Source organism: Duganella sp. GW822-FHT06D06 (assembly GCF_058799615.1).
Window position 1 is genome coordinate 221,002 of sequence record NZ_JBXALQ010000009.1, and the last position, 57,671, is coordinate 278,672.

At 64.7% G+C, this 57,671-nt stretch carries 44 protein-coding genes (2 of these 44 only partly in view); 20 read left to right on the forward strand and 24 right to left on the reverse strand.

The features are described from left to right. The 4 genes in view from AC1RMD_RS18505 to AC1RMD_RS18520 are tightly spaced (at most 47 nt apart) and all read left to right on the forward strand, a layout consistent with a single transcriptional unit that may run on beyond the window. Positions 1–104 carry the final stretch of a 2-keto-4-pentenoate hydratase gene (locus tag AC1RMD_RS18505; protein WP_492928147.1) on the forward strand. The gene continues 694 nt to the left of window position 1, outside the view, so only the last 104 of its 798 coding nucleotides appear in the window; its start codon lies off the left edge, out of view; the stop codon is at positions 102–104. A 7-nt stretch (positions 105–111) separates the two neighbouring features. Further along, positions 112–1,092 carry an acetaldehyde dehydrogenase (acetylating) gene (locus AC1RMD_RS18510; protein WP_492928148.1) on the forward strand — a complete coding sequence of 327 codons (981 nt, stop codon included), beginning with the start codon at positions 112–114 and terminating at the stop codon, positions 1,090–1,092. Continuing rightward, complete coding sequence (gene dmpG, locus AC1RMD_RS18515; RefSeq protein ID WP_492928149.1) at positions 1,089–2,129, forward strand: 4-hydroxy-2-oxovalerate aldolase; 1,041 nt, start codon at positions 1,089–1,091, stop codon at positions 2,127–2,129. Before AC1RMD_RS18510 ends, dmpG begins: the two co-directional genes overlap by 4 nt. Before the next feature lie 47 nt (positions 2,130–2,176). Continuing rightward, positions 2,177–2,578, forward strand: coding sequence for a DoxX family protein (locus AC1RMD_RS18520; protein WP_492928150.1), 402 nt, complete (start codon positions 2,177–2,179; stop codon positions 2,576–2,578). 7 nt (positions 2,579–2,585) lie between these two features. Here AC1RMD_RS18520 and AC1RMD_RS18525 read toward each other — a convergent pair whose 3' ends face one another. After that, positions 2,586–3,542, reverse strand: coding sequence for a LysR family transcriptional regulator (locus AC1RMD_RS18525; RefSeq protein ID WP_492928151.1), 957 nt, complete (start codon positions 3,540–3,542; stop codon positions 2,586–2,588). Positions 3,543–3,641: 99 nt separating this feature from the next. Between AC1RMD_RS18525 and AC1RMD_RS18530 the strand changes: the two genes are divergently transcribed. The 5 genes from AC1RMD_RS18530 (at position 3,642) to AC1RMD_RS18550 (ending at position 8,765) form a co-directional block, all read left to right on the forward strand. After that, the gene (locus AC1RMD_RS18530; RefSeq protein ID WP_492928152.1) at positions 3,642–4,343 is read left to right on the forward strand and encodes an HAD family hydrolase; all 702 of its coding nucleotides are present in this window, start codon (positions 3,642–3,644) and stop codon (positions 4,341–4,343) included. A gap of 56 nt (positions 4,344–4,399) precedes the next feature. Then, on the forward strand, positions 4,400–5,674 hold the full coding sequence (locus AC1RMD_RS18535) for an NAD(P)/FAD-dependent oxidoreductase (RefSeq protein ID WP_492928153.1): 1,275 nt from the start codon (positions 4,400–4,402) through the stop codon (positions 5,672–5,674). A 96-nt stretch (positions 5,675–5,770) separates the two neighbouring features. Beyond that, positions 5,771–7,234 (forward strand): hypothetical protein, encoded by a 1,464-nt coding sequence (locus AC1RMD_RS18540; RefSeq protein WP_492928154.1) that lies wholly within the window; start codon positions 5,771–5,773, stop codon positions 7,232–7,234. Continuing rightward, on the forward strand, positions 7,231–7,770 hold the full coding sequence (locus AC1RMD_RS18545) for a DinB family protein (protein WP_492928155.1): 540 nt from the start codon (positions 7,231–7,233) through the stop codon (positions 7,768–7,770). The genes AC1RMD_RS18540 and AC1RMD_RS18545 overlap by 4 nt, the downstream gene beginning before the upstream one ends. Further along, a complete protein-coding gene (locus tag AC1RMD_RS18550; protein WP_492928156.1) occupies positions 7,767–8,765 on the forward strand; it encodes a 2-hydroxyacid dehydrogenase in 999 nt (332 codons plus the stop codon). The genes AC1RMD_RS18545 and AC1RMD_RS18550 overlap by 4 nt, the downstream gene beginning before the upstream one ends. 3 nt (positions 8,766–8,768) lie before the next feature. Here the strand turns inward: AC1RMD_RS18550 and AC1RMD_RS18555 are convergent, their stop codons facing one another. Further along, entirely contained in the window at positions 8,769–10,733 is a 1,965-nt protein-coding gene (locus tag AC1RMD_RS18555; protein ID WP_492928157.1) for an ATP-binding protein, read from the reverse strand. Next, positions 10,730–11,299, reverse strand: coding sequence for a TOL_0243 family YfiR-like periplasmic protein (locus tag AC1RMD_RS18560; protein ID WP_492928198.1), 570 nt, complete (start codon positions 11,297–11,299; stop codon positions 10,730–10,732). The genes AC1RMD_RS18555 and AC1RMD_RS18560 overlap by 4 nt, the downstream gene beginning before the upstream one ends. A 186-nt stretch (positions 11,300–11,485) precedes the next feature. On the opposite strand from AC1RMD_RS18560, the gene AC1RMD_RS18565 reads away from it, so the two are divergent. From AC1RMD_RS18565 to AC1RMD_RS18575, 3 genes are all read left to right on the forward strand, one after another. Continuing rightward, positions 11,486–13,603, forward strand: a complete 2,118-nt coding sequence (locus tag AC1RMD_RS18565; RefSeq protein ID WP_492928158.1) for a TonB-dependent receptor plug domain-containing protein — start codon at positions 11,486–11,488, stop codon at positions 13,601–13,603. Beyond that, entirely contained in the window at positions 13,587–14,879 is a 1,293-nt protein-coding gene (locus AC1RMD_RS18570; RefSeq protein WP_492928159.1) for an ABC transporter substrate-binding protein, read from the forward strand. The genes AC1RMD_RS18565 and AC1RMD_RS18570 overlap by 17 nt, the downstream gene beginning before the upstream one ends. 191 nt (positions 14,880–15,070) lie before the next feature. Then, entirely contained in the window at positions 15,071–16,450 is a 1,380-nt protein-coding gene (locus AC1RMD_RS18575; RefSeq protein WP_492928160.1) for a DUF3422 family protein, read from the forward strand. Here AC1RMD_RS18575 and AC1RMD_RS18580 read toward each other — a convergent pair. After that, positions 16,431–17,273, reverse strand: a complete 843-nt coding sequence (locus AC1RMD_RS18580; protein ID WP_492928161.1) for an alpha/beta hydrolase — start codon at positions 17,271–17,273, stop codon at positions 16,431–16,433. The two genes, AC1RMD_RS18575 and AC1RMD_RS18580, sit on opposite strands and share 20 nt — an antisense overlap. A gap of 139 nt (positions 17,274–17,412) precedes the next feature. Here AC1RMD_RS18580 and AC1RMD_RS18585 point away from each other — a divergent pair, with 139 nt between their 5' ends. Next, positions 17,413–18,192, forward strand: a complete 780-nt coding sequence (locus tag AC1RMD_RS18585; RefSeq protein ID WP_492928162.1) for an alpha/beta fold hydrolase — start codon at positions 17,413–17,415, stop codon at positions 18,190–18,192. Between the two features lie 16 nt (positions 18,193–18,208). Here AC1RMD_RS18585 and AC1RMD_RS18590 read toward each other — a convergent pair whose 3' ends face one another. Further along, positions 18,209–18,610, reverse strand: a complete 402-nt coding sequence (locus AC1RMD_RS18590; protein ID WP_492928163.1) for a MerR family transcriptional regulator — start codon at positions 18,608–18,610, stop codon at positions 18,209–18,211. 70 nt (positions 18,611–18,680) lie between these two features. On the opposite strand from AC1RMD_RS18590, the gene AC1RMD_RS18595 reads away from it, so the two are divergent. Beyond that, the gene (locus tag AC1RMD_RS18595; RefSeq protein ID WP_492928164.1) at positions 18,681–19,922 is read left to right on the forward strand and encodes an NADH:flavin oxidoreductase/NADH oxidase family protein; all 1,242 of its coding nucleotides are present in this window, start codon (positions 18,681–18,683) and stop codon (positions 19,920–19,922) included. Here AC1RMD_RS18595 and AC1RMD_RS18600 read toward each other — a convergent pair. The 12 genes from AC1RMD_RS18600 to AC1RMD_RS18655 form a co-directional block, all read right to left on the reverse strand. After that, positions 19,911–22,250 (reverse strand): glycoside hydrolase family 95 protein, encoded by a 2,340-nt coding sequence (locus AC1RMD_RS18600; RefSeq protein WP_492928165.1) that lies wholly within the window; start codon positions 22,248–22,250, stop codon positions 19,911–19,913. The two genes, AC1RMD_RS18595 and AC1RMD_RS18600, sit on opposite strands and share 12 nt — an antisense overlap. Before the next feature lies 1 nt (position 22,251). Beyond that, positions 22,252–25,128, reverse strand: a complete 2,877-nt coding sequence (locus tag AC1RMD_RS18605) for a TIM-barrel domain-containing protein (protein WP_492928166.1) — start codon at positions 25,126–25,128, stop codon at positions 22,252–22,254. Positions 25,129–25,144: 16 nt separating this feature from the next. Beyond that, positions 25,145–26,791 (reverse strand): GH35 family beta-galactosidase, encoded by a 1,647-nt coding sequence (locus AC1RMD_RS18610; RefSeq protein WP_492928167.1) that lies wholly within the window; start codon positions 26,789–26,791, stop codon positions 25,145–25,147. 20 nt (positions 26,792–26,811) lie between these two features. Further along, the gene (locus AC1RMD_RS18615; RefSeq protein WP_492928168.1) at positions 26,812–29,799 is read right to left on the reverse strand and encodes a TonB-dependent receptor; all 2,988 of its coding nucleotides are present in this window, start codon (positions 29,797–29,799) and stop codon (positions 26,812–26,814) included. Positions 29,800–30,165: 366 nt separating this feature from the next. Beyond that, positions 30,166–31,308: a sugar ABC transporter permease gene (locus AC1RMD_RS18620; RefSeq protein WP_492928169.1), complete on the reverse strand. Its 1,143-nt coding sequence runs from the start codon at positions 31,306–31,308 to the stop codon at positions 30,166–30,168. A gap of 5 nt (positions 31,309–31,313) precedes the next feature. Beyond that, positions 31,314–32,837 (reverse strand): D-xylose ABC transporter ATP-binding protein, encoded by a 1,524-nt coding sequence (gene xylG, locus AC1RMD_RS18625; RefSeq protein ID WP_492928170.1) that lies wholly within the window; start codon positions 32,835–32,837, stop codon positions 31,314–31,316. A 58-nt stretch (positions 32,838–32,895) separates the two neighbouring features. Then, positions 32,896–33,900, reverse strand: coding sequence for a D-xylose ABC transporter substrate-binding protein (gene xylF, locus AC1RMD_RS18630; protein ID WP_492928171.1), 1,005 nt, complete (start codon positions 33,898–33,900; stop codon positions 32,896–32,898). Between the two features lie 39 nt (positions 33,901–33,939). Next, on the reverse strand, positions 33,940–35,712 hold the full coding sequence (locus tag AC1RMD_RS18635) for an IlvD/Edd family dehydratase (RefSeq protein WP_492928172.1): 1,773 nt from the start codon (positions 35,710–35,712) through the stop codon (positions 33,940–33,942). Beyond that, on the reverse strand, positions 35,709–37,676 hold the full coding sequence (gene xylB / locus AC1RMD_RS18640) for a D-xylose 1-dehydrogenase (protein ID WP_492928173.1): 1,968 nt from the start codon (positions 37,674–37,676) through the stop codon (positions 35,709–35,711). Before xylB ends, AC1RMD_RS18635 begins: the two co-directional genes overlap by 4 nt. A 112-nt stretch (positions 37,677–37,788) precedes the next feature. Next, positions 37,789–39,015, reverse strand: coding sequence for a XylR family transcriptional regulator (locus tag AC1RMD_RS18645; RefSeq protein ID WP_492928174.1), 1,227 nt, complete (start codon positions 39,013–39,015; stop codon positions 37,789–37,791). A gap of 84 nt (positions 39,016–39,099) precedes the next feature. Beyond that, positions 39,100–42,444 (reverse strand): GDSL-type esterase/lipase family protein, encoded by a 3,345-nt coding sequence (locus AC1RMD_RS18650; protein ID WP_492928175.1) that lies wholly within the window; start codon positions 42,442–42,444, stop codon positions 39,100–39,102. A 103-nt stretch (positions 42,445–42,547) separates the two neighbouring features. Beyond that, positions 42,548–43,717, reverse strand: coding sequence for an MFS transporter (locus tag AC1RMD_RS18655; RefSeq protein WP_492928176.1), 1,170 nt, complete (start codon positions 43,715–43,717; stop codon positions 42,548–42,550). 123 nt (positions 43,718–43,840) lie between these two features. On the opposite strand from AC1RMD_RS18655, the gene AC1RMD_RS18660 reads away from it, so the two are divergent. Further along, positions 43,841–44,086: a hypothetical protein gene (locus AC1RMD_RS18660; RefSeq protein WP_492928199.1), complete on the forward strand. Its 246-nt coding sequence runs from the start codon at positions 43,841–43,843 to the stop codon at positions 44,084–44,086. A gap of 114 nt (positions 44,087–44,200) precedes the next feature. Here AC1RMD_RS18660 and AC1RMD_RS18665 read toward each other — a convergent pair whose 3' ends face one another. Further along, complete coding sequence (locus tag AC1RMD_RS18665) at positions 44,201–45,049, reverse strand: helix-turn-helix domain-containing protein (RefSeq protein WP_492928177.1); 849 nt, start codon at positions 45,047–45,049, stop codon at positions 44,201–44,203. A 303-nt stretch (positions 45,050–45,352) separates the two neighbouring features. On the opposite strand from AC1RMD_RS18665, the gene AC1RMD_RS18670 reads away from it, so the two are divergent. Both AC1RMD_RS18670 and AC1RMD_RS18675 read left to right on the forward strand, forming a co-directional pair. After that, entirely contained in the window at positions 45,353–46,879 is a 1,527-nt protein-coding gene (locus AC1RMD_RS18670) for a jacalin-like lectin (RefSeq protein WP_492928178.1), read from the forward strand. A gap of 50 nt (positions 46,880–46,929) precedes the next feature. Next, entirely contained in the window at positions 46,930–47,526 is a 597-nt protein-coding gene (locus AC1RMD_RS18675; protein ID WP_492928179.1) for a hypothetical protein, read from the forward strand. A gap of 206 nt (positions 47,527–47,732) precedes the next feature. Here AC1RMD_RS18675 and AC1RMD_RS18680 read toward each other — a convergent pair whose 3' ends face one another. Both AC1RMD_RS18680 and AC1RMD_RS18685 read right to left on the reverse strand, forming a co-directional pair. Continuing rightward, positions 47,733–49,625: a methyl-accepting chemotaxis protein gene (locus tag AC1RMD_RS18680; protein WP_492928200.1), complete on the reverse strand. Its 1,893-nt coding sequence runs from the start codon at positions 49,623–49,625 to the stop codon at positions 47,733–47,735. Between the two features lie 236 nt (positions 49,626–49,861). Then, positions 49,862–52,561: a phosphocholine-specific phospholipase C gene (locus AC1RMD_RS18685; RefSeq protein WP_492928180.1), complete on the reverse strand. Its 2,700-nt coding sequence runs from the start codon at positions 52,559–52,561 to the stop codon at positions 49,862–49,864. Positions 52,562–52,962: 401 nt separating this feature from the next. Between AC1RMD_RS18685 and AC1RMD_RS18690 the strand changes: the two genes are divergently transcribed. The 3 genes from AC1RMD_RS18690 (at position 52,963) to AC1RMD_RS18700 (ending at position 55,286) form a co-directional block, all read left to right on the forward strand. Beyond that, positions 52,963–54,543 (forward strand): isocitrate lyase, encoded by a 1,581-nt coding sequence (locus AC1RMD_RS18690; protein WP_492928181.1) that lies wholly within the window; start codon positions 52,963–52,965, stop codon positions 54,541–54,543. A gap of 117 nt (positions 54,544–54,660) precedes the next feature. Beyond that, positions 54,661–54,864 carry a hypothetical protein gene (locus tag AC1RMD_RS18695; protein ID WP_492928182.1) on the forward strand — a complete coding sequence of 68 codons (204 nt, stop codon included), beginning with the start codon at positions 54,661–54,663 and terminating at the stop codon, positions 54,862–54,864. Further along, complete coding sequence (locus AC1RMD_RS18700) at positions 54,855–55,286, forward strand: PIN domain-containing protein (protein WP_492928183.1); 432 nt, start codon at positions 54,855–54,857, stop codon at positions 55,284–55,286. Before AC1RMD_RS18695 ends, AC1RMD_RS18700 begins: the two co-directional genes overlap by 10 nt. Before the next feature lie 32 nt (positions 55,287–55,318). On the opposite strand, the gene AC1RMD_RS18705 is transcribed toward AC1RMD_RS18700, so the two are convergent. The 4 genes from AC1RMD_RS18705 to AC1RMD_RS18720 form a co-directional block, all read right to left on the reverse strand. Then, on the reverse strand, positions 55,319–55,777 hold the full coding sequence (locus tag AC1RMD_RS18705; protein WP_492928184.1) for a nuclear transport factor 2 family protein: 459 nt from the start codon (positions 55,775–55,777) through the stop codon (positions 55,319–55,321). Between the two features lie 76 nt (positions 55,778–55,853). Further along, on the reverse strand, positions 55,854–56,705 hold the full coding sequence (locus AC1RMD_RS18710; RefSeq protein ID WP_492928185.1) for a GNAT family N-acetyltransferase: 852 nt from the start codon (positions 56,703–56,705) through the stop codon (positions 55,854–55,856). A 39-nt stretch (positions 56,706–56,744) separates the two neighbouring features. Further along, positions 56,745–57,575: a CPBP family intramembrane glutamic endopeptidase gene (locus AC1RMD_RS18715; RefSeq protein ID WP_492928186.1), complete on the reverse strand. Its 831-nt coding sequence runs from the start codon at positions 57,573–57,575 to the stop codon at positions 56,745–56,747. A gap of 29 nt (positions 57,576–57,604) precedes the next feature. After that, positions 57,605–57,671 carry the end of a MarR family winged helix-turn-helix transcriptional regulator gene (locus tag AC1RMD_RS18720; RefSeq protein ID WP_492928187.1) on the reverse strand. 407 nt of this gene lie beyond the right edge of the window, so 67 of the gene's 474 nt are visible here — the last part of the coding sequence; the start codon falls outside the window, past its right edge; its stop codon occupies positions 57,605–57,607.

Below are 57,671 nucleotides of genomic sequence, written 5' to 3' on the forward strand. Positions count from 1 at the left end.
TGGTGCTGTCCGGCGCCTTGGGGCCGATGGTCCCGATCGCCGCCGGCGACCAGCTGCACGCCATCGTCGGCGGTCTTGGCAACGTCAGTTGCCGCCTAATTTGAGGAACACATGACTACTAGAAAAATCCAGGCTGCCATCATCGGCAGCGGCAACATCGGCACCGACCTCATGTTCAAAATCCTGCGGCATGCGGTCCACATCGAGCTCAGCGTCATGGTCGGTATCGACGCCGACTCCGATGGCCTGGCCCGCGCGCGGCGTCTCGGCGTCGCCACCTGCCACGAGGGTGTCGAGGGACTGCTGCGCATGCCGCAATTCCCTGGCATCGGCATAGTGTTCGACGCCACCTCGGCCGGCGCGCATCGCCATAACGAGGCGCTGCTGCGGGCCGCCCGGCCGGACATCATCTGCGTCGACCTGACGCCGGCCGCCATCGGCCCCTATTGCGTGCCGGTGGTCAACGGCGACGCCTGTATCGATGCACTCAACGTCAACATGGTCACCTGCGGTGGCCAAGCCACCATCCCCATGGTCGCCGCGGTGGCGCGCGTGGCGAAGGTGCACTACGCCGAGATCATCGCCTCGATCGCCAGCCGCTCGGCCGGTCCGGGCACCCGCGCCAATATCGACGAGTTCACGGAAACGACGTCGCGCGCCATCGAAGTGGTGGGCGGCGCCCACAAGGGCAAGGCCATTATCATCCTCAACCCGGCCGAACCGCCCATGATCATGCGCGACACCGTCTACACCTTGAGCGAGCCGGCCGACGAAGCGGCCATCGCCGACTCGGTGGCCACCATGGCGGCCGCCGTGCAGGCATATGTGCCCGGCTACCGGCTCAAGCAACAGGTCCAGTTCGACCGGATCGGCGCCGACCAGGCGCTCAATATTCCCGGCGTGGGGCCGCGCATGGGCGGACTGAAAACCTCGATCTTCCTCGAGGTGGAGGGCGCCGCCCATTACCTGCCCGCCTACGCCGGCAACCTCGACATCATGACCAGCGCCGCCCTGCGCATTGCTGAACAGATGGCGCAGCGCCTGCGCCATGCCACCGCCCCCAACGTACTCACCGGCTGGAACCTGCCATGAACAAGAAACTCTATATTTCCGACGTCACCCTGCGCGATGGCAGCCACGCCATACGGCATCAATACAGCCTGGCGCAGATGCGGCAGATCGCCCGCGCGCTCGACGCCGCCGGCGTCGATTCGATCGAGGTTGCCCATGGCGACGGCCTCCAGGGTGGCAGCTTCAACTACGGCTTCGGCGCCCACACGGACGTGGAATGGATCGCGGCCGTGGCCGAAGTCGTACAGCATGCGCAGATCGCCACCCTGATGCTGCCCGGCATCGCCACCCTGCACGACCTGCGCGCCGCCTACGATGCGGGCGCCCGCGTGGTGCGCGTCGCCACCCACTGCACCGAGGCCGATATCGCCCAGCAGCACATCGAGTATGCGCGCAACCTGGGCATGGATGCCGTCGGCTTCCTGATGATGAGCCACATGCAAAGCCCGCAGGGCTTGGCAGACCAGGCCAAGCTGATGGAAAGCTATGGCGCCACTTGCTGCTACGTGGTCGATTCCGGCGGCGCGCTGGGCATGGCCGACGTGCGGGCGCGCCTGCGCGCCTTCAAGGACACGCTGCGGCCGGAAACGCAGACCGGCATCCACGCCCACCACAACCTCAGCCTCGGCGTGGCCAACAGCATCGTCGCGGTCGAGGAAGGCTGCGACCGCATCGATGCCAGCCTGGCCGGCATGGGAGCCGGGGCCGGCAACGCGCCGCTGGAAGTGTTCATCGCCGCCGCCACCCGCCTGGGTTGGCATCACGGTTGCGACCTGTTCGGGCTGATGAACGCGAGCGACGATATCGTCCGCCCGCTGCAGGACCGGCCGGTGCGGGTCGACCGCGAAACGTTGGCTCTGGGCTACGCTGGCGTGTATAGCAGCTTCCTGCGCCACTCGGAGGCGGCCGCCAGCAAATACGGCCTGGCGACGATGGACATACTGGTCGAACTGGGACGTCGCCGCATGGTTGGCGGCCAGGAAGACATGATCGTGGATGTGGCGCTTGATCTACTCAAGGCCCGCGACGCAGGCTTGCCAGAGCAGGCCGCCCGATGAACAAGGCGAACCGGCCAATGCGCCACCTACCGACGGAGTCTCACCCCATGGACAAGCACCGCAGCATGTTTCTGCTCATTTCGCGCATCCTGATGACGCTGATCTTCATTGCCGCCGGCGTCGACAAGCTGGGGCGCTACACAGCCACGGCTACGATGATGCAGTCGGCAGGGGTACCCGATGCGCTGTTGCCGGCAGTGATCGCCCTTGAGCTGGGCGGCGGACTGGCCATCCTGCTGGGCGTGTGGACACGTCCGGCGGCGTTCGGTCTGGGCCTGTTCTGCATCGTCTCCGCTGCCCTGTTCCATAATGATTTTGCCGACGCAACGCAGGCGGCCATGTTCCTGAAAAATCTGGGCATTGCCGGCGGCTTCCTGTCTCTGGCCGTGGCCGGCGCTGGCAACATCAGTGTCGACGGGCGCAGGAGCAGTCGCATGCGCGACAGGTAATCGTCCGCTAAAGCTTGCGCTTGCTTTGCCGCCCCAGCAGCTTGTAGAAGCTTTCCAGCTCGGCCCGCACCAGGTCCTGGCCGTTTTCGATGACGAAATCCTGGAACGCGGCCGCCACCTTGGGGATCGGCTGGCCGGTCAGGTGCATGATGTGCCAGTCCGCCTCCACCGGATTTTCCTGCATCGGCAGGATCGCCAGCAGGCCGGCCTCGAACTCCAGCCCGCAGGCGTGCACCGACAGGAAGCCCAGCCCCAGCCCGGCCGACACCATGCGCTTGATCGCCTCGTTGCTCGACACTTCGGAGCCGAATTCCAGCGGATGCCCGGCGTCGCGCAGCAAGCGCTCGACCGCCGTGCGCGTGCCCGAGCCGCGTTCGCGCACCATCAGGTTGGCCGCCATCACGTCGTTGAGCGTGATCTTTTTCTTCTTCATCAAAGGATGGGTGGGACTGGCGACAAACGCCATCGGATGGCGCGCAAACTTGGCGGCGTTGGTGCGCAGCTCGCGCGGCGGCGTGCCCATGATGGCCAGCTCGATCTCGTGCCGCGCCAGCATCTGCACGATCTCCGCCCGGTTACCCACCTGCAGCTTGAGCCGCACGTCGGGCCGCTCGATCGTGAACGGCACCAGCAACGGCGGCAGCAAGTGCTCCGCCGTGGTCACCGCGCCGATGCGCAGGGTACCGCTGGTGACGCCCTGCAGCGCCGCCAGCTCGTCGCCGGCCTGCTCCCACAGCCGCAGGATGCGTTCCGAGAACTCCACCATCACCTCGCCGGCCGCCGTCAGCTGGATGTTGCGGCCTACCTTGCGCGTCAGCGGAATGCCGGCGATCTCCTCCAGTGTGCGGATTTGCAACGAAACCGCGGGCTGCGTCACGTGCAGCGCGTCCGCCGCGCGCGACACGCTCTCGTGGCGCGCGACCAATACCAGCGACTGTAGTTGGCGAAAGCTGGCGTGATACATAAGTCATTCCTTATCGATTATCCAAAATGTTTAATTTTTCTTTTGTTCATTGTACCCGTATATTCATAATCATCTGACATCGTTTTAAGCGAGACCGACATGAGCATCGACGTAATCTTCCTGGGCCTGGACGGCGTACTGTTCGACACCGAAGCGCTGCACCTTGCGGCATGCAACGCCGCGTTTGCCAACGCCGGCCTGTCGGTGCGCTGGACCTTGCCGGCGCTGCGCGCAGCCGCCGCCACCCACGGTTACGCCCGCGCCATCGGTTCCGCCATCGCCTGCGAGCTGCTCTCGCGCGACAAGGCACGCGTGGCCGAACTGTTTGCCGACAAGCACCGCCAGTTCCATCAGGCCATCAGCGCCCAGCCGCCCAAGGCGCTGCCGGCCGCGCTGGCCCTGATCGACGACGCCCTCAACGCCGGCTGCAAGATCTGCGTGCTGACCGACCTGCCGGCACCCGCCACCTCGGCGCTGCTGAGCGGCTGCTTCGGCGCCGACGTCAACAGCCTGTTTGCGGTGGTCACCGGCGGCGCCAATTTTGACGGCCCGTCCGGCACCGGCCCGTACGCCCGCGCGCTGAACGCCATGGGCGTGGCGCCGCAGGATGCGATCGCCATCGACACCGCGGTGCCCGGCCTGCGCGCCGCCGAGGAAGCCGGCCTGTGGACCGTCTCCGTCGCCCCATACGGCAACGAGGTGGTACGCCCACGCCAATTCATCACCTACGACGCGCTGCGCGAGCTGCGTTCAAGTCCCTACACACCAGACCAGCGCGCAAAGCACGAACTGGCGGCATAGCAGCACGCGGCGCCTTCGCCGCAGCACAGATTTATTCACTTATCTGGAGACGCAACATGGAAACCATCGTCATCGTAGGAGGCGGTGCGGGCGGACTCGAGCTCGCAACCCGGTTGGGCGACACCCTCGGCGCCAGCAAGCGCGCCCGCGTGCTGCTGGTGGACCGCTACCCAGGCCACTTCTGGAAGCCCTTGCTGCACACGGTCGCTTCCGGCAAATGCGATCCCCGCGTGGAAGAACTGTCCTTCCCCGCCCAGGCCGTCGAGCACGATTTCGAATTCGTGCAAGGCGAAGTGCTGTGCGTGGACCGCGCCCATCAAACCGTCACGCTGGCCCCACGCAAAGGCAGCGGCACCGACGGCGTCTGCCGCACCGTCACCTACGACAAACTGGTGCTGGCACTGGGCGCCGTCACCAACTTCTACAACGTGCCCGGCGCCTCCAAACACGCGCTCACGCTCGACAGCGTGGACGAAGCCGAAGCCTTCCGCCGCCGTTTCATCGACGCCTGCATCAAGGCCGGCGAACAGAAGACCGGGGTCGACGTGGTCATCGTCGGCGGCGGCGCCACCGGCGTCGAGCTGGCGGCGGAGTTGAGCAACAGCGCCCGTGCCCTGGCCGCCTATCGCGTGCACACGCTGAACCCGGAGACCGACATCCGCATCAGCATCCTCGAACGCGGCCAGCACCTGCTGCCGCAGCTGCATCCGCAGCAGGCCAACCGCGCGGCGCGCGAACTGCGCGCGCTCGGCATCGACGTCCTGACCGGCACCGTCGTCGCCGAAGTGACCAAGGACGCCGTGATCGACGCCGCCGGCAACGTCCACCGAGCCGACCTGACCTTGTGGGCGGCGGGCGTCGAAGCGCCGCAGCTGTGCGCGACGTTTGGATTGGCCGTCAACCATCTGCGCCAGATCGTGGTGGACTCCAGCCTGTGCTCGGCCAACGACAGCCAGATCTACGCGCTGGGCGATTGCGCCAGCTACAACTGCCCGATCAAGGGGGTGGCGCCGCCGCGCGCGCAGGTGGCGCACCAGCAGGCGATGTTCCTGGCCGACCTGCTGGCCCGCCGCACCGGCACACCGCGGCCGGACTTCCGCTATCACGACTACGGCTCGCTGGTTTCGCTGGGGCCGCAGGCGGCGGTGGGCGTGCTGACCGGCGCCATCACCGGCAAGAGCATCCGCGTGGGCGGCGCCACGGCCAGCCTGCTGTATCAGCTGCTGTACCAGAAGCATCTGCTCAGCTTGCACGGCACGGCGCGCGTCGTCACCCAGGCGCTGGTCGACTGGCTGCGCGCAAAGATACTGCCGCCGGTGAAGCTGCACTAAGGGGTATCGCCGTATAATAAGGTTATGACAGCCTTAACCCCGTTAAGCAAAAACAGTACGCTCGCGTCTCCGCCCGCAACGGCGGAGACGTCCGGCATGTCGTCCGCCGCCGCCAATATCGCGCAGGTCGCCACGCCGGCATCGGTGGTAACGCTACGCGCTGCCGGTGTGCTTCCGGTGGATGGCGCTGCGCGCGCGCCGCTGGTCTGGGAGCGCAACAACAAAGGCGCCATCTCCGCACTGGTCGCGCGCAACTACGACTACCTGCCGTCCGCCAACCGCTTCAAGAACCTGGGCGCCGCGCTGCTGGAGCGCTTCAAGACCGACAGCTCGGACTTCTCGCAATCGGTGCAGCAATCGTCCCTGGATGCAAGCACCGGCACCTACGACGCGCTGCTGTACACGCAACTGCCGCCGTTGCATCGCGTCGGCGACGACCAGGCTGGCCTCGCCATCACCACCAGAAGCGGCGTCAAAGTCTCCCTGGCGCTGGACAGTTCGGACAACGGCGTCGCGGTGCAGGTGCAAAGCAGCGGCAAACTCAGTGACGACGAGCGCGCGGCGCTGGCCGGACTGGCGGGCGCCTTCCAACAAGCGATCGACGGCCTGGCCGCCGTGCCGCCGAAAATCGACCTGTCCGGCCTGGCCGGATTCGACGCCTCCGTGCTGTCGTCGGTGGACCTGCACTCGGAACTCAAACTGAATGCAACCGACACGCAGCGGCTGGACTTCCACGCCGACGCCAAACAACGATCGGTGCACTTCAGCGGCCCGACCGGCGTAGCGAAGATCAGCGTGGACCTGAGCCAACCCGCAGCCTGGGGCAGCAAGCAGCAGCAAGCCAAGGCGCTGGACAACTACCTGCGCCAGTTCGACCAGGCCACCTCGCGCGGCCGCGGCGACGCCGAGCTGGCAGGCCTGTTCAAGGACGCCTTCACCGATATGCACAGCGACTACGGCCGGCAGGCCGCCGCGCCGCAGCAGCGTGTCACCTTGGCGGACCAGGACCACGCCATCCTCACCGGCCTGGCCGATTTCAGCGCGTCCATCACGCAGACCGAGACAGCGCCCAATCCGCTGCGTCTCGGCGAGCATGACAGCTTCGACTACCAGGCCTCGCAAAGCACCAGCGTGCAGGGCCGCAGCCAATTGGATCGTTCGGTCGCACAGCAGCAGCAATCGCAGCTCAAGGCCAGCTACCATGCGCCCAGCAAGGCGGACCACCAGTTGGCCCTGACGATCGATCGCGCGTCGCAGAACTACAACTACGTGCTGGTCGACGACAACGCCAGTAGCAACGCCGCGTTGGCCTACGAGGACGGCGCGCTGGCCAGCGCCACGCTGGAGCAGACCGCCAAGCATTCGACCCGCACCCTCAAATACTTGCTGGACAAGCTGGTCGAAGACATCACCGTCCCGTCCAGCGCAGCCCACGCGCGCGACCTGCTCGACATGCTGGCGCCGAAAAAGAAACCCGACGAAGATGAGCGCCGCAGTACACTGGACGCGGTCAACCGGATGATCTTCCTGCAACCCGAACCAGGCGCTCTGCCAAAATGACACCAGAATCCACCGTGCTGATGGCGGCCTACAACGCCTCGATGAACCAGAAGCTGTACGCGGCGGCGGCGCGGCTGCCGCACGGCGAGCTGGCCGCCGACCGCAAGGCCTACTTCGGCTCCCTGCTCGGCACCATGAACCACCTGCTGGCCGGCGACACCATCTGGCTGCGCCGCTTCGCCACCCACCCGGCCAGATTCAGCGCGCTGGCGTGCATGCTGGACCTGCCCGCCCCGTCCGGCCTGACGCACAGCTTCGGCGAAGACCTGGCGCCGCTGCTGGCCTACCGCCAGCGGCTGGACGCCATCATCACGCAATGGGCGGCCCAGGTCAGCGCCGCCGACCTGGCGCGGACGCTCGAGTACCGCAGCACCAGGGGCGACCTGTATCGCAAGCACTTCGGCAGCCTGGTGCAGCACTTCTTCAACCACCAGACCCACCATCGCGGCCAGGCCAGCACCTTGCTGTCGCAGGCCGGCGTCGACATCGGCGTCACCGATTTGCTGGTCATGGTTCCCGACATCGAAGCGCCATGAAGATCGCCGTCTACAGCGCCCAGCCCTACGACCGCCGCTTCCTCGACGAAGCGCGCCAACAACACGCGGCAGGTGTTGTCGAAGCGGTCTACTTCTCCGATCCGCTGACGCTGGACACCGTGCCGCTGGCGCAAGGCTGCGCCGCCGTCTGCGTGTTCGTCAACGACCAGCTGGACGCCGCCGTGCTGCAAGCCCTGCACGCGCTGGGCGTGCGCGCGGTGCTGCTGCGCTGCGCCGGCTTCAACAACGTCGACCTGAACGCCGCCGCGCGCCTCGGCCTGTTCATGGCGCGGGTGCCGGCCTACGCGCCGGAAGCGGTGGCCGAACACGCGCTGGCCTTGGTGATGACGCTCAACCGCCACACCCACCGCGCCTACGCGCGCGTCCGCGAGGGCAATTTCGCGCTGGACGGCCTGCTGGGCATGACGCTGCACGGCAAAACCGTCGGCATCGTCGGCGCCGGCCAGATCGGCACGGCGGCGGCGCGCATCTTCAAGGGTATGGGTTGCACGGTGCTGGTCAGCGATCCGGCGCCGGCGCCGCAGCTGGACGGCGTGGTGACCCGCGTGAGCCTGGACCAGCTGCTGGCCGCAGCGGACATCGTCTCCCTGCATTGCCCGCTGCTTGAGGCCACGCGCCACATGATCGACGCCGCCAGCCTGGCGCGCATGAAGCCGGGGGCGATGCTGGTCAACACCTCGCGCGGCGCGCTGATCGACACCGCCGCCGTGATCGACGCGCTCAAGTCGCGCCAGCTGGGCGCGCTGGCGATCGACGTCTACGAGCAGGAGGCCAGCCTGTTCTTCCACGACCACTCCAGCGACATCATCGCCGACGACGTGTTCCAGCGTCTGATGACCTTCCCCAACGTGCTGGTCACCGGCCACCAGGGTTTCTTCACGGTGGAGGCGATGCGCGAGATCGCCGCCGTCACCTTCGCCAACCTGGCCTGTCACATGAACGGCGCGCCGTGCGCCAACCTGCTGCCGATGTAAGCCTTACAGCTCACTCGTGACGGGCAGCGTCAGCACGAAGCGGGTGCCGGCGCCCAGCTCGCTCTCCACTTCGATCTTGCCGCGCAAGACGCCGTAGACGATGTTGTAGACGATGTTCAGGCCCAGGCCCGAGCCGCCCCGTCCCAGCTTGGTGGTAAAGAACGGATCGTAGATGCGGCCCATGTTCTCGGGCGCGATGCCGGCGCCGTTGTCGCGGATGACCACCTGCACCCACTCCGCATCGAGCATGCGGGCGGAGATCAGTATCTCGCCTTCGGTGCTGCCTTCGAAGGCGTGCGTCAGGCCGTTGTTGATCAGGTTGATGAGCACCTGCCCGAACGGCCCCGGATAGCTCTTCATCCGTATCGTCACCGGTATCTCCTGGCGCACCGTGATGCCGCTCTTCTTGAACGACGGCAGCAGCAACAGCAGGATCTCGTTGGCCAGGTCGCACAGCAGGAACTCGCGGCACTGCGAGGTGGTGCGGTCCACCGCCACCTGCTTGAAGCTCGACACCAGGTCCACCGCCCGGTGCAGATTGCGCAGCACGATCTCGCCGCCGCTGGCGACATCGTCGACAAACGCCTGCAGCGTCGAGCGCTTCATGCCGTCGGCGGTCAGCCTGGTGAAGGAGCGAGTCTGGTCGATCAGCGTGCTGACCGCCAGCAGACTGTTGCCGATCGGTGTATTCAGTTCGTGCGCCACGCCGGCCACCAGCGATCCCAGCGCCGCCAGCTTCTCGCTGCGCACCAGCTCATCCTGCGCGCGCCGCAGCGTCTCCAGCGATTCGGCCAGGTCCTTGTTGGCGTCGACCATCTGGCCGGTGCGCAGCTGCACCAGCTCTTCCAGTTTGTCGCGGTACTGGATCAGTTCCACTTCGCTCTTCTTGCGGTCGGTGATGTCGGTCGAGATGCCGCCCATCGCCCACACCTTGCCGTGATCGTCGCGCAGGCAGAATTTTTCCGAGATATAGGTGCGCACCACGCCCTGCGCATCCGGCACGCCCTCTTCGTAGATGTAGGAATGGGTCGACTCCAGCGCGCGCCGGTCGCCCTCGCGTATCACCTTCACGGTGTCGTCGTCGAAGATATCGGCGTCCTTGTGGCCGATCGGATCGGGCGAACCTGGCGGCAGCACCTTGCGCAAGCGCTCGTTGACCATCAGGTAGCGGCCCTCCAGATCCTTGACGTAGATGACGGCCGAGGACTTGTCGGCGATGTTGGTCAGCAGCGACTGGCTCACCCGCAGCGCCGCGTCGCGCGCGGCGACGGTGGCCAGCATGGTGTTGAAGGCGGCCGACAACCGCCCCACCTCGTCATTGGAAAAGTGCGGCGCGCGCAGGTCGTAGCGCTCCTCGCGCGTCACCTGGTCCGCCACTTTCGACAGCGCCAGCAAGGGTTGCGTCACCAGCCGCCGCAGGCCGAACGCCTGCAGGGCGCCGCCGATCAGCAAGGTCATCGTCACCACCGCCAGCACCAGGCCGTATTTGCTCAGGCGCTCGGCCAGCGGCTGCAAGGCGTATTCCACCAGCAGGTAGCCGACCACCTCGTGCTGGAAGCGCACCGGCGCCAGCATCGACAGATAGTCGCCGTGGAAGCCGTGGCCGGACGGCGCCATCTCCTCCGGCCAGTCGCACTGCGCGGCGCTGCCGCGCGCATAGGCGGCGAAGCGCTGGTGCCGGGCGTCGAACAGGCAGGCGCTGTGGATGTCCGGCGTGCCGCGCAATGCCGACAGTGTGCGGACGGCGGCCGGACGGTCGCCGAAATTCAGGTCGACATCGAGATTGAGCGACACCAGGTCCATGCGGCCGGCCAGGTCCTGCACCAGCCGCACCCGCACCACGCTGAAGTCGTAGGCGATCAACGCCACCAGCGCCACCAGCATCGCCGTCAGCGCCGTCATCAGTGAGACGATCAACAGCTTGCGCTGCAAGGCCAGGTCGTGCCAGCGCCGGGGCAGCCCGCTCATTTGGCGTCTCCGCCGACCACGCGTTCGGCCAGCGCCAGCATGCGGGGATTGAGGCTGACGCCGGAATGCCTGGCCGCCGTCAGGTTGACTTCAAAGCGGATGCTGCCGTCCACCAGCAGCATATTGATCATGCCGCCGTCGGCCAGGAAGAAGGCCGAGTCGCCGATGGTCAGGATGGCCTGCTCGCGCATGCGCGTCAGCCATGCGCTCTGACGGCTGCGCTCGGGCAGCGCCAGATAGACCGCGTGACAGGGCTCGGTTTCTTCGACGCGGTTGACGATGCGCAGTTCCAGCGGATGGCTGCCGGCTGCGCGTTTATGCAACTGGCGCGCCATCTCGGCCGCGCCGGGCCCCACCATGCACACCACCAGCGGCGCATGCGGCTCGACCAGCACCGGCGCCGGCCAGCTGGCGTAGCGCGTGAAGTTGAGGATGTAGGCGGCCTTGACCTGCTGCTCGGGGATGGCCTGCTCGGCGCGCGCGGAGACCCCTGCCAGCGTCGCCGGCAGGCAGGCCAGCCACAGCGTGGCCAACATCCTGATTTTCGCAGCGCCCAGTGGTTTCATCACGCCCGCCCCCCAATGCACATCGATTTTATCCGAATAGCCCCCGATGCAATATTTTTTCGCATCGTGGTAAGGCCTTGTTCTCTAAACACAACGCATCGTGCGGACGGCAAACTTGCAGCTTGTGATCGTGTCGGAATTGGTGAATACTTTGTTAAATAGATAGCGCAGCATAGGGGAATCCTCTTGAGCGAACGCACACAGCACCGCAGCGCCTCGCGCCTGCTTCTGGCACTGCTGCCGGCCGCCTGCGCGGCGCTGCTGTGGCCCCTGGCCGCCGCCGGCGCCGACGGCGCCAGCGACGACGACACGCTGTTCGACCTCAGCCTTGACCAGCTGCGCAACGTCAAGGTGCTGACCGCCACCAAAACCGCCACCCCGCTGTACGCCACGCCCGCCGTGGTCACGCTGGTCACGGCCGACGACATCGCCCGCTACGGCTACCAGACGCTGGCCGAGGCCTTGTCCCACGTGGCCGGCTTTGTCGAGAGCGACGACCGCCTCAATCACAACTTCGGCGTGCGCGGCATCAACGCCGGCGCGCAGGCGGCCAGCCGCGCCATCAAGATCCTGCTGGACGGCCAGCCGATCGCCTTCCGCAGCACCCAGCAGCAGCTGACCGGGCTGGAATTCATCCCGCTCAATATGGTCGAGCGCATCGAGATCGTGCGCGGGCCGGTGTCGGTGCTGTACGGCGCCGACGCCCTGCTGGGCGCGGTCAACGTCATCACCCGGCGCGACGGCACCGAGCAGCGCCTGGCATGGGCCCACGAATGGTCGGGCGGCGGCCGCAGCGCCGACCTGCTGTCGGCCAGCGGCAGCGTCCAGTTCGGCGCGGCCGAAGGCGCACCATCGCCGTACTGGCTGGCCTGGGGCGTGCAGGCGGCCAAGGCCGACCGCGGCGGCCTGGCGCTGCCGCGCATCTCGCCCGACTACAAACGCTACGCCGCCCTCAGCCCGGCCCCGCTGGACGACGCCGATCCGCGTAGCCTGTACCTGCGCGGAGGCTGGCGCGGCGCCGGCGACGAGCTGCAGGCCAGCGCCTTCTGGCAGCGGCAGGACAGCGACAATGTCTTCGCCAGCCTGAATCCGCTGCTGCGCCCGCCCAGCCACGTGGTGCTGGAACAGGGCTTTGTGCACCTGGAGGCCAGCCACCGCTACAACGAGCGGCACACGCTGCGCGCCAGCCTCAACTACGGCCAGGGCAAGCCGGGCAACGGCGATATCGTGCGCACCGGCGCCGCCGACTACTACCTGCTGCGCGACTTCGGCTACCAGGCGGTCGACGGCAGCGCCGAATGGCTGTGGCAGCCCGGCCCACAGACCAGCCTTCTGCTGGGGGCCGACGTGCTGCGCGACCGCGAAACGCTGGAATCGTTCCGCCGCCACAGCCTGGTCGACGGCAGCAATTTCCAGCTCAGCCAGCCGGGCGAAAAGACCCTGCGCAACACCGGCCTGTACGCGCAATGGCAGTTCCCGCTGGTCGGCAAATGGCAGGCCATCCTCGGCGGCCGCCAGGACCGGCACTCGGTCTACGGCGCCCAGAAATCGCTGCGCGCCGGCGTGGTCGGCGCCTTGCCGGGCGACTGGGGTTTGAAAGTGCTGGGCGGCACCGCTTTCCAGGCGCCGTCGGCCGAGCTGCTGTACCGCAGCGCCGTGCAGCCGGGCGACGTCAAGGGCAACCCCAAGCTGGCGCCGCAAAAGTCGCGCACGCTGGAACTGCAGCTGAGCACCCCGCCCCGGCCGCACTGGAACGGCGCGCTGACGGTCTACCACACCAAGGTCAGCGAGCTGGTCACGCTGGAGCAGGAATTCTTCAACCTGGTGGCGCGCAACACCAGCGACAGCAAGGTCAACGGCATGGAGCTGGAGCTGCGCTACCAGCAGGACTGGTTCAACGGCTACGCCAACCTGAGCCGCGCCAACGGCAGCCGCGGCATCAACCGCTACACGCTGGCGCCGCTAGCCCAGCGCAGCGACGGCGAACTGTTCCCCACCAACAGCGCCAACGCCGGCGCCAGCGCCAGCCTGATGGGACAAAGGCTGCTGCTGAGCCTGGACAACCGCTACGTCGGCCCGCGCCCGGCCGCCACCTCCAACGTGCTGCTGGCCAACCAGGCCTACCACCTGGCCAGCTATGTCGACACCACGCTGGCCGCGCGCTGGAGCATCAACGCCCGCTCCAGCCTGCGCCTGCAGGTGCGCGACCTGTGGAACAGCCGCTATGTCGATCCCGGCGTGGGCGGCATCGATTATCCTTCGCTGGGACGGCGCTATGGAGTGCAATATGAATACCGCTACTAGCCGCCTGCTGGCCGCCGCCGCCCTGGCGCTGCTGGCGTCGTGCGGCGGCGGGGGTGGCGGCGGCGACGCCACCACGCCGCTGCCGGCCTATCCGATCAAGGCCATGATCGATCCGGCCGCCATCAACATCGCCTCGGTCGGCTGGCGCACCTCGACCCGCGACGCCTTCCTGCTGGCGGCCAAGCAGATCAACGACGCCGGCGGCGTGCTGGGCAAGCGCCTCAACGCCATCGCCTTGGTCGCGCGCGACAACGCCGAGGCGCAGGACATGGGCCAGCAACTGCTGGACGCCGGCGTCATCGCGCTCAACGTCTCGACCTCCACCCGCGTGCTGAACCTGCTGCCGCTGGCGCTGGCCAAGGGCGTGCCCATCCTGACCGAATCGAGTTCCTCGCCTACCCTGAGCACCGTCGCCGACAACGACCTGATCTACCGCATCGGCGTCTCCGACGTCGACGCCACGCCAGTGCTGGCCAAGGTGGCGTGGGAAGCGGGCAAGCGCCGCGCGGTGGTGCTGATCAACGCCGGCGACGCCTTCGGCGCCGGCCTGGCCAACCTGTTCTTGCCTGCCTTCCAGAAGCTGGGCGGGCAAGTGGTGACCACCGTGACCATCCCGTTCGGCCTGAAAAGCGGCTTCGCCAGCTACCTGCAACAGGTCTACGACGCCAAGCCGGACGTGATCCTGAACGGCATCCTGGCGGCCGACATCTCGGCCAACGTGCTCAACGAATCGCTGCCGTTCCAGAGCGGCGCCATGTGGCTGCTGCCCGGCACCGCCGCCGGCAACCAGACCTTCCTCGACAACCTGGCCGATCCGGGCAAGCTGACCGGCGGCGCGCGCGGCTCGGCCGCCACCATCGGCGCCTACGGCAACAGCTCCTATCAAAGCTTCCGCAGCGGCTACCTGGCCCAGTACGGCAGCGAGCCGCAGGACTTCACCGCGCCCACCTACGACATCGCGATGGTGATGGCATTGGCCATCGAGCGCGCCGGCCTGGTCAACAACAGCAAGAGCCCCACCGGCCTGATGGTGCGCGACAGCCTGCGCTTCGTCATGAACGCGCCGGGCGACCAAGTGAAGCCGGAAAACATCGGCGCCGCCCTGGCGCTGGTCAAGGCCGGCAAGGAGGTCGACTACGCCGGCGCCTATGCCGACATCGACTGGGACGGCGTCGGCGACATCGTCGGCCAAGTGCCGTTCACCGTGTTCCGCCTCGACACGGCGGCCCGCAGCTGGGACGCCAGCCTGCAGCTGATCATCGGCCTGCCCCGTTGAGCGGCATCGCCAGCGATCAAAAAGTGATCGCTTGCACACCTTTTCCCCGGTAACATCAGCGTTCCGCATATCAGTCATGCGGAATGCATGGTTGTGCCGGTGCGCTGGGCTAGCTATACTGCACTGCAACAATGCGCGTTGCTTCACATCTTTGCTTTACATCCGATCGCAGTACTATCCCGGGGAAGGTCATGTCTCTCGCTTACCGCGCCAATGCCGATTTCGCCAAGTTGAACCATCCGATGCGGGTGCCGCTGTCGGCGGAAATCCACTCACGCCCCTTCCTGCAACTACAAGCGCCGGAAAGCCTGACCCATTTCGCGCTCTACGTGCAGCAGGACCAGCCGTCGCAGAAATTCCACCGCAGCAGCCAGCACCAGATTCTGGAGCGCTTGTGCCTGCACTACGGCGTGGCCGCGCCGTCGCCGCAGGCGCGCTATTTTTTCCATGACTTCGACCGTTTCCGCCTGAAGTGGGAATGCCACACCGAGTTCGCCACCTACACCTTCGTCGAACGCGGCGAGCCGGGCACATCCTGCGGCGAGGCGTTCGAGCGCATGCCGCTGCAGCACGTGCCGCAGGACTGGCTGGCCGGGCTGCACGGCAAGATCATCGTCGCCGCCCATGTGCTGCTGTGCAAGGGCGAACCGGACGACAGCGGCGCGGTGGGCGCCATCCGCGACCTGTTCCAGGGCAAATCGCTGGTCGGCAGCAGCGTCGGCAGCGGCGCCGAGGTGTGGACCGACTTCCTGATCCAGCCGGACGGCTTCAGCCGCTTCGTGGTGCGCGACCTCAACCTGCGCGAATTCCAGGCCGGCCGCCTGGTCGGCCGCCTGCTGGAAATCGAAACCTACCGCATGATGGCGCTGCTCGGCCTGCCGCAAGCGGAAGCCAGCCAGCCGCTGCTGAACGGCATCGAGAACGAACTGGCCGACCTGACCGCCACGCTGGTGCAGGGCGACCAGCCGGACGGCGCGCCCAACGAAGCGCGCGAGGAGCAGGCGCTGCTCCACCGCATCACCAGCCTGGCGGCGCGGCTGGAAAAGCTATCGGTCAACAACAGCTACCGCTTCGCCGCGGCGCAGGCTTACTTCAGCCTGGTGCAGGCGCGCATCCAGGAGTTGCGCGAAGTGCGCATCGCCGGCATGCCGACCCTGGCCGAGTTCATGGGCCGCCGCCTGGCGCCGGCCATGCACACCTGCACCTCGGTTTCGCAGCGGCAGGAAACGCTGGCCAAGCGTATCGCCCGCAGCAACGACCTGCTGCGCACGCGGGTCGGCATCGAGCAGGAACGGCAGAACCGCAAGATCCTGCAATCGCTGGACGCGCGCGCGGCGCAGCAGCTGCGCCTGCAACAGGCGGTGGAAGGATTGTCGGCGGTGGCGATCTCGTACTACACGCTGGGCCTGATCGGCTACGCGGGCAAGGCCATGAAGGCCAGCAACATCCCCATCAATCCGGACATCCTGACCGGACTGGCGGCGCCGCTGGTGTTCATCGGCGTGTGGATGGGCTTGCGCCGGCTGCACAAGCAGCTGACCGCCAAGCCGGTCAGGATTGCGGCTGGCTGAAGCGGCTGGCCAGGAAGCTGGCGATGCGCTGCTGCGTCGCTTCCAGATAGGGGATGTTCATGTGGTCGGAATCGGGGACGATTTCGTCCGCATGCAGCCGCCCCAGCTTCTCGACCAGCAGGTCGGTGTGCGAATGCGGCACCACGTCGTCGGAGGCGGCGCGCAGCACATAGGTCGGCGCCTTCAGGTGGTGCGCGTACTTCACCGACTCGAATTTATGCCGCAGCACATACTCCACCGGGATCGCCTTGAACTTGCGCTTGGCGATGGCCAGGATGGAATCGTAGGGCGTGATCAGCACGATGGAATTGGCGTCGCGCTGCATCGCCACCTGCACCGCCACGCCGGAACCCAGGCTGCGGCCGACCACGGCGATGCGTGTCGAATCGACATGATGGCGCTCGCTGAGCCAGTCGAACAACATGCGGCCGTCGTCGACGAAATGCTCCTCCGCCGGATCGCCGTGCGAATCGCCATAGCCGCGATAATTCACCGCCAGCACCGCCATGCCAGGAAATAGCTTGCCCGCGTCGCGCGCGACCCAGGACACTTCCTCCGAGCGGCCGCCGAAATAAATCACGCCCGGATGCGGCCCCGCCACCGGCGGCGTCATCAGCCAACCGGCCAGCCGCGTGCCGTCGTTCGAGCGCACCACGATGGGCCGCGTCCGATGGCCGCTGCTGTAAGGCTTGAGCACTTCGCGCTTGCTGCCAAGCGGATTGAACAGCAGCCGTTTCTGGTTGGCCGCCACCGCGGCCGTCAGCCCCATCCACAGCACACTGACGAGGCCGGCAAAACCCGCGACTTTTTTTGAATTGTTCATGCTCTCTACTTTACTCCCGTCCCTCGTGTCCACGGTACGAAAATTGAAGTCGTGCGTGGTATAGGCCACACATGGTGTTGCCGGGTCCGGTTCACAAGAGCCGGTATAATACGCGCTCCGTTTTTTTGCCGTGTCGAAAATGAAACCAGCCGTCGTACTGTTGCACAGCTCCATGAGTTCCAAGGCCCAATGGGCCGGCCTGATATCTGAACTTGAAAGCAATTTCCGCTGCATCGCCGTCGACCTGCTCGGCTACGGCGCCTCGCCCTTCCCGGCCGACGTCGATGGCGATTACGTCCACACGCTGGCGCATGAGGTGGACGCCGTCAACGCCGCCGTCGCCTCGCGCCTGGAGCCGGGCGAAGCCTTCCACCTGATCGGCCACTCCTTCGGCGGCGCCTCGGCGCTGCACATGGCGCGCCGCATGCCGGCCCGCGTGCTGTCGCTGACCTTGTTCGAGCCGGTGGCCTTCCACCTGCTGCCGGCCCGGCATCCGGCGCGCGCCGAGATCGTCGCCGTGGTGGCGCGCATCAACGCCTGTGGCGCGGGGCAGGACCGCGACGCCACCCGCATCTTCATCGACTACTGGAACCGCGCCGGCGCCTTCGACGCCGCGCCGCCGGCGGCGCAGGACAAGATGACCGCCATGATCGCCAAGGTAAGGCTGGACTTCCAGGCGCTGCTGGGCGAAGCGGCCACGCTGGACGACCTGTCGGCGCTGACGATGCCGTCGCTGGTCATGTCCGGCGCCAACAGCCCGGCCTCGACCCGCCTGCTGGCCGCAGCGCTGGCCGCCGCCCTGCCCGACGCCACCGCGCTGCAAACGCGCGGCGGCCACATGGCGCCGATCACCCACGGCGCCGTGGTCAACCCGGCCATCGTCAACTTCCTGGCCGACGCCGAAGTCACCACCGGCTGATAGCGAGCGCGCATGGCTAGGCTTTTGCCGGACCGCGCGCCGCCAGGTCGGCATTGCTCAAGCATTCATTGTTCGCCCAGGACTGCTGAAGCTTCTGCCGCGTGTCCAGCAGCGATTCGCGCTGGGTGCGCAAGGTCTGCATCATCTGCTCGATCTCGCCCAGCCGCGCATCGAGGTTGTGCAGCAGCCCATCCTGGAAAGCCTCGCCTTCGAGCAGCGACACCGAGCGGATCGCCTCCAGCGTGAAGCCGAGGTTCTGGCCGATCTGGATCAGGTGCAGGCGCTCCAGCGCCGTCTCCGCATACACGCGGTAGCCGTTGGCGCCGCGCGCCGCTTTCGGCAGCAAGCCTGCCTTCTCGTAAAAGCGGATCGCCGACGGCGCAAGGCCCGAGCGCTCCGCCAACTCGCCTATCTTCATTTTTCGCTTGACCTTAAAGTGAACTTCAATCTTAGGATACATCATTTCCTACACCGAGCCCGGACCAGACATGATGTTCACCGCACTGAGACTACCGAACGGCAGCACCCTCCCCAACCGCCTGGCCAAGGCCGCGATGGAAGAAAACATGGCCGACGCGGGCCAGTTGCCCGGCCCCGCGCTAAACCGTTTATACCAAAGCTGGGCCGAGGGCGGCGTGGGCCTGATCATCACCGGCAACGTGATGATCGACGGCCGCGCGATGACCGGGCCGGGCGGCGTGGTGCTGGAAGCAGGCACGCCGCTGGAAACGTTCCGGCAATGGGCGCAAGCGGCAGGCCAGCAAGGCGCGCAAGTGTGGATGCAGATTAACCACCCGGGCCGCCAGGTGATGGCCAACATGGGTGGCAACGCCTGGGCGCCGTCGGCGGTGGCGCTGGACATGGGCAAGCATAGCAAGCTGTTTGCGCAGCCGGTCGAGATGAGCACCGTGCAGATCGAGGAAGTCATCAACCGCTTCGCCGCCACCGCGCACGCCGCCGAACAGGCGGGCTTCAACGGTGTGCAAATCCACGCCGCGCACGGCTACCTGATCTCGCAGTTCCTGTCGCCGCTGACCAACCGCCGCCGCGACAACTGGGGCGGCAGCCTGGCCAACCGCGCCCGCCTGCTGCTGGAGGTGGTGCGCGCTGTGCGGACACGCGTGTCGCCGGGCTTCAGCGTATCGATCAAACTGAATTCGGCCGACTTCCAGCGCGGCGGCTTCTCCGAAGACGACGCCAGGCAGGTCGTGCTGCTGCTGAACGAACTGCCGGTGGACTTGATCGAACTGTCCGGCGGCAGCTACGAAAGCCCGGCCATGCAGGGCCGCACCATCGACGGCCGCACGCTGGCGCGCGAAGCCTACTTCCTGGAATTCGCCAAGGACCTGGCGGCCGTTGCGCGCATGCCGGTCATGACCACCGGCGGCATCGCCCGCAAGGCGGTGGCCGAGCAGGTGCTGGCCAGCGGCATCGCCGTCGCCGGCATCGCGACCGCACTGGCCGACGTGCCGGACCTGCCGCTGCAATGGCGCGCAGGCCGCGAGCCGGCGGCGCTGCCGCCGCCGTTGGAGTGGAAAGACAAGACCATGGCGTCGGTCGCCTCGATGGCGCTGGTCAAACGCCGCATGCGGGCGCTGGGCAACGGCGACACGACACAGGCCCCCCGCTACTCGCCGCTGCTGACCATGATCATCGGCCAGTTCCGCCTGGTGCTGCTGACCAGGCGCTATCGTGCCTGGCTCACGGCCGCCGGCCAACTACAAGCGTAGCCGCCGGCTCTCGCCAACCGTCAGGTTCAAGGGAGCCACCTTGCCGCCGTAGCGCACCTTGCCAGGCCCGGAACCGGCGGTGCGGCGTATCGTGGCCGAAGTCAGCTTGCCGCCGGCCCATGTCACGTCGACCTCATAACCGCCGCGTGCGCGCAGGCCCTTGACCGAACCGGCCTGCCACGCCGACGGCAATGCCGGCAGCAGATGGATTTCCCCGGTCTGCGACTGCACCAGCATCTCGCAGATCGCCGCGACCGCGCCAAAATTGCCGTCGATCTGGAACGGCGGATGCGCGTCCAGCATGTTCGGATAGGTGCCGCCGGCGTTGTTACCCTCGCTGCCCTTGCCGCTCTGCTGCGCGGCGCGCGCGCCCGGCTTGGCCAGCTGCCCGCGCAGCATTTTGTAAGCATGGTCGCCGTCCAGCAGCCGCGCCCAGTACGCCGTCTTCCACGCCATCGACCAGCCTGTGCCGGCATCGCCGCGCCCTTCCAGCGATTTGCGCGCGGCGGCCGCCAGTTCAGGCGTTTGCGTCGGCGAGATCTGGCGGCCGGGGTAGAGCCCGAACAGATGCGACACATGGCGATGCGTATCGCCCGGCGTATCGAGCACCGGATCTTTTTTCTCGTCCATCCATTCCAGCAACTGGCCCCAGCTGCCCACGCGCGGCGCGGCCAGCTTGTCCCGCATCGCGGCGACTTGCGCGCGAAAGGCCTGGTCGTCGCCCAGCGCATCCGCCGCTTCGACGGTATTGTTGAACAGGTCCCAGACGATCTCCTGGTCGTACGTGACGCCATCCTCGATCGGCCCATGCTCCGGCGACCAGCCCAGCGGCGCCACCAGGCGGCCATCCGGTAGCTGCTTCAGATAGTCCTGCCAGAAGTGCACCGCCTCCTTCATCATCGGATAGGCGACATCGCGCAGGAAGGCCTTGTCCTGCGTGTACGCATAGTGTTCCCAGAAGTGCTGGGCGTACCAGGCATTGCCGGTCTTGTTCCACACATAGCCCATGGCGCCGAACGGATTCGATTCGGTGCGCACCGTCCAGCCGCGCACCGGCTTGCCGGCGCTGGTAACGAAAGTCTCCTCGCGCTGCACGGCCACGCCGCTCAGGTCCGGCTTGGCCATCTGTACCGATTCGGGATGGGCGATCGCCTGCGCCGCCGTTTCGGCGATCAACTGGCGATACACCGGCGCCACGCCCTGCACCAGCGCGAAGAACGGCAGTGCGTTCCGCGACAGGTTGGCCGGCTCCGCAGGCCAGTAGTTCATCTGGATGTTTATATTGGTGTGGTAGTCAGAATTCCACGGCGGCGTAAGGCTGTTGTTCCACAAGCCCTGCAAATTGGCGGGCAGCGAATCGCGCGAGCTGGAGATCAGCAGGTAGCGGCCGTACTGGAAGAACTGCGCCTCCAGACCGGGATCGTTACCCTCCGCCGTGTAGACGGCTATACGCTGGTCGGTCGGCAATGCGCGACGAGCCGGCACGGCGCCGCCAAAGTCCACGCTCATGCGATTGAACTGCGCGTGGAAATCCTTCTGGTGCTCGGCCAGCAGCGCCGCCCACGGACGCGCCGCAGCGCCGACCTGCGCCGTCACGCGCGGCAGCGGATGCTCGCCCTGGAACTTCTTCACCGGATCGAGAACGTAGCTGGTGCCGGCGCCCAGTATCAGCGTCACCGCATCGCAGCCGGTGAAAGTGATCCGGTTGCCATCGACCGCAATCGCCCCGCCCTCATTCAGCACCTGCACCTGGCTGGCGTAGTCCATCGCATTGCTGGACGCCTGCCCCTTGCCGCGCAACGAACCCGTGGCGACGATGCGGTTGCCCAGCGCCTGGATCTGCGCGTCGTGCATATCGGTCAGCTCGATCGAGCCGGTGTACTGTCCGCGCTTGTCCGCGCTCAGGCGCATCGCGATCACCTGCGCCGGATAGCTGGCGAAGGCCTCGCGCTTGAACCTGACGCCGGCATGCGTGTAACGGACGCTGTGCAGGCTCTGGCCGATATCCAGCTGCCGCGCGTAGGCCGTCGTCCCCTGCTCATGCCCCGGCAGGTTGATATAGACATCGCCGAACGGCTGATAGGCGCCCATCGCCTTGTCGTCGCCGGTCCACAACGTGATGTCGTTGAACTGAACGCGCTCCCGCGCCAGCTGGCCGAAGATCATCGCGCCGATGCGGCCATTCCCGATCGGCAGCGCCTCCTGCTCCCAGCCTTGCGCCGTGTCGGGCGCGGGCCGGTCGTATCGCAGCGTGAGGTCGCGCGCTTCCGCCGCGCCGCACAGCTGCGCGGCGAGCAGGCACGCCGCGAACAACAGATTTCGAAACATCTTATTTCCCGACCGTGATCGACTTTCCTTCATACGCGACGACCTTGTCGGACGCATCGAAATCGTCCGAACTCGAAACGCCGGCCTTGATGAAGCGCAGCTTGAACTGGCGCTTGCCAACCATGCCCTTGTACTGGCCCACACGTTCGCCGATGGTGACCACGCCGGTCTTGTCGTTGTAGCTCAGCGGGATACGGCTGAACTCTCCGCGCAGGTAGGCATTGCTCACGCCATCGTCCTCGTACAGGCTGAACTTCCCGTCGGCGCCAGTGTAGACGTTGAGGGTGATCGGCGCATCCGGCTTCTCGTCCACATACTGCGTCACCGGCCCCATCGGCAGTATCGTACCGGCCTTCACCAGCAATGGCATGCGGGTTTCCGGCGCCTTCATCGTGGCCGTGCTGCCGCCCTTGTGCACTTCGCCGGTATAGAAGTCGAACCAGTTCGCGCCCTTCGGCATGTAGACCTTGCGCTCACGCGCACCGTACACATACACCGGAGCCACCATCAGGTTGTGGCCGAACAGGTACTGGTCCTTGATGTCCTTGACCGCTTCGTCGCCCGGGAAATCCATCACCAGCCCGCGCATGATGGCGCCGGATTCGTAGTGGATGTCGGCGGCGGCCGAGTAAATATAAGGCATCATGCGATAGCGCAGCTTGTCGTACCAGACCATCGAATCGCGCATCGGCGATCCCTCCGGCGCGATCTCGTGGATCTCGCGCTTCACCACTTCACCGTGGGAGCGGAACAGCGGCGAGAACGCGCCGAACTGGAACCAACGCAGATTCAGCTCGCGCCATTCCTTCATGTCTTCCTCGGTACCCTTGGCCGCGCCGGTGGCGCGGTTCTCCTGCGCCGAACCGACCGCGCCGACCTGGTAGCGGTCCTCCTGCGCGTAGCCGCCGATATCGTGCGTCCAGTTCGGAATACCCGACATCGAGATGCTGACGCCGGCCGAGATCTGGTCGTACAGGTTGTTCCATCGGCTCGCCGTATCGCCGCTCCACACCGCGACCGCATTGCGCTGGATGCCTGCGAAGCCGGAGCGCGACAGGATGAACTGGCGCGTATCCGGCTGGTCGCGCTTCAGGCCTTGGTAGAAGCCCTCCGTATGCACCAGGCTATACGGATTGAAGGTGATCTCGCCGCCGCCATACACGGTTGGCCCGACCAGCTTCTTGAAGTCCGCCGGACGGGTATTGGACAGCACATCCGGCTCGGTGTTATCCATCCACCAGGCGTCGAAACCCATATCGACCAGCTTCGGCTTCATCTGGCGATAGTAGATGTCGCGCGCCTCCTTGGTGTACGGATCGTAGTGGCTGTTCTTGTAGCCGGGGCCTACCCAGTCAAGCGCGCCGTCTTCGACGTTCTTGGTCCACATATGGCCCTTGGCCGCAAGCTCCTTGTAGTTGTCCGTGTTCGAGTAGAACTTGCCCCAGATCGAAATCATGACCCGTGCATGGGCCTTGTGAGCCTCGTCCAGCATCGCCTTCGGATTCGGGAAGCGAACCTTGTCGAAGTCGTGCGAGCCCCATTGATCCTGCGGCCAGTAGAACCAGTCCTGCACCATGTTATCCACCGGCCAGCCCTGCTTGCGGTACTCGCGCAGCACGCCAAGCAGCTGTTCCTGGGTTTCATAGCGCTGGCGCGATTGCCAGAAGCCGTAGGCCCACTTCGGCATCATCGGCGCCTGGCCGGTCAGATGGCGATAGCCGGCGATGACCTTGTCCATGCTGTCGCCGTTGATGACGTAGTAGTTGATGCTCTGCGCGACTTCCGACGAGAAGGTCAGCGAGTGGCGTTCCGCATCGGGCAGCGGATCGTTGTGCGTGATGGCGACCATGCCGCCGGTCGGCTTCCACTCCAGGTGCAGCTTTACCGGCTTGCCGGCCTCGAACTTCACCTCGAAATTGTGATACCACGGATTCCAGCCCTGGCGCCATACGTCCATGATCTGCTTGCCGTCGACGGTCAGCGTCGCATAGTCCGACGAATACAGCTGCATCTTGTGCACGCCCGGCTTATCGGAGCTCAGCGTCGCATCCCAGACCACCTTGACGTCTTTCAGCGTTTTCAGGTCGCCCAATTCCTTCGGCCAGTTCTCGGCCACGTCCTTCAGGTACTGGTAGGCGATGTCCTTCTCGTGGCGGGTCAGCACCAGCTTGCCGCCGACGTAGTAACGCGCCGTCAGGCCGCCAGCCTTACCTTGGTCGTCGACCAGTTTGAGGTCGCGCACCATCGGGCCATACGGCTTGGCGTCGCCGAAGCGCGAGATCGAATTGTTATCCCATAAAACGCCGTAGTTCTTGTCCGAGACGACGAAAGGCACGGCGATCGCCATATTGTGCTGCATGAGCAGCACGTCTTCGCCGTTCAGGTTCATCTGCGCGTTCTGGTGCTGGCCCAGGCCGTAGTAGGCGTCCTTGGTGCCGTGGTTGAAGCCTTCCTTGACCGCCATGAACGGCTTGCCGTCGATATCGACCGGCGCCATGCTCTCCGACGCCTGGCTCAGGAAGGCCTTGCCGGCCGCGTTGAAGAACTGCACCTGGCCGGTCGCCAAGGACACCGCCACCGACATCTTTTTCGCCTTCAGCGTGACCTTGTCCTTGCCCGCTGGGGCAACGCTGAAGTTACCGCTAACAGGAACCGCCACCGTCATCAGCGATGGCGTGAGTTCCTTGCCCGAGCGATCGAGCTTCACCACATGGATGATGTTATCGCCCATGACTTCTAGCCGCACTTCCTTCGCCGCGCCGGAATCAGGCTTGACCACCACACCGGTGGCGGTTTTCTCAAATGTGCCGGCCAACGCCTGGCCCGACACCATCACCGCCAGACAGGACGCCGCCGGCACTATCGATTTGAATCGCATTTAATCTCCGTATTTTTTAGTATGTACCTAGTTTGACCTTGAGAACCACCGGATTGCCGGTCAGGTTCAAGCCGTAATCTGTCTGGTCGCCGTTCCAGTTGCGTTCCATGATCCACTTGCCGGACGGGTCGAAGTGTCCCTCCTCCGCCCGCGCCAGCATGGACGGCTTGCCATCGCTGCTGGCGAAATTCACGCGTGCATGCTGCCCCACCACGATAAATTCATTGTCGCCAATCTGCGCGATCGATACGCCGCCGTTGGGCTGCTCGGTATCCGCCGGCACGTCCTTGACCTTGGCCAGCCATTCGGCATCGCCGAACTGCCACAGGCGGAAGCTGACGGTGGCCGTCCAGTTCTTCAGCGCGACGGTCTGCGGCTTGCGGTCGTCGCCTTCGGCCACGCCGCGGGTGCGGCCTTCAAACGCCCACTTGGCCCACTGGCGTTCCATCGGCCGGAAGGCGGCATAGATTTTTCCAAATGGGGTCACCATGGTCTTATCGACGGCCTTGGCGCCCAGCGGGAAATTACTGTAGTCCGCGTAGTCGATGCCGAACGGCGAAAAGGCCAGCGAGCCACGGCCCAGCACCAGGTAGGCGTAGCGCACGTACTGCGCCGCGTTGCTCATCTCCGGCAGCATCAGCGCATTGTCGGCACGCTGGAAGCGGTCCATCGTGGCATTGAATTTGTCCGACTCCGGCGCGTAGACATCCGGCGCGGCGATGTCGATGTGCGGCGCAGCCGCCTTGTAGATATCGATCACGTCGAAGGTCGGTCCGCCGCTGGCGAAGTTGCCCTTCCACGGCAGCACCGGCGACTCCAGCGGATCGCGCAGCGCGTTGTTGACGTACATCGGCAGATTGTAGACGGCGCGGCCCGCCTTGGCGATTTCCTCGATATAGCTGGCGATGGAATAGGCGTGGAAGTACTCGTCGGCGTAGTCGCCGTAGACTTGCTTCCAGCTGCCGCTGGCTGCCAGCGCGACCGGTGATTTCTTATGATCCAGCACGGCCTGCGGCACGTTCTGCTCGAACGCCGCCTGCGCCTTGGATGCGAAGTCCCGCGCGTAACCGTAGGTGCCGACTTCATTCTCGACCTGCATCATGATCACGGTGCGCTGCGCCGCGTCCGCTTTCTTGATATGCTCCATCAGCGCGACAAAGGCCTTCCTGTCGGCCTTCATGGTTTCCTCGCTGTTTGGCGACAGGCAGTAGATCGACTTGCCGTCCTTGTCCAGCATGCGCGGGAAGCGCTTGTTGTCGAACTTGACCCACTCCGGCGTGTACTGCGGGCCGGTGTTCTTCCAGGTGCCGAACCACAGCAACACCAGGCGCACCTTGTGCTGGCGCGCCTGCGCCAGCAAGGTGTCGACATAGCTGAAATCGAACTTGCCTTCGACCGGTTCGATCTGTTCCCACGCCACGGGAATCTCGACGGTGTTGGCGTTCATGTCCTTGATGGCCGGCCACACCTTGCTCAAGGCCAGCGGATAATTGCTGGAATTGTGCACCTGTGCGCCGAACATCACAAACGGCGCGCCATCGACCATCAGGGCGTGGCGGCCGTCCTTCTTCACCAGTGCGGGCAGATCGGCTGCCGCCGCGCCAGCTGCGGCCAAAGCGGTAAAACTCAAAACAGCGACAAGCTGGCGGGCGGTATGCTTCATGCGATCAGGCCTTTTTCAGGTTAGAAGGTGTAACGCAGTTGTGCAGTGTAGCGCGGTCCGGTGACGAACCATGCGCGCCCCTTCATGCCCACGCTCTGCTGCATCAGTTGCTTGAACTGCGAGTTGGTGACGTTCTGCGCTTCGAAGCCCAACGACATATGCTCGTTGATCTTGTAGAACAGCGACGCATCCAGCTGGCCGTAGGCATCCGCCCAGACAGGCAGGCCCCACACCACGTTCTGCTTGCCCACGTCCGGGCTGGCCGGATTGGTGTCGGTGCCGTCGGTGCCCTGGGTACCGTTGACATTGACCGCCTGCAGGCTCTTCGAACGCCAGTTGTAGGCCAGGCGCGACGACCACGGACCTTTGTCGTACATCAGCGCCAGGTTGAACGATTGACGCGACAGGTTTTCCAGCGGCAGGTTGCCGAAGGTGGTGCCGTTGGTATCGCAGCCGTTTAGCGTCAGGTTGACGTTGGCCGCCGAGTTCTCGCTGGTGCAGTAAGCCTGGTACACCGGCTTGTACAGATCGCGCTTGCTGTCGACGAAGGTGAAGTTAGCCTGCAAGCCCAGGCCCGACAACAAACCTGGCAGCTTGTCGAAGTACTGCTGGTAAGCCAGCTCGATACCCCGTGCATGGCCCTTGGCGCCGTTGATTGGTCCCGTCACCGAGAAATTCTGCATCTTGCCGGTGACGTCCGGTATCGCATAAAGGAAAGTCTGGTTGACGACGATGTCCTTCAGCTGCTTGTTGAACACCGCCGCCGTGAACGAACCCGCCGGCGCGAAGTACCACTCCGCCGTCAAGTCCATCTGCCTGGAGGTGGTCGGCTTCAGGTAAGGATTGCCGGAACCTTTACCCATCTGGCTGACGCTGTTGATGGTGGTGACGTTGGTGGCGGTGTTGGTGGTGGTGCTGGCCGTCTGCTCCATCTCGGTATAGGCTTGCAGCTTGTCGAAGTCCGGCCGCGACAGCGCACCGGCAAACGCGAAGCGGAATTGCAGCGTATCCGACGCCTTCAAGCGCAGGTTCAGGCTAGGCAGCACGTTGTGGTAGTTGTTCTCGTAGTCCTCGGCCTTGGCGAACGGCGCGATGATAGGTACCGACACGCCGGTGGTGGTGTTACCTGCCGGTATATTCGGCGCCGTCGATTTGAAGACCGTATAGCCATGCGCAGTGCTGGCGGTCTTCACGTAGCGGACACCCACGTTACCGTCGATCGGATATTTCAGGTTGTCCCAGCCAAAACGAACCTGGCTATACAGGGCCTGGGTCTTCTCGGTCTGGTCGTTGGTGCCGGATGGATCGGTACCGAAGGTCGCGGCCTTCCATACGTCGCAGGAGGTGCTCACTTCCGCGCACAGGATGTCGTGATACTTGTGCAGTGCCGCGTAGCTGTCCGGGAAGCCCTGCGCCAGCGAGACGTTCGGGAACACCACCGACGGCACCGAGACTTTACCGTTGAAGAAGTTGTTAAAGGTGTGCAGGTTGGTGTTGCCGCTGAAGCGAGGATCGCTCAGGTAAGCCAGACCGCTGATGTTCCAGCCCAGCTGCCACGGTTGCGAGATCGGCGACCAGTTATAGCTTGGGTTGGTGTTCTGCGTCAGCGCGTCGCGGTCGGTCAGGCGCACGCCGAAACGGATGTCGCGCAGTACCGGATGATCGAAGTCGTACTTGGCGTCGGTCTTCCACGCGGTCTCATGGCCCACGCTCTTGTCCTGGTGTTCCATCGTGAACGCCCAGTAGTAGTTCTTGGGATCGGCCAGGTGGGCGCGGTCGGCGGCGTCGAAGATCAGGTTGGGCACATTGCCGGTCAGGTCCAGCTGCTCCTTTTGCATCTGCACGCCGGTGGCCACGGTCGAATCGAGGCTGCGGGTGCTGGCGCGGATGTGCTGCAGATCGGTGGTGACGGTCCAGCGGTCGTTCGGACGCCAGCGCAGGTTCCACGACAGGTCGGTGGTGTCGGAATTGCGGGTGGAGGAACGGGTGTCGTCGCCGAAGTTGATGCCGCCGTCCTTGGTGTCGGTCAGGGTTCCGGTCAGCAGCGCGCCCTTGGAATCATAGGTGCCGTTGGTGACCTGGATGTTGTACGGGCTCGATTGCGCGAAGATCGCCTGCTCGTCCCACGTCATCGTGTAGCGCGATTTGAAGTAGGTCAGCGAGCTGCTGAGCTGATCGTTGGCCTTCCACTGCAAGGCGCCATACGCGCCTTCGCGGCGGCGGTTGAATTCCAGCGTGCGCCATTGCGCGCCCTTCGGCACCCAGATGGTTTTGCCGGCGGCGTCCTTCAATGGATAGTAAGGTTCGACCTGGAAGGCGTCGGTGCGGGTGCCGCTTTCCGAGTAGGCCAGGTCCAGCAAGGCGCCCACTTCGCCGATCGGCGTCTTCCAGCGGTTCGACACCATGCCCGACATCGACGGCGACGATTTGCCCTTCTTCAGTTCCGAGTAGGTCTCCTGGCCGGAGATGGCGCCGTGGAAGCCCTTGAAGTCGAACGGCATCGCGGTGCGCAGGTTGACCAGGCCGCCGACGGCGCCCTCCACCTGTTCCGCCGACGGGTTCTTGTAGATGTCGACGCCGGCCATCAGTTCAGGCGGTACGTCTTCGAAGTTCAGCGAACGGCCGCCGTTGGCGGAGAACGAATCGCGGCCATTGAGCTCGGAGCGCACATAGCTCAAGCCGCGGATCGATACGCCCGAACCTTCGACCGAGAAGTGCTCCGGATCGCCTTTGGACATGGTGCGGTCGATGGTCACGCCCACGACGCGCTGCAACACTTCCGTCACCGAGCGGTCCGGCAGCTTGCCGATATCGTCGGCGACGATGGAATCGACGATTTCATCGGAATTCTGTTTGATCTTCTGCGCCGACTGCAGCGCCGCGCGCTGGCCGGTCACGACCACGACCTGGCCGGAATCGGCGGGCGCGGTCTGTGCGGCCGCCATGCCGCACATGGTAGCCATCTGGGCCAGGCCCAATGCGATCGCCGTTTTCTTGAACTGTTTCATCTGATGCTCTCCAAAGTTATATGACTATTCATGGCACTTCGGCCATTTGTTGTTGCTGCTTCCCAGTGTCGATGGTTATGAATTTAGAAATATCAGGCGAACGGGCCCGCAGGCGCTGCATAGCGCAAAGAGATTGTTTTCATTTGAGTGCGTCTCGCTTTTGGTTTTTTTATCGTTATGGCTTACTGGCGGGGTGCCAGGTCATACGATGTTATGAGACCATTTTGCAAGTTACGCCAACTGGCCGCAATTGCGAAATTCACCAAGCGGGAGAATGATAATCAGCAAGCGTAGCGTCGAACAGACAACGTAGCGGCTGAAGCGCGCGGCCCGGCGCAGCTAACGCTGCGGGCCGCGCGTAAAACATCAACGGCGGCTGGAACGGGTGGCCACGTCGACCCAGACGGCCAGCGTCAGGATGCAGCCCTTGACGATCATCTGCCAGTAGGTGTCCACGTCCAGCATCGACATGCCGTTATCCAGGCTGGCCATCACCAGCGCGCCGATCAAGGCGCCGTACACGGTGCCGGAGCCGCCGCGCATCGAGGTGCCGCCGATGAAGCAGGCCGCGATCGCATCCAGCTCGCCCGAGCTGCCGGCCGACGGCGAACCGGCCGCCAGCCGCGCCGTGTTGACCAGGCCCGCCAGGGCGCACATCAAGCCCATGATCCCGAAGATCCACAGCTTCACCGCCTGCACGTTGACGCCGGACAGGCGGGTCGCCTCCATATTGCTGCCCACCGCGTAGATGCGGCGGCCGAACACGGTCTGCGTGGCGACGTAGCTGAAGACACCCAGCAGCACCAGCAACAACAGCACCGGCAGCGGTATGCCTTCGTAGCTGTTCAAGGTCCGCACGAAGGCGAACAGCACCGCGCCGATGGCGGCGAGGCGCACGCCGTCGCGCCACATCGGCGGCACCGGCAGGCCGTGGCGGCCCAGGTTCAGGCGCTGGCGCCAGGTCAGCACGGCGGCCAGCGCGAACAGCACCACGCCCAGCGTCACGCCCAGTTCCGGCGACAGATAGCCCTGCCCCACCTGCACCATCGCTTCCGACACCGGCGCCACCGTCACGCCGTCCGTCACGCCCAGCACGATGCCGCGATACGCCAGCATGCCGCCCAGGCCCACGATGAAGGACGGTATCCCCGCATACGCCGTCAGGTAGCCGTTGAACAGGCCTAGCAGCAGGCCGCAGGCCAGCACCGCCGCCAGCGTCACCGGCAGCGGCATGTGGTGCGTTACGTCGAGCACCGCCGCCACGCCGCCCAAGAGGCCTAGCAGCGAGCCCACCGACAGGTCGATCTCGCCGGAGATGATGACGAAGGCCATGCCGCAGGCCACCACGCCGGTCACCGACATCTGCCGCATCAGGTTGGACAGGTTGCGCGCCGAGATGAAGCCGCCGTCCGTCTTCCAGCTGAAGAAGCCCCAGATGATGGCGATGGCGATCAGCAGCGCGAGGATTTTATACTGCGTGAACAGTTGTTTGAGTTTGTTGGTATGCATGGTCACTATGAATGATCGAGCGCCGCAGACAGCAGCATTTCCTGGGTCAGGTCCTGGTTGATGAAATCTCCGCGCAGCCGGCCTTCGCCCATCACCAGCACGCGGTCGGACACGCCCAGCACTTCGGCCAGCTCCGACGACACCATGATGATGGACACGCCCTGGCTGGCCAGTTCCAGCATCAACTTGTAGATCTCGTACTTGGCGCCGACGTCCACGCCGCGCGTGGGCTCGTCGAGTATCAGCACCTTGGGCCGCGTCAGCAGCATCTTGGACAGCACCGCCTTCTGCTGGTTGCCGCCCGAGAGCGAGGTAATCGGCAGGAAGGGACTGGCCGTCTTCAGGCCTAGCCGGGCGATTTCCTCGCCCACGGTTTTCAGCTCGGCCTCGCGGTCGATGCGGGTGAAGCGCGCGTAGCGGCCCAGCACCGACAGCGTGATGTTCTGGCCCACGTCCAGGTCGCGGATGATGCCATGCTGCTTGCGGTCCTCCGGCACCAGCGCCAGCCCGGCGCGGATGGCCTTGAGCGGCGTGCGGGTATCGATCTTCTCGCCGTTGAGCCACACCTCGGCTTCGCAGCGGCCGTTGTAGGCGCCGAACAGCGCGGACACCAGCTCCGTGCGCCCCGCGCCCACCAGGCCGGCGATGCCGAGGATCTCGCCCCGGCGCAGCTTGAAGGAGACGTTGTCCACCTTCCGGCGGTCCGGCTTCTCGCTGTCGTAGCACACCACGTTGCGGGCCTCGAACATCACCTCGCCCTGCGTGCGTTCCAGTGTTGGATACAGCTGGTTCATCTCGCGCCCCACCATCTGCGCGATGATCTGCCGCACGTCCATCTGCCGCATCGGCGTGGTGGCGATATGCTTGCCGTCGCGGATGACGACGATGGTGTCGCAGATCGCCTCCACCTCATCGAGCTTGTGCGAGATGTAGACGCAGGCCACGCCCTTGGCTTTCAGGCCGCGGATGATATCGAGCAGTACCTCGATCTCCGACGCCGTCAGCGACGACGAAGGTTCGTCCAGGATCAGTAGGCGCGCGTTCTTGTTGAGCGCCTTGGCGATCTCGATCAGTTGCTGGTGGCCGCCGCCGTAGTTCATCACCGGCAGCACCACGTTGACGTCGTTGAGCTTCAGTTCCTTGAGCAGGGTTTCGGCGCGCTGGTTCATGGCCGGGTAATCCATGCGGCCGCCGGGCAGCGTGATCTCGTTGCCGAGGAAGAGATTCTCGGTCACCGACAGTTCGGGCACCAGCATCAGTTCCTGGTGGATGATGACGATGCCGGCCGCTTCGCTTTCGCGTATCGATTGCGCCTTCAGCGGCTGGCCGTCCATCAGGATCTCGCCGTCCCAGGTGCCGTGCGGGTAGACGGCGGACAGTACTTTCATCAGGGTCGATTTGCCGGCGCCATTTTCGCCGCACAAACCGATGCACTCGCCGGGCCTGACTTGCAGGTCGATGCCGTCGAGCGCGGGAACACCGCCGAATTTCTTGACGATGCCCTTCATTTCTAGCAAATAGCCGGACATACAGGTTCTCGCAGAGGTGAGGTGCGGGAACCCGTGAAACGCGTCCCCGCCAGAAGAATTACTTGGCCGCGAGTTGGGCTTTGGTGTAGAAACCATCGGTGACCACCAGGTCGATATTCGCCTTGGTCAGCATGGTAGGTTTCAGCAGCAGCGTGCTGACCTGCTTGAAACCGTTCTGATACTCGGCGTTGAACGCCGGCTTCTCATTGCGCACCAATTGGATCGACAACTTGGCCGCCTCGGAAGCGATCAACTTCAACGGTTTGTACACCGTCATGGTCTGCGAGCCGGCGATCACCCGCCGCACCGCCGCCAGATCCGCATCCTGTCCCGACACGGCCACCTTGCCATCGAGCTTCTGCGAAGCCAGCGCCTGGATCGCGCCGCCGGCGGTCGCATCGTTCGAAGCCACCACCGCATCGAGCTTGTTGCCGTTGGCCGTCAGCGCATTTTCTACGATGGACATGGCCTCGGCCGGATTCCAGTCCTTGACCCACTGCTTGCCGACCACCTTGATGTCGCCCTTGTCGATCAACGGCTGCAGCACCTTGAGCTGGCCTTCGCGCAGCATCTTGGCGTTGTTGTCGGTAGGCGCGCCGCCCAGCAGGTAGAAATTACCCTTGGGTTTGACCGCCAGCACGCCCTGCGCCTGCATCTCGCCGACCAACTTGTTATCGAAAGAGATGTAGGCGTCGATATCCGCGTTGAGGATCAGGCGGTCGTAGGAGACCACCTTGATCTTGGCCTTCTTCGCCTCGCGCACCGCGTTGTTCAGCACCGTGGCGTTGTAGGGCACGATCACCAGCACATCGACACCGCGCGAAATCAGGTTCTCGATCTGCGCGATCTGACGCTGCTCGCTGGCGTCGGCCGATTGCACAAAGACCTTGGCGCCCTGCTGCTCGGCGGCGGCGACGAAATAATCGCGGTCGCGCGCCCAGCGTTCCAGCCGCAGGTCGTCGATGGAAAAGCCGATTTTCGGATTCTTGGCGTCGGCCATGGCGTTGCCGCCGGCGCACACCAGCATGACGGCGACTGCCGCCGCGCTCAGTAATTTCTTCATTCTTACGGTCTCCTGTTAGTACTGTGGATCTTTGTCCGACTAGTGGTTATGGCGCGCCTGATTAAGGGCCACTCCGCGATATGGTACAGCCAGTTCCATGCACGCGCCGTTTTCCATCTGCCCGACGGTGCTGCGGTAGATTTCCTGCCATGGCGTCTGGCTGGCGGGGATGGCCGGAATACCGTCCTTCTTGCGCTCTTCCCACTCCGCCTCGCCGACCTGCACATCGCAGCGGCCGGCGTTCAGGTCGACCCGGATACGGTCGCCGGTGCGCAGCCACGCAAGGCCGCCACCAACCGCGCTCTCCGGCGACGCGTTCAGTATCGACGGGCTGTCCGATGTTCCCGACTGGCGACCGTCGCCCAGCGTCGGCAGCGCATTGATGCCGCGCTTGACCAGCGCATCGGGCGGCTGCATGTTGACCACTTCGGCCGAACCGGGCCAGCCTATCGGGCCGGCGCCGCGTATCACCAGCATGCAGTCCTCGTCGATGTTCAACGCAGGATCGTTGATGCGGGCGTGATAATCGCCGGAGCCGTCAAACACGATGGCGCGGCTTTCAAAGATGTTTTCACTGCCCGGCGTGCTCAGATAGCGGGCGCGGAAGGCGTCGGAGATCACGCTGGTTTTCATGATGGCGAAGTCGAACAGATTGCCCTTCAGGACAAAGAATCCGGCGTCCTTCTTCAGCGGCTGGTCGAAGGCAAAGATCACCTCACGATCATTCGTCTCCCGGCCGGCCAGGTTGTCGCGCATGCTGCGGCCGGTGACGGTGGGACGGTCCGAACGCAACATGCCCTGCTGCTCCAGCTCCCACATGATGGCCGGCACGCCGCCGGCGCGATGGAAACGCTCGCCGAGGAATTTACCGGCCGGCTGCATGTTCAGCAGCAGCGGCACGGCATGGCCGTACTCCATCCAGTCGCTCGAATGCAGCTCGACACCCGCGTGGCGCGCCATCGCCATGATGTGCTGCTGCGCGTTGGTGGAGCCGCCGATGGCGGCATTGACCACGATCGCATCGAGGAAAGCCTCGCGGCTCAAAATGCTGGACGGCTTGATATCGAGCCGCGCCATCTCGACGATGCGTCTGCCGGTTTCATACGCCATCTGGCCCCGTTCGCGGTACGGCGCGGGAATCGCCGAGCAGCCGGTCAGCGACATGCCCAGCGCCTCGGCCATTGCGTTCATGGTGGAGGCGGTGCCCATGGTGTTGCAGTGCCCCGCCGACGGCGCCGAAGCGGCGGCGATCTGCAGGAACTTTTCATTGTCGATCTCCCCGGCGGCCAGCTGGCGGCGGCCCTTCCAGATCGCGGTGCCGGAACCGGCCAGTTCACCCTCGAACCAGCCATCCAGCATCGGCCCGCCGGACAGCACGATGGCGGGAATGTCCACCGTCGATGCGGCCATCAGCTGCGCCGGCGTGGTCTTGTCGCAGCCGGTGGTCAGCACCACGGCGTCGATCGGATAGCCGTGCAGGATTTCCACCAGCCCGAGGTAGGCCAGGTTGCGGTCGATGGCGGCGGTCGGACGGCGGCAGTTCTCAAAGATCGGATGCAGCGGGAACTCCATCGCGATGCCGCCCGCGTCCCGGATGCCGTCGCGCACGCGCTTGGCCAGCTCCAGGTGAATGCGGTTGCAGGGGCTGATGTCGCTGCCGCTCTGCGCGATGCCGATGATGGGACGGCCGGAGCGCAGTTCCTCCGGCGTGATCCCGTAGTTCATGAAGCGCTCCAGGTACAGCGCCGTCATGTCGATGTGGTCGGGATTGTCGAACCAATCCTGCGAGCGGTAGCGGCGTGGGGTGCTCATGCGCCGTACCAGCCCGCGTCGACGAAGTAATCGCGCCCGGTGCAGCGGCCGGCGTTGTCGGAGGCCAGGAACAGCGCCAGCGCGGCCACGTCGTCCACCTGCACGCGCTGCGGCAGGCATTGGCCGGCCAGGATGCGCGCTTCCTCTTCCGGCGTGTGCCACAGGGCTTCCTGGCGCGGCGTACGCACCGCGCCCGGGATGATGCAGTTGACGCGGACGTTGTGCGGACCGAGGTCGCGCGCCAGGCCGCGCGTCATGCCCTCGATGGCGGCTTTGGCCGTCATGTACAGGGTCAGCTCCGGCAGCGCCAGGTGCCACGAGATCGAACCGAAGTTCAGGATCACGCCACCGCCGCGCTGCTGCATGCCGACGGCGACTGCCTTGGCGCAGAAGTACTGGTGCCGCAGGTTGACGGCCATGCGCTCGTCCCAGTATTCCGGGCTGACGTCGGCCAGCTTGTGGCGGTCGTCGTTGGCGGCGTTGTTAATCAACACATCGACCTGGCCGATGCGCTCGAAGGCCGCGGCCACCGCATCGAGATTGGTCAGGTCGCAACGCACGAAGGTCGGCGGCACCGCCTGTGTCGACAGGCGGCCTTGCAGCGCCAGCGAGTCTTCGTCGGCGATGTCGAGGAAGTGCACCTGCGCGCCCTGCCGCGCAAACGCCTCCACCATGCCGGCGCCGATGCCGCTGCCGCCGCCGGTGATGACCACGCGCTTGCCGGCCAGGCTGGGATAGATCGCCTGCTGCACCCTGGTCTGCAGGGCCGGCACAGCGCGCACCGCGGCCGCACCGCGCGCCCGGGCCAGCAAGGCCCGCACGCCAAACGTCCACGGCGCGATGGTGTCGCTGCGCTGCACATGGTTGACCAGGGTGCCCAGCGACGGCGTCGAAATGCTGACACGGTCGCCCAGGTGGTGGGTGAAGCCGCCGCCGGCGCTATCGCGGTCCTTGATCGGCGAGAACATCGTGCCGAGGAAGAGCATGAAGCCGTCCGGGTATTGATGATGGCGGCCGCAGACCTGGCTCACCAGGTCCAGCGGATCGCGGCTGATCTCGCGCATGCGGCTGGCGCCGGCCAGGTGGAAGCCGTCGTCCATGCCTTCGATCAGCATGCTCAATTCCGCGTTGCGGATGGTGTCGATGGTGAAGTGCTCGTCGAACAGGCGGATGAACGGGCCGATGGCGCAGGAGCCGTTGTTGTCCTTGGCCTTGCCCAGCAAAAGCGCGCTGCGGCCTTCGATGTCGCGCAGGTTGACGTCGTTGCCCAGCGTGGCGCCCAGCACGCGCGCCTGGCTGTTGACGGCCAGGACGATCTCCGGCTCCGGGTTGTTCCATTTCGAATCGGGATGCAGGCCGACATCGGCGCCCTGCCCCACCGCCGACATGGGCTGCGACTTGGAGAACACCTCGGCGTCCGGGCCGATGCCCACTTCCATGTACGGCGACCAGATGCCACGTTCGATCAGGTCCGCCTTCAGCCGCGCAGCTTCCGGCGAGCCGGGACGGATGGCCGACAGGTCGGAGCCGATGATGGCCTGGATCTCTCCGCGCAGAACGTTGGCGCGCGAGGCGTCGCCACCGGCCTGCTCCTCGATCACGCGCTCCAGCAGGCTGACGGCGAAGGTGACGCCGCACGCCTTGATCGCTTGCAGGTCGCACGGCGCCAGCAAGCGGGGCATACCGATATGAGCGCCGGCGGCGGTGGTGCTGTCCAGCGCATGCGCCATCAACTGCTGCACGCTGCCCAGCGATTCGCCGGGTGCGTTGCGGGCGATGTCGAGGACATCGTCGCGCTCCAGCAGGTCGGACATTGTGGGGGCGTGGCCGGTGATGTCGAACACCTCGCCGTTGCGGACGGCGACCACGCACGGCCCGTCGATGACGCCATTGCGCCAGACGCGGCCCACCAGGACAGCCCGTTCGATATCGTCGGGCAGCATCGTTTTTACATTATTTTCCAAGGTCTCTCTCTCCAAGCTGGCAAGCAAACTGCGTGGAGGATTTTGACCCGATTCCCCAGTGACGGCAATTATGAAACTCACCAATCACGGTCATGTTTTAAGCGCCCGCCGCTCAGGCGACGCTGCGCAGCTCGGACACGGCGGCGCCGTCGTCAGCTTTCTCGTCGGCGCAGCCCTGCATGGCGCGGTCCTGGTAGGCGCGCGGCGTGCAGCCCAGCTCCCGTTTGAACACCGCGTGCATGTACTGCACCGAGGTGAAACCGCAGCTGAGCGCCACGTCGGCGATGCTGCGCTCACCGCGCGCCAGGATCTCGGTGGCGGCGTCCAGCTTGAAGCGCAGGATCACGTCATGCACGCTGCAATCGAGCTCCTGGCGGAAGTAGGATTCCAGCGACGAGCGCGAGATGCCCACGTACTCGGCCACCTGGTGCGTCTTGATGCCCTGGCAGGCGTACTGGCGGATGAAGTGGCGCGCCCGCATCACGTGCGGGTGCTTGGGCGCTTCGTGGCGGGTCGAGGTCAGCACGTTGATGCCGACCGGCGGCACCAGGATGCGCGTGCCGCCCAGGCGCACGCCGTGCAGCATCTGGTCCAGCAGGTGGGCGGCGGTGCGGCCCATCTCCTGCGCGCCCTGGATCACGGAGCTGAGCGGAATGCGGGTCAGCATGCGCGCCAGCGGATCGTTGTCGATGCCGATCAGCGCCACCTGCTCCGGCACCTCGATGCCGGCCATGATGCAGGCCTGCAGCAGCTGGCGCGCGCGGGCGTCGGTGACGGCGATGATGCCGACCGGCTTGGGCAGGCTGTGCAACCACTTGATCTGCTGCTCCACCGCCTCGTCCCACGACGGCGCGCTGGTGCCCAGGCCGCGGTAGATCTGCGGCTCCATCTTGTCCTTGCGCATCAGCGTGCGGAAGGCGGTCTCGCGCTCCTGCGCCCAGCGGTTCTCCTGCGCTTCCGGCAGGCTGAACAGCGCAAAATTGCGCAGGCCGGCCTCGATCAGGTGGTCGTGGGCCATCTTGATCAGTTTGAAGTTGTCGGTGGCGACGTAGGGCACGGCGTCCGGATAGCTGCTGTCGTCGGCGTAGGAGCCGCCCACCGCCACCACCGGGATGCGGCTGCGGCTGAGCGCGGCCGCCACGGCGGGATCGTCGAAATCGGCGATGATGCCGTCGCCCTGCCAGTGCTCGATGCCGGGCAGGCGCAGGCGGAAGTCTTCCTCCAGGAACAAATCCCAGGAGGCGCGGGTGCTGCTCAGGTGAGCGGCGATACCGGCTATCACTTCACGGTCAAAAATCTTGTTTGCGTTGAACAGCAGCGCAATACGGTGGGACTTCATCGACATTTTCAACGACCTCAATCTCGGCACCAAGTATTGTGGCATGTTTCCGATCCTGTTCCGATGAAAAAGGCGAACCCGTCCCTAATTGGAGACAATCGGCTTGCCAGTCACTATGCCGCGCCCCGCCGTGCTCATATACACAACCCCGTAGGTATTGGCATCGCCGATAACGAATTGGGCATCGCCCGGGCCGCCATATTGATGATCGTCGTCATTAATCCGCAGCCAGCTGGCGCCGCTGTCGATCGAGCGGAACACGCCGCGCACGCCGCCCACCGAGCCCCAGATGTACACCGCCGGATAGCTGGCGCCCGGCGCGGCCTTGCCGAAGCCCACCGCCGCCGCGTAGCCGACATTGGCCAGGTTGGCGAAGCTGGCGCCGGAATCGGTGGAGCGCGCCAGGCCGCCGTCATGCAGCGCGACCCAGACATCGCCCTCCCTGCCGGGCGCGGCGCGCACGGCCTTGGAACCCTTGGGGCTGGCCAGGGCGCCGGCTGGCGCGAAGCTGGCGCCGCCGTCGGTGCTGACCAGCATGCTGGCGCCGCTCAGCGCGTAGAATTTTCCGGTATTGACCGGATCGGCCACCGGCCGCGCGCCGTTCAGGCCCTTGGCGACGCTCCAGCTGTCGCCGCCGTCGGTCGAATAGTAGCTGGTGGAGGATTTTTCCGGACTGTGCACGATCACCTTGCCGTCCGCGCTCAGCGCCAGCTGGCCCTGCTTGCCCTTGATGCCGGCGGTCCTCTTCCAGCTGAGGCCCATGTCGCGCGACACGTACATCGCGCTGCCGACGCGCGCCAGCACCTGCGGATTGGCGGCCGCAACATCCAGCCCCCAGGTGGTGCCCATGGTCGGCGTGTGGATCGGCGCGTACTGGCTCACGTCGGTGTGACGGAAGCCGTCGTAATCGCCGATGGCCGAAACCAGCGGGCCGCCGGGTATGCTGACCAGATTCAGCGGCACCGATTCCTCCAGCCCCGCATCCTCGAACTTCCACACCGCCGGCGCGGCATGGATATCGCTCGTCTTAAAAATGCCGTTGCCCGACACCACCATCACCGTGCGCGTATCGAAGGGATCGAACTCGATGCTGGCGGTCCAGTGGATGAAGCTGCCCGCGATCCAGCTCACGCCGTTGGGATCGATCCGCACGCCCTGGTCGACGATGCTGTTCCAGCTTTTGCCGCCGTCCAGCGTTTCAAAAAACTTGTCGCCCATCGTGCCGGGCTGCTGGTAATAGTCGATGGTGGAGACGATCATGCGGTCCTGCCTGCCCGGATCGACCGTGATGCCGGCATAGGCGCGGTTCAGCGGCGGCGAGATATCGCTCCACTTGCGGGCGGCGATATCGTACTTCCACACCGCGCCCTGCTCCATGCCTTCGCCGTGCGCCACGTCGCCCCACGGACCGGCGCCCTGGGCGTAGACCACCACCAGGCTGCCCTTGGCCAGCACCGCGCGCTGCGGCATCAGCGCGGTGGGGCCGCCGCTCAATGCGGTGAAGCTCTTGCCGCCGTCGTCGGACAGGTACAGATTGGCGCCCACCGAACCATAGCGCGACACGCCGGCGAAGATGCGCTGCGTGGCGCCGCCGGCCGCGCTGGCCGGATCCAGCACGACGAAGCTCACGCCGTTCTTGTTGGGCGTGGCCGTCACCGGCAGGCCGTCCAGGTGCTGCCAGCTCAGGCCTTCGTCCACGCTCTTGAACATGCCGTTGGCGCGCGTACCGAGGTAAAGGATCTTGCCGTTGACCGGGTCCACCTGCAGCTTCTCGCCGTTGCCGCGCCCCATGCCGTTGCCGTGTACCTTGAACTGCTTGCTGACGTCGATCTTGGTGAAGCTGCGGCCGTAGTCGCTGGATTTCAGGATCGCGCTGGCGCCGCCGTTCAGGTAGCCGATGCCGGCCGACAGATACAGCTTGCCCGGCGCGTTCGGGTCGATGGCGATGGACTCCACGCCCAGCAGACCGGTCTCCTGGTCGGACACCCAGTCCAGCAAAGGCATCCAGCGCCGGCCGGCGCCGTCCCAGCGGTAGGCGCCGCCGACGTCGGTGCGGATGTAGACCAGGCCCTGCTCGGTCTTGCTGGTGATGATGCCCGATACAAAGCCGCTGCCGCCGATGGCGACATTGTCCCACGCATAGGCCGGGGCGCTCGTCATCAGCTTCTTCAAGGTCGGCGCCATGGCCTTGGCCCAGATCTCGTAGCCCTGCTCGTTCGGGTGCAGCAGGTCGGGCATGATGTCCTTCGACAGCGTGCCGTCCGCCGCCAGGAAGGCCTGGTTGATGTTGAGGTAAAAAACATTCCGCTGGTCGGCAAAGCCGGAAATAATGCCGTTGACCTTTTCATTGATCTGGCGGAGCTGGTCGTCCGGCTTCTCGCCGCGCGGGAAGATCGCCAGCAGCAGGATCTTGGTATCGGGCAGGCGGCGGCGCAGTTCGTCGATATTGCGCTTGATGCCGGCGGCGGTGGTACGTGGATCCTCCTGGCGATGGCCGGTGTTATTGGTGCCGAACATCAGCACCGCGACCTTGGGCGCGAGGCCGTCCACTTCGCCGTGCAGCAAGCGCCACAGCACGTTCTCGGTGCGGTCGCCGCCGAAGCCCAGCGCCAGCCCGTTCATCGGCTGGTAGTTGCGCTGCCAGACCGGCGCGCCGCGCTTCTCCCAGCCCTCGGTGATCGAATCGCCGATGAACACGACTTCGGCCGATTTGCCCAGCGCCCGCGCCTCGGCCAGCTTCTTCTCGTGGCGCGGCGTCCACCAGTCGATAGACCAGGATTCGTTCAGCTTGTCCGGCGTGACCGACACGGTCTTGTAGTCCGGGCAGGCGGCGTTGGGCTCGCCGCTGGCCAGATAGCGGACATTGGCCACCGACACCTCGCCGCTGCCGCTGGCGTCGAGCGTGAACGGCTGTGCGACGGCGCTGAAATCGTCGCCCTCGCGCGCGAAGCAGCGCATCGAAAACACCAGCTGTTGCCAGCCCTTGCCGGCGATGGCGCGCGCCGGCACCAGGTAAGGCACGTTGCGGCTGCACTTGTCGCCGCAGCCGACCGCAAAACTGATGCCGCCGCTCGACATTTCCCGGACGTTGACGTCCAGCGCCAGCACGCCGTGCGCCAGGTAGGGCCGCAGGTCGACCGGCTTGCCGCCGTCCAGGCGCAGGCTGGCGTACCAGGCATCCCTGAAGTGCAAGCTCAGTGCCGCGCCGTCCTTGCTGGCGCTGACGCGGCTCTTCGGCACCGTGGCCGACGGCGGGATCACGGCGCTGGCGCCGTCCAACGTCATGTGCGACTCAAAGTCCGCCAGGGTGATGTGCCAGGATGGCAGCGGACTGCCGGTATAGAGATTCAGGTCTTGCGCCGGCGCCGCCAAAGCGGACGCCGACCAGGCGGCCAGGCACAAGGCCAGGCGCCAGCGGATGAAATTCATGGGGATTTGTCTCACTTAAATTCTTGTGAGTATATTCTGCAAGCTCCCCCTGCGCCCGGCAATTGCGAAATTCACCAAGGCGGCCAATGAAATTGGCGGCGCCTCAGCTGTCCAGCGAGTTTTGCACGCAGTACGACAGGGGCAGCGTCAACAGCAACAGCGCCGCCAGCGCCATCAGCGCGACCGGCACGCCGGCCACATCGCCCAGCCGGCCGAACAGCACCGGCGCCAGCGCGCCGCCGCCGATGGTGCCGGTGTAGAAGCGGGCAAACGCCTGCTCGCGCTTGCCCGCGCCGGCCAGCTCGGGCACGGTGCCGTACAACACCGACGAAGTGCCGTTCAACGCCAGCCCCAGCAAGGGCAGCATGGCCATCATCGCCGCCAGCGGCAGCCACACCGACAGCAGGATCAGCAGCGCAGTGGCGGACTCGGTGATCCACACCGTCTTCATCATGCCGATGCGCGCGCCCAGGTAGCCGCACAGCAGCTTGCCGAAGGCGCCGCCGACAAACAGCAGCGACAGGGCCAGGCCGATGCCGGCGGTGCCGGCGCCCTTGCTCTGCAACAGAAACGGCAAAAAGGTCAGGAAGCCCATGCGCACCGCGCTGTCGAGCACGCCGGTCGCGATGAGCGCGCGCAACCCGCTGGTCGAGCCCTTGCCGCTCGCCACCTTGGCCGACGCCGCCTGGTGGCGCGCCGACTCGGCCGCCGTCGGCAACAGCCACCACAGCAGCGCGGCCGCCGCCAGGCCCAGGCAGCCGATCAGCGTCACGCTGGCCTGCCAGCTCAGCACCACCAGCAACAGGCCGACGGCGCCCGGCACCAGCGTCTTGCCGATGTCGCCGGCAAAGTTGTATTGCGCCAGCGCCTGCTTCACGCCGCCGCCCGCCTCGTGCGTGTCGGTGACGATGGACGAGGCCAGCGGATGCTGGGTGCTGGCGCCCAGGCCGCCCAGCAACAAGGAGATCAGCAACACCGTCATGCCGCCGGCCAGGCCGGCGATCAGGTAGGCGATGCCGGCCAGCGCGGTGCCGCCGATCAGCATGCGCTCGCGGCCCCAGCGTCTGGCCATGCGGCTGGCCAGCAACTGGAAGCCCGCCATCATGCCCGAGTAGGCGCCGCGCAACAGCCCCACCATCGCCAGGCTGATGGCGAATTGCGCCTGCCAGATCGGCAGCAGCACATAGATCACATCGGTCAGGCCGTCATGGATGGCATGGGCGCTGCAAGCGGCGATCAGCGAGCGTCGGCGGACATTCTTGGTAGCGGACATGGTGGTGTTGGTGGCGGCGGTGCCGCGATTGTAAAGGATTGCAGAAACTGCGCGACATTACCGGTCCGGAGCGCGTACATTGGTAGCGTGACGCCAGCCATCAAGGAGGTAGCCGTGCCGACCATGTACATCGACGACTATGAAGTGGAGATCTCAGCGGAACGGCTGGAGGGCTGCAAACAGTGGGGCGCCTACGTGGCCGTGTTCGCGCCGTCGGCCACGCCCATGCATCGCCTGAACGTGCGGCGCAAACACCGGGTGGCGGTGATACAACAATTTGAGGACGCGGCCTCGGCCTGCGCTGCCGCGGAAGTGGCGGCGCAGGATATCGTGGCCTCGATCAAGGCCGGCCCGACGGGACGCGCCTAGGAGGCCGCGCGGCAGAGTATTTTCAACGGAACGCCGCAAGCGCTTGCGCGGCGAGTTGGCAGATGCTGCTCGCCGGCGTCAGGTTTTGACGCCGGATCGGCACCATGCGGGCCCTCAATTGGCCAACGAGATGTGCAACTGCATGGCGCGGGCGCGCTGCTCGTCGACCGGCAACTCGCCGTAGAGCTCGAACACGCCGGCGCTGCCGAAAGTCTCGCGCTGGGCGGCGAACCAAGACAACACACGCGGCCGCAGCCGCACTCCCCCCTCCAGATAGCTGCAGTGGATCGAGAAGACGACGAAGCGCGACGGCGCGACGGTCAGCTCCAGCCACCCCTCGGGCGCGGCGCCGGCGCCGGCCGGGGTCGCCACGGCGCAACCATAGCGTATCCGTTGCGGCGGCGTGATGTCCGGATCGTCGTAGATGACGCCGTAGTAGGCCGCCTCGGCGCGCGGCGCCAGCCCCGCCAGCGCCTCCTTGAACTTGGCCCAGTGGCCCGGCACGTTCGCGTAGGGGCCGGTGTAACGTTTGAGCCAGAGACGCCTCGGCGCGTCCCAGCGGACGATGCGCAGGGAAATGGAAGGGTCGGCCGGGGCGGCGAAAAAATCGGCATATTCCGCCCTCGCGCTGAGCCGCATCCGCTGCGGCGACACGCCCCAGCGCCGGGTGAAGGCGCGGGTGAACGATTGCTGGCCGCAGTAGCCCATGCTGATGGCGACGTCGAGCAGGGGTTGGTTGGTCAGGCGCACATGGGCCGCGGCGGCGTCCAGCCTCTGCGCGGCGATGAAGTCCTGCAGACTGATGCCCGTTTCCTTCTTGAACAGCCGCTGCAGCCTGAAGCGGCTCATGCCGCAGGCCTGCGCCAGCCCCTGGATGGAGAGCGCATCGGTCTGGTCGAGGTAGGACTGGGTAGACAGGATGCGGTCGATCTTGCCGACCAGTTGCATGACCAAAGGACTCAAATCGGGTTCCGACTCCGCACGGCGACAGAAGAACGGGGGCCGCAGCGTGGCCACCAATGAAAAATACGCATGACATTCTAGCACCGGCGAGGGGCGGCGGGCGGCCCGCCGCCGCACAAGCGGTAAAAGACGGCCGCTGCCGTTTCGCTAACATCCGCCTGCCGATCCACACACGCCATCTGCTGCGGGCGGCGCCCGGCGGCCCTTTCCACTGCGCGGACGGGGCATCGGGCGATGGGGAAATCCGGGGCGCGCACGGGCGTGGCCGCCCCGCCGCCACTTCAACCACATAGAAAGCTAGACATGGCAAATCAATCCGCCACAACAAGTGCGTTCAATATCGGCCAGGGCTATTCGTGCACCCTGGGACCGCTGCAAACGGCCCTCTACACGGAGGTGCTCGACACGGCCGGCGGCAACAGCGAGATCGCGGTGTCGCTGTGCTCGGAGGAGTCCTCACTCAAGCAGAGTCTGGGGATCAACGTCAGCCGCTCGATCGCGGTCGAGGACATCGGCGGCTACTCGGACAAGTTCAGCCTGTTTCAAAAGCTGCGCTTCAGCGAGCACAGCCTCTGCATCGTGGTGAAGGCCAGCGTGGTGTCGAAAAGCCACTTCTGCAAGGAAGCGGAACTGCATGACGACATCCCCCCGCCTGCCTCGGCGGCCGAGCTGGACCTGTTCTGCAAGAAGTATGGCGACGCCTACGTCTCGGAACTGGCGCGGGGGGCGCAATACTTCGCCGTGTACGCCTACCACTGCAAGAGCCGGCAGGAAAAGGTGGACTTGAAACTGAAGATCGAGTCCTCCGGCATCATCGAGAACGTCACCGCGTCGGGCAAGGCCAGCAGCAACTTCTCGCTGGCCATCAAGCAATTCAGCCAGAACGTGGAACTGCAGCAGGCCGTCATCGGCTCGAACTTCACCATGTCCGACGAGCAGGACGTCATCCAAACCGCCTACGCCTTCTTCAAGGCGGCCAACAACACGCCGACCGGCACCGTCGCCTTCAAGACCACCGGTTACGAGCACGTCTTCTCCACTCCGGGGATCGAGGCCGCCCTGACCGCGCTGACGCACAACCGGCAGTTGCTCAACGGCACGGGCGCCCAGGAGGGCCTGCTGGCCAAGGAGGCGAAGCTGATCGACATCAAGGAGCGCCTGGGCAAACTGGAGCGGACCATGCAGCGCTACGGCTGCAGCCTGGACGACACCGCGCAGCAACGCAAGCGCCAGATCCAGGCCGACCTCGACACCTGCAACGAGTTGAGGAACCGCTTCAACCTGTCGCCGACGACCCCGCTGGAAAATCCGCACCTGCCGGCCGCCGCCTACGGCTGGCCGTCGATCCAATACGAGACCAAACAAAGCAAGCGCCTGGGCGGCGGCGGCGGCCAGCCCTACCACGACCTGACGACCAGCGCGTTCCTCGACCGCGGAATGCGCGTCAGCCACATCCGTCTGCGCGGCGACGCCTATGTGGACCTGATCGAAATCACCTACATGGACGCCAACGGACAAACCGAAAAATTCACCCACGGCCGGGAGAACGGCAAGCAGATCGAGAACATTTCACTCGGCGAAGCGGACTACATCACGGAAATTTCCGTGCCGGCGAGCGAGAACAACATCTATATCGACTACATCCAGATCAAGACCAAAAACTTTGCCCAGGGCGTGGCGGTGGGCGGCAACGATCGCAACCTCGCGCCGCTCTTCTCCTATGACGACAGGAACCAGCACATCTTCGTCGGCCTGGCCGGCAGTTGCGAGCGCTGGAACGATGCGCTCAGCGTGCTGTTCTTGCAGATCAAGGGAGTGAGCTGGATGTGATACGAGGGCGGCCCTTCGGCGGGCCGCCCATTTTGGATAGAGGAAAAAAAATGAACTTCCCAGATGAATACGAATTGAATGGCAAGACCTACAAAATGAAAGACTTGGCCGAGATCGGCAAAGGCAGGAATTGCTATCAATTCGCCTACGAACTGAATTTCAACGCCTTTGACAAAGCGTACCTGTTCGACGCCGGCACTGACAACCGCGCCGGCTACGTCAAGCACGACGTCATGCTCGACTACTATAACGGCGATGTCGTCCTGACAAACGACTGGGCAGACTTTCGTCCGCTCGACATCGCCATCATCGCCTACGACCATTATTTTCTCCCCGGCGAGCCTATGGCGCAGTCCCACCAGATGATCTGCTTGCACAACGACAAAATATCAGGCTCAGATCATTTCGCGGGAACCAACAATGTCGGTACGTTGAAGAATGAGGTGGTGTTGAACGCCCCCCCACTGCACAATTCGGCCGTGCAGCTGTTCTCCTTCCCGCGCGGAAATTCGGGGAATGTTAATCCTGCCATCGACGACTACTTGGCTAGGGAACACCCGTTCTATATTTTTCGCCTGCCGGCCAGGAACGCGTTTGAGTTCGCCAAGAAAAATAACTGGACCCAAGCGAAAAAAACGAAGAAATAGCCGGACCAGCCCGCCGGCGCCCAGGAGTCTGCACGGCAGAAGAAAATGAAACTGACGCGAAAAATCTTGACCTCTCAGATCGCGTCAGGATCGACGATATCGACATTGGGAGGAGGTAAAGCCCCCCCCCTGAAAATGCCGAGAATTTGGGTGAAATCGTTCTGCCGCGCAGACTCCTGGCGGCGGCCCCGTCTTTCTGCGCCGGTTCAGTAGCGGACAAACTGCGATTCGTCCGGCGCTTCCACGGCGATGGCGCGCAAGGCGGCCGGGCGCATGCGGACCGGACTGGCCGAGTCGCGCGGCCGGCTTCTGCCGCCGGAACCGTTCACGACAAAGAAGCCCATGGTCTGCTGCAGCTCCTCCGCCTGGCTGCTCATCTGCTCGGCGGTGGCCGCCAGTTCCTCGGAACCGGAAGCGTTCTGCTGGGTGGTCTGGCTCAGCTGGCTGATGGCGGAATTGATCTGCGCCAGTCCGGACGATTGCTCTTCCGAAGCGGCCGTGATCTCCTGCACCAGGTCGGAAGTCTTTTTAATGTTGGGCACCATTGCGCCCAGCATCTGCCCTGCCCGTTCGGCCAGGTCCACGCTGCCGCTGGCCACCTGGCCGATTTCCTGGGCCGCCACCTGGCTGCGCTCAGCCAGCTTGCGCACCTCGGCCGCCACCACCGCGAAGCCCTTGCCATGCTCGCCCGCACGGGCGGCCTCGATGGCCGCGTTCAGCGCCAGCAGATTGGTCTGGTAGGCGATATCGTCGATGATCAGGACCTTGGCGGCGATCTGCTTCATGGCCGCCACCGTCGAGCGCACCGCATCGCCGCCTTCGCTCGCCTCGACCGCCGCGCGGCTGGCCATGGCGTCGGTGACTTTGGCGTTGTCGGTGTTCTGCGCCACCGAGGCCGTCATCTGCTCGACCGAGGCCGAGGTTTCCTCGACGCTGGAAGCTTGCTCGCTGGCCGCCTGCGCCAGCGACTGCGAGGTCGCGCTGACTTCCTCGGAAGCGGCGGCCAACGCCTCGGCGCTGTTGTTCACTTCGCTGACGACCTGGGCCAGCTTGCTCACCGTGTTGTTGGTGAATTCCTTGAGCTCGCCAAACGCGCCCTCGTAGGGTTTGTCGATGCTCTTGGTCAGGTCGCCCTCGGACATCGCGCCCATCACCCGCACCACGTCGGCGATGCTGGCGCCGGTGGTGATGGCCAGCTGGTTCAGGCTCTCGCCCATCTCTTGCTGGAAGCCCTGCATGCCGGTCAGGTCCACGCGGGCGTCGAAATTGCCGCGATTGGCGGCGGCCACCAGGCTGCGCTGGCCGTCGACCACCTTGCGCATCTTCACCATCATTTCGCTGATGGCGTACAGCATGCTGCTGTGGTCGTCGGGTTTGAGGCGGACGTCGGCGCTCAGGTCGCCTTTGACGACGCGATCCATCAGCTCGGCCGCATAATACGGTTCGCCGCCCAGGCGCTTGACCAGGTCGCGCGTGATCAGCCATGCGATCAGGATCGCAGCCAATACCGCCGCAATGGCGAGCGAGATGACGAGCTTGCGCGTCTCCAGATAGGTCTCGTCGGCGGCGGCCGCCTCCTGGTCCATCAAATCGCCCTGGAACTTGGCCATCGCCTCCAGCGAAGCGGCATAGGCGTTATTGCCGGCGGCAAAGTCGTTCTTCAGGAATTCGATGGCTTTTTTCTGATCGCTCTTGGCAAGGGAGTACAGCTCGTCATACTTGGCGTTCAAGGCCTCGCTTTTGCTGGTGATATCCTTGAACAGCGCGCGCCCTTTCTCGGTGCTGATCAGCTTATCCATCTTCTCCAGGGACTCGGTGACCTTGGCGCGGTTGGTTTCGACCAGGCGGCGGAACTTATCGCGCTCTTCGTCGGTGATACTGAGCATCATGCTGCGCAGTTGGCGGCCATTATCTATCGTATATTTGATGACGTCTTTCGACAGCACTACTTTGGGATAACGGTCAGTGGTAATGCGTCTGACGCCATCATTCAGCGCCGCGAGGCGCAGCGTACTGACCACCGACAGCACCAACAGCAAGATCACAACAGCACCAAAACCCAGACCCAGGCGGGTCGCCACTTTCATATTTGCAAACATCATGTCTCCCTAGAAGGACGTTATGTGTTGCTGCTCGTGGGATGCGTAGCTCCAGCCGTGATTGAAAAATCAATGCTGACATCAGGGCAAGCTTAATGCCATGCCATGGACGATTTTTAGTATGTGATTTGCATGCCACCGGGACATATTGTCCGCCTGCAAATTGGCTGGGTCAATCAATCGATACCGGAGGTGTGGTGCGATTTCGCCACACCTCGGCAGTACGTCGGCGCAGCTCAGGCGACGTTGAAATTGGCCGGGCCAGCGAGGATGGCGTAGCCGTCGTTGTAGAGGCACCACGCGCTGTAGTTGCCGGGCGCGAGCTTGCTGGTATCGAAGCTGGCGCTGCCGCTGGCGGCGGCGACGTACTGCCAGGCGATGTAGCCGCCGCCGGCCGGCGCCGCGCCCGCCTTCCAGATGCCGATCCAATTAGTGCCGTTGACCTTGGCGGCCGGCAGCGCGTAGTTGAAGACGATCGCCACGCCCGGCTTGACGCTGGCGGCCGAGGCGGTCAACTGGTTCACGCTGACCGCGACCGGGCCGCCCAACACCACAAACGCGTTCTGGTACAGATACCACGCGCTGTACTCGCCCACCGCCAGCGTGCTGGTGTTGAGCGACACGCTGCCGCTGAAGTTGGGCGCGTACGCCCACTGCAGCGCATTGCCTTTGCCGGGCGAGGTGCCGGCCGCGTACAGGCCGATCCAGTTCTTCGCATTGATCTTGCCCGGCGGCGCCGTGTAGCTGAACACGGCGGAACCGCCACGCGTCACGTTGGGCGTGCCGGTGTTGAGAAAGATCTTGACGCGATTGGTGCCTATCGTCGGATCGGTGTGGCTGGCGCGTCCGGTTTCCACGTGGCCGGCGGCGCGGCGCAGCCATTGCGCATCGGCGCTGCTGGTGACGCTGAAATCGTACCAGCCGAAACTGCCCGACAGATTGCAAGGCACCGACAAGGTCTGGCCGGCGGCCACGTTGTAGCTGGCCACCGCCGCGCCGTAGGCGTTGTCGGTGACGGTGAAGCCGCACGCCTGCGTGCCTTCCAGGTTGGACAGCACCAGGCTGATGTCGCCGTTGGCGCGGTCGTAGCGGGTTTGCAGTTCCGGTCGCGCGCCGCCGACTATGGCCAGCGCGCCTTTGAACTGGCGCAGATAGCCATTGGCGCCGTGGACGCCGAGGTCGTAGGCGGCGCCGGTCCAGTTCCACGTTTCGTGGGCGATTTCCTTGTCCGCTTCCACCGTGTAGTACCACGGACCGTCGCCGCGCAGGCTGGAATACACAATGAAAGCCGCGCCGGCCTGGCCGCTGTTGGCGAAGCTCAGTTCAAACTGCCTGGCGCCGGCCAGCCGGCCCTGCACCGACAACTCATACGGCAGCGCGCAGGCGATGCGCGGACCGGGCGCGCTGGTGCTGGGCTCCTGCCGCGGCAGGGTTTGCACCAGCGGCGGCGTCGGATACGGTTTGCCGGAGACGCGCTGATAGGCCGCCGTCTTCGGCACGCTGGCCGGCCAGCTGCTGTTGGGTGCGCTGAAATCGAAGGCCGAGGTCAGGTCGCCGCACACCGCGCGGCGCCACGGCGAGATCAGGTCGCACTGCACGTTGGCGCGCGCCTTGCCGCGTCCGGCCACCAGCCACTCCTCCAGGAAGCGGATCTTGGACGTGTGGTCGAACAGCTGCGAGCACACGCGGCCGCCCTTGCTCCACGGCGAAATCACCAGCATCGGCACGCGCGGCCCCAGGCCCACCGGCACACCCTGATAGTTCTCGTGCGTGCCGATGTCGGCCAGCGTGGTCTTGCCCATGCCGTCGTTGAGCGGCGCGATATCGGGCGGCACGTGGTCGAAGAAGCCGTCGTTTTCGTCGTACATCAACAGGAACACGGTCTTCGACCAGACGTCCGGATTGGCCACCAGCGCCGCCAGCAGGCGCGCCGTGATGTTCTCGCCGGCGTTGGGCGAGTTGGGCGAGTGTTCGGTGTAGTCGTTCGGCGAGCAGATCCACGACACTTGCGGCAGGCGGTTGTTGCGCACGTCGTCGGCGAAGGCGTTGACCAGCCAGTCGCCGGTGGTGCCGGTGGAGTTGGCGGCGGTGGAGCCCGGCGCCAGCGTGCGCGCCTTCTGGTACAAGGGCGCGTTCGGGCTGAGGTGGCTGCCGTCGGGGTTGACGCGGAAGTTCTTGAAGTAGGCCAGGTAGTTGTCGCCGTAGTTGTCCCACTCCTGATACACCTTCCAGCTGACCTGGTTCGCCTCCAGCACTTCGGCGTAGGTGCGCCAGTTGGGCGCGCTGGCGGTGACGCTGGCGGTGATGTTGTCCCCGGCCGGGTCGCCGTTGTAGTAGCCGGCGGCGCTGATGTTGTACAGGCTGCCCATCGAGCCCAGCCAGCTCTGGTTGCTGCCGGTGAGCGAGTACATGCGGTTCGGATCGGTGGCCCCGAAGATCGAGCAGTGATAAGCGTCGCAAATGGTGAAGGCGTCGGCCAGCGCATAGTAGAACGGCAGGTCGCCACGGTCGAAATAGCCCATGGACTGCGGCGTCTTTTGCTTGACCCAGGCGTCCCAGCCCTGCCACGTGGCTTGCGATCCCTTCCACGTGTGGTTGGTGCCGACCGACAGCGCGCTGGTGTTCTTGGCGTCGAAATGGAACGGCAGCACATAGCCGCCGGTGCCGTCCGGCTGGTACCAGACCGGGCGGCCGTCCGGCAAGTCGATGGCGCGCGGATCGTCGAAGCCGCGCACGCCCGGCAAGGTGCCGAAGTAATGATCGAAGGAACGGTTCTCCTGCATGAAGATGACCACGTGTTCGACGTCCGCCAGGGTGCCGGTGACGTTATTGGCGGGCACCGCCAGCGCCTGACGTATCAGGTCCGGGTACATGGAGGTGGCGGTCGCGCCGGCGCCGGCGGCGTAGCGGAGGAATTTACGGCGGCTGATGCTCATCGGCTGGACTCTCGTATGCAAGGAAGCGGTAAGGATACCGAGCAAATATGACAACACGGTTGCACATAGCTGATAAAGATTCATTAACCGGCGCGCAATGTTGCCGACAGCGCCGATAGCCCAGCCAGCTCAAAAGCTGAAAAATCGTTTCACATCGCGAAATCCCCGCCGAAAACCTGACGAGGCTTTTAGCTCACCTTTTGAAAATTCGTTTCACATCCCGAAAATTAATACTCAAGTCATTGAAAAATAACAGATTAAATTTAGTTATATGTCTTATATAAGACCTTGATGCAGTGCACCAGAATGGCCTACTATTTAGTCATGCAGTTTGCTTCAACAAAGACGCAGCGGCTCACTCGACGATTTTCTCAAACTTGCTTTATTTTTAGGAGATACACATGTCCCAATATCAAGACGACATCAAGGCAGTTGCTGGTTTGAAAGAGCAACAAGGCAGCGCCTGGAACGCCATCAATCCCGAGTCGGCCGCCCGCATGCGCGCGCAGAACAAGTTCAAGACCGGCCTGGACATCGCCAAGTACACCGCCAAGATCATGCGCGCCGACATGGCCGCCTACGATGCGGACCCATCCAAGTACACCCAGTCGCTGGGTTGCTGGCACGGTTTCATCGGTCAACAGAAGATGATCTCGATCAAGAAGCACTTCAACAGCACCGACCGCCGCTACCTCTACCTGTCGGGCTGGATGGTTGCCGCGCTGCGCTCCGAGTTCGGCCCGCTGCCGGACCAGTCGATGCACGAAAAAACCGCCGTCTCGGCGCTGATCAAAGAGCTGTACACCTTCCTGCGCCAGGCCGACGCCCGCGAGCTGGGCGGCCTGTTCCGCCAGCTGGACGCCGCTGAAGGCCCGGCCAAGGCAGCCATCCAGGCACAGATCGACGGCCACGTCACCCACGTCGTGCCTATCATCGCCGACATCGACGCCGGTTTCGGCAACGCCGAAGCGACCTACCTGCTGGCCAAGCAATTCATCGAAGCGGGCGCCTGCTGCATCCAGGTTGAGAACCAGGTGTCGGACGAGAAGCAATGCGGTCACCAGGACGGCAAAGTCACCGTGCCGCACGAAGACTTCCTGGCCAAGATCCGCGCGATCCGCTACGCCTTCCTGGAACTGGGCGTGGACGACGGCATCATCGTCGCCCGTACCGACTCGCTGGGCGCAGGCCTGACCAAACAGATCGCCGTGACCAACACGCCAGGCGACCTGGGCGACCAATACAACTCCTTCCTCGATTGCGAAGAAGTATCGGCCGACGCACTGGGCAACGGCGACGTCATCATCAAGCGCGAAGGCAAGCTGCTGCGTCCTAAGCGCCTGCCAAGCAACCTGTTCCAGTTCCGCGCCGACACCGGCGAAGCACGTTGCGTACTCGACAGCATCACCTCGCTGCAAAACGGCGCCGACCTGCTGTGGATCGAAACCGAAAAACCGCATATCGCCCAGATCGGCGGCATGGTCAGCGAAATCCGCAAGGTCATCCCGAACGCCAAGCTGGTGTACAACAACAGCCCATCGTTCAACTGGACGCTGAACTTCCGCCAGCAGGTGTACGACGCGATGAAGGCCGCAGGCAAGGATGTATCGGCCTACGAGCGCGCCCAGCTGATGAGCGTGGAATACGACACGACCGAACTGGCGATCGCCGCCGATGAAAAGATCCGCACCTTCCAGGCTGACGCAGCCCGCGAAGCCGGCATCTTCCATCACCTGATCACGCTGCCGACCTACCACACCGCCGCGCTGTCGACCGACAACCTGGCCAAGGAATACTTCGGCGACCAGGGCATGCTGGGCTACGTGGCTGGCGTACAGCGCAAAGAGATCCGTCAAGGCATCGCTTGCGTCAAGCACCAGAACATGTCCGGCTCGGACATCGGCGACGACCACAAAGATTACTTCAGCGGCGAAGCAGCCCTGAAGGCCGCTGGTAAAGACAACACCATGAACCAGTTCTAATCAAGGTTCCAGCGTCACAAGAAAGCTCGCTTCGGCGAGCTTTTTTTGCCGTAACCTCAGGCAGGTCTTGGATGGAATGCGCTACACTGGTAATGAGCAAACACAAGGGAGGCCAACATGGCTACTCTGAAAAACATTGTCGAGCACTCAAACCTTTCCGCCACGCCCGAGTCATCAGCGCTGCCACTCGTCCCAATGGATGCAAAGCGCCGTCGGCTGATCGCGGCCTTGAAGGCTGCCGAAGGGCTGTGGAAAGACCGCACCGACATCCCAAAGGATGGTGTCGAGTACCAGGAACAACTGAGGGCTGAATGGCGTTGATCCTATTTGACACCAACATCTTCATCGACATGCTCAACGGCGTCCACCAGGCGTCGGTCGAACTAAGCAGCTACGACATGCCGGGCATCAGCTTCATCACATACATGGAACTGCGCTGCGGCGAGTTTTCCCGTCCCCACGAGAAGGCTCTCCTGGACGCCGTGCTGGACGAGTTTCATGTTTACCAGATGGATACGCGGATCATGGAGGCGGCGATCGAGATTCGCGGCCGCAGCCTTGCGACCAAACCAGCCATCAAACTCCCCGATGCGATCATTGCAGCAACGGCGCGAGTCAACGACAGCCCAATCGTGACACGCAATGCAAAGGACTTCGCCCGTGCAGGCGTGGCCGTTCACATCCCATATGCTTACGACCCCAAGACGGGTCTGGTGACAAACATTCGTCAGCCGTTCGAATAAAATCCGCGCCCCTCCCTACCCGGCATCCAATATTACTTTTTACTGACCTGCCGTGCGGTGTCATGGTACTGCCAGAGCACATTGACAATCTTCCACTCGCTGCGCTGGTTCTTGTACAAGTGCATATAGTCGATCCACTCGTCGGCAGTCAGCTTGACGGTGGCCACACGCTGGTCGACATCGAGGATCTTGATGTCAACGCGTGGCTGGGCCGGAAATTTCGTGCCGTCCTTGTTGTAGGTCCTGGCGACCTTGACCATGGTGTCAAAGTCGGTATTCATGACGAACTCCGAACCGTCCGCCGCCTGCCAATAAGTGCGCTTGGCAAGCTTGGGATCAAGTCCGCGTTCCATCCGTGCCGGATCAACCTTGTGTTGCGACTCGATATAGTCGCGCACCGTGCGTTCGATCAACTGGTTATCGGTGGCATCGGCTGCCTGTGCCGCCAGTGGCGATGCCGCGAACAAAAGAACCATCAAAGAGCGTTTCATGGGCAACCTTGCGTAGTAAATAACACAAACATGAAAACACAAAACCCCGCCCCACGCAATGCGAACCGGCCCCCGCTCACCCCAGCTCGAAGCTGGTGATGCCGTACTGCCTGTCCATGCTGATTTCGGGCTGCCCCCGCGTGTACATGCGCGCCGTCTCGAAGCAGCGCCGCATCTGATGACGCTCGGCCAGCGCAACGGCGGCCGGATTCAGCTCAGGCACATCAAGAAACACCGGCACATCCGGCGCCAGCTTGCCCAGCACGCTGGCAAACAACTGCTCCGCCACGGCCGGCGTATCGGCGAACAGCGGCCCGACCTTGTAACCCGTGCGACACGGCCGCGCCACCGCATATCCAGCCAGCCCCTGAGCACCCACCACACCAAGCGCGATATGCTGCCGCTGCCCTACCCATTCATGCAGGAAGCGATCGCGCTCATCCGGAAAGAAGCTGCGATCGTAGCGCCGGAGTTCCTCCTCGCCCAGCGCGGACAGCGGTATCGCCGGGCACGCATCCATTGGCCGCCCACTCCCCCGCCCTTCGTAACGAAAATTGCGGTGCGCGAGATGGAAGCCTGACTTGGCATAGTTAGCCTGCTGCGCCACCACGCCATCGAGCCCAACGTTGCGACCAGCCAGCCGCGCCATCGCAGCCTGCCACAGCGCCCAACCATGCCCCCGGCCACGCCAGCCAGGCTTGACGATGTAGCCGCCGATGAAGCCGAAACCGGCGCCATACTTCACCGCAAAAATACTACCGACCAGCTCGCCATCCAGCACCCCGCCCAGGAATCCACCAGGATCGGCGGCATAAAAACACGCCGCATCATGCAGGCCGGGATTCCAACCTTCGGCGGCCGCCCAGTCCAGGGCGATGTCGAGCTCAGCTTCGCTCATCTGACGTATTTCCAGCGCTGGTGCGGCCATGGTCAGCTCCCGGTGGTTATGCTCTTGCGTCCCTTCTATTTAAGCCTTGCCGGCAAAGACCCGGCGCAGCCAGAACGCGGCGGCGAATGCAATCAACAATACTACAACCAGCGAAGCTTCCACACCGAATACGCCGCCGGTCAACAAGGTATCGCCCACCAGCTCGCCGTTCAGCAAGCCGTCGGTGGCCGCATGGCCCGACACGGTCGACGAGAACACGGTGCTGACGCAGTAGTTCCACGCGATGTGAGTACCGATGCAGATCCACAGGCGGCGCGTCTTCATGTAAAGCGCGGCCTGCAACACGCCATACGCGGCAAGCGCGGCCATCGCCAGTACCGAGACGCCCTCATTCGGCAAATGGCTCAGGCTGAACAGCAGCGCCGAAATCACGATGGCAGGCTTGCTGCCCAGCGAGCGTTCGATCACGCCGAAGATCACGCCACGAAACATCATCTCCTCGGCCATACCAACCAACACCAGCTCGGCCAGCGGCAACAACATCGCGAAGCTCAGTGCGTTGACGCCGCCGAACCGGTAAGCGCCCAGCACCGCCAGCACGGCAAAGCTGGACACCACCAGCCCGGCGCCGATCAACAAGCCGACGCCCACCTCACGCGCCATGCCCTGCGTCGCCAGTTCAGTCGGCTGACGTTTTTCAATACGGCGTACATAGAAGCGATAGCCGAACCACACGAACACAGCCGCCAGCAGTTGCGGCCACGCGATGCGATACGGCTTCGCGACCAGCTGCGAAGCGACGATCATCGTCAGCGGCACTGCGGCAAAGGTCAGCACCAGGCCGAGCACGATGCGAACCACGGGATTTTCCATCAGGCGCGACGCCAGCGTCGGTTTGTTCGTTGCCATGTTCAGAGTAGTTTCCATAATCGCTTTCTTCAGGGAGTTGGTCGTACTTTCTTGCTTGCCGCGCGAATGCGGTCGCCGAACGAGCGTTGTTCCAGC

Bases quoted from the DNA above. Each gene is read 5' to 3' on its own strand.
- AC1RMD_RS18510 (WP_492928148.1), top strand. From the start codon at position 112: ATGACTACTAGAAAAATCCAGGCTGCCATCATCGGCAGCGGCAACATC.
- dmpG (WP_492928149.1), top strand. From the start codon at position 1,089: ATGAACAAGAAACTCTATATTTCCGACGTCACCCTGCGCGATGGCAGC.
- AC1RMD_RS18520 (WP_492928150.1), top strand. From the start codon at position 2,177: ATGGACAAGCACCGCAGCATGTTTCTGCTCATTTCGCGCATCCTGATG.
- AC1RMD_RS18525 (WP_492928151.1), bottom strand. From the start codon at position 3,542: ATGTATCACGCCAGCTTTCGCCAACTACAGTCGCTGGTATTGGTCGCG.
- AC1RMD_RS18530 (WP_492928152.1), top strand. From the start codon at position 3,642: ATGAGCATCGACGTAATCTTCCTGGGCCTGGACGGCGTACTGTTCGAC.
- AC1RMD_RS18535 (WP_492928153.1), top strand. From the start codon at position 4,400: ATGGAAACCATCGTCATCGTAGGAGGCGGTGCGGGCGGACTCGAGCTC.
- AC1RMD_RS18540 (WP_492928154.1), top strand. From the start codon at position 5,771: ATGTCGTCCGCCGCCGCCAATATCGCGCAGGTCGCCACGCCGGCATCG.
- AC1RMD_RS18545 (WP_492928155.1), top strand. From the start codon at position 7,231: ATGACACCAGAATCCACCGTGCTGATGGCGGCCTACAACGCCTCGATG.
- AC1RMD_RS18550 (WP_492928156.1), top strand. From the start codon at position 7,767: ATGAAGATCGCCGTCTACAGCGCCCAGCCCTACGACCGCCGCTTCCTC.
- AC1RMD_RS18555 (WP_492928157.1), bottom strand. From the start codon at position 10,733: ATGAGCGGGCTGCCCCGGCGCTGGCACGACCTGGCCTTGCAGCGCAAG.
- AC1RMD_RS18560 (WP_492928198.1), bottom strand. From the start codon at position 11,299: ATGAAACCACTGGGCGCTGCGAAAATCAGGATGTTGGCCACGCTGTGG.
- AC1RMD_RS18570 (WP_492928159.1), top strand. From the start codon at position 13,587: ATGAATACCGCTACTAGCCGCCTGCTGGCCGCCGCCGCCCTGGCGCTG.
- AC1RMD_RS18575 (WP_492928160.1), top strand. From the start codon at position 15,071: ATGTCTCTCGCTTACCGCGCCAATGCCGATTTCGCCAAGTTGAACCAT.
- AC1RMD_RS18580 (WP_492928161.1), bottom strand. From the start codon at position 17,273: ATGAACAATTCAAAAAAAGTCGCGGGTTTTGCCGGCCTCGTCAGTGTG.
- AC1RMD_RS18585 (WP_492928162.1), top strand. From the start codon at position 17,413: ATGAAACCAGCCGTCGTACTGTTGCACAGCTCCATGAGTTCCAAGGCC.
- AC1RMD_RS18590 (WP_492928163.1), bottom strand. From the start codon at position 18,610: ATGAAGATAGGCGAGTTGGCGGAGCGCTCGGGCCTTGCGCCGTCGGCG.
- AC1RMD_RS18595 (WP_492928164.1), top strand. From the start codon at position 18,681: ATGATGTTCACCGCACTGAGACTACCGAACGGCAGCACCCTCCCCAAC.
- AC1RMD_RS18600 (WP_492928165.1), bottom strand. From the start codon at position 22,250: ATGTTTCGAAATCTGTTGTTCGCGGCGTGCCTGCTCGCCGCGCAGCTG.
- AC1RMD_RS18605 (WP_492928166.1), bottom strand. From the start codon at position 25,128: ATGCGATTCAAATCGATAGTGCCGGCGGCGTCCTGTCTGGCGGTGATG.
- AC1RMD_RS18610 (WP_492928167.1), bottom strand. From the start codon at position 26,791: ATGAAGCATACCGCCCGCCAGCTTGTCGCTGTTTTGAGTTTTACCGCT.
- AC1RMD_RS18615 (WP_492928168.1), bottom strand. From the start codon at position 29,799: ATGAAACAGTTCAAGAAAACGGCGATCGCATTGGGCCTGGCCCAGATG.
- AC1RMD_RS18620 (WP_492928169.1), bottom strand. From the start codon at position 31,308: ATGCATACCAACAAACTCAAACAACTGTTCACGCAGTATAAAATCCTC.
- xylG (WP_492928170.1), bottom strand. From the start codon at position 32,837: ATGTCCGGCTATTTGCTAGAAATGAAGGGCATCGTCAAGAAATTCGGC.
- xylF (WP_492928171.1), bottom strand. From the start codon at position 33,900: ATGAAGAAATTACTGAGCGCGGCGGCAGTCGCCGTCATGCTGGTGTGC.
- AC1RMD_RS18635 (WP_492928172.1), bottom strand. From the start codon at position 35,712: ATGAGCACCCCACGCCGCTACCGCTCGCAGGATTGGTTCGACAATCCC.
- AC1RMD_RS18645 (WP_492928174.1), bottom strand. From the start codon at position 39,015: ATGAAGTCCCACCGTATTGCGCTGCTGTTCAACGCAAACAAGATTTTT.
- AC1RMD_RS18650 (WP_492928175.1), bottom strand. From the start codon at position 42,444: ATGAATTTCATCCGCTGGCGCCTGGCCTTGTGCCTGGCCGCCTGGTCG.
- AC1RMD_RS18655 (WP_492928176.1), bottom strand. From the start codon at position 43,717: ATGTCCGCTACCAAGAATGTCCGCCGACGCTCGCTGATCGCCGCTTGC.
- AC1RMD_RS18660 (WP_492928199.1), top strand. From the start codon at position 43,841: ATGTACATCGACGACTATGAAGTGGAGATCTCAGCGGAACGGCTGGAG.
- AC1RMD_RS18670 (WP_492928178.1), top strand. From the start codon at position 45,353: ATGGCAAATCAATCCGCCACAACAAGTGCGTTCAATATCGGCCAGGGC.
- AC1RMD_RS18675 (WP_492928179.1), top strand. From the start codon at position 46,930: ATGAACTTCCCAGATGAATACGAATTGAATGGCAAGACCTACAAAATG.
- AC1RMD_RS18680 (WP_492928200.1), bottom strand. From the start codon at position 49,625: ATGTTTGCAAATATGAAAGTGGCGACCCGCCTGGGTCTGGGTTTTGGT.
- AC1RMD_RS18685 (WP_492928180.1), bottom strand. From the start codon at position 52,561: ATGAGCATCAGCCGCCGTAAATTCCTCCGCTACGCCGCCGGCGCCGGC.
- AC1RMD_RS18690 (WP_492928181.1), top strand. From the start codon at position 52,963: ATGTCCCAATATCAAGACGACATCAAGGCAGTTGCTGGTTTGAAAGAG.
- AC1RMD_RS18695 (WP_492928182.1), top strand. From the start codon at position 54,661: ATGGCTACTCTGAAAAACATTGTCGAGCACTCAAACCTTTCCGCCACG.
- AC1RMD_RS18700 (WP_492928183.1), top strand. From the start codon at position 54,855: ATGGCGTTGATCCTATTTGACACCAACATCTTCATCGACATGCTCAAC.
- AC1RMD_RS18705 (WP_492928184.1), bottom strand. From the start codon at position 55,777: ATGAAACGCTCTTTGATGGTTCTTTTGTTCGCGGCATCGCCACTGGCG.
- AC1RMD_RS18710 (WP_492928185.1), bottom strand. From the start codon at position 56,705: ATGGCCGCACCAGCGCTGGAAATACGTCAGATGAGCGAAGCTGAGCTC.
- AC1RMD_RS18715 (WP_492928186.1), bottom strand. From the start codon at position 57,575: ATGGCAACGAACAAACCGACGCTGGCGTCGCGCCTGATGGAAAATCCC.